The sequence below is a fragment of the Polaromonas sp. genome (assembly GCF_031411155.1).
Taxonomy (GTDB): Bacteria; Pseudomonadota; Gammaproteobacteria; order Burkholderiales; family Burkholderiaceae_C; genus Polaromonas.
Genome location: NZ_JANOAL010000092.1, coordinates 1 through 43,210, shown reverse-complemented (window position 1 = coordinate 43,210; position 43,210 = coordinate 1). Strand labels below are relative to the sequence as shown.

50 protein-coding genes and 1 tRNA gene are annotated in these 43,210 nt (G+C 62.6%); 39 read left to right on the top strand and 12 right to left on the bottom strand.

Annotated features, from left to right (window positions below):
* The 16 genes from RMO23_RS06015 to RMO23_RS05940 form a co-directional block, all read left to right on the top strand.
* Nucleotides 1–751, top strand: a 751-nt coding sequence (locus tag RMO23_RS06015) for a S24 family peptidase (protein WP_309679474.1), incomplete at its 5' end; no start/stop codon positions are given.
* A 2-nt stretch (nt 752–753) separates the two neighbouring features.
* Nucleotides 754–1,182 carry a hypothetical protein gene (locus tag RMO23_RS06010; RefSeq protein ID WP_309679472.1) on the top strand — a complete coding sequence of 143 codons (429 nt, stop codon included), beginning with the start codon at nt 754–756 and terminating at the stop codon, nt 1,180–1,182.
* Between the two features lie 8 nt (nt 1,183–1,190).
* Nucleotides 1,191–1,475: an HNH endonuclease signature motif containing protein gene (locus tag RMO23_RS06005; RefSeq protein WP_309679470.1), complete on the top strand. Its 285-nt coding sequence runs from the start codon at nt 1,191–1,193 to the stop codon at nt 1,473–1,475.
* Nucleotides 1,472–1,690 carry a hypothetical protein gene (locus RMO23_RS06000; protein WP_309679468.1) on the top strand — a complete coding sequence of 73 codons (219 nt, stop codon included), beginning with the start codon at nt 1,472–1,474 and terminating at the stop codon, nt 1,688–1,690. Before RMO23_RS06005 ends, RMO23_RS06000 begins: the two co-directional genes overlap by 4 nt.
* A 154-nt stretch (nt 1,691–1,844) precedes the next feature.
* Nucleotides 1,845–2,207 (top strand): hypothetical protein, encoded by a 363-nt coding sequence (locus RMO23_RS05995; protein ID WP_309679467.1) that lies wholly within the window; start codon nt 1,845–1,847, stop codon nt 2,205–2,207.
* A complete protein-coding gene (locus RMO23_RS05990; protein WP_309679465.1) occupies nt 2,204–2,779 on the top strand; it encodes an N-acetylmuramidase family protein in 576 nt (191 codons plus the stop codon). Before RMO23_RS05995 ends, RMO23_RS05990 begins: the two co-directional genes overlap by 4 nt.
* Nucleotides 2,776–3,306: a hypothetical protein gene (locus RMO23_RS05985; RefSeq protein ID WP_309679463.1), complete on the top strand. Its 531-nt coding sequence runs from the start codon at nt 2,776–2,778 to the stop codon at nt 3,304–3,306. Before RMO23_RS05990 ends, RMO23_RS05985 begins: the two co-directional genes overlap by 4 nt.
* A 4-nt stretch (nt 3,307–3,310) precedes the next feature.
* A complete protein-coding gene (locus tag RMO23_RS05980) occupies nt 3,311–3,529 on the top strand; it encodes a TraR/DksA C4-type zinc finger protein (RefSeq protein WP_309679461.1) in 219 nt (72 codons plus the stop codon).
* Nucleotides 3,526–3,801, top strand: a complete 276-nt coding sequence (locus RMO23_RS05975) for a hypothetical protein (RefSeq protein WP_309679459.1) — start codon at nt 3,526–3,528, stop codon at nt 3,799–3,801. Before RMO23_RS05980 ends, RMO23_RS05975 begins: the two co-directional genes overlap by 4 nt.
* 6 nt (nt 3,802–3,807) lie before the next feature.
* Nucleotides 3,808–4,314: a DUF1804 family protein gene (locus RMO23_RS05970; RefSeq protein ID WP_309679457.1), complete on the top strand. Its 507-nt coding sequence runs from the start codon at nt 3,808–3,810 to the stop codon at nt 4,312–4,314.
* A complete protein-coding gene (gene terL / locus RMO23_RS05965) occupies nt 4,314–5,906 on the top strand; it encodes a phage terminase large subunit (protein ID WP_309679454.1) in 1,593 nt (530 codons plus the stop codon). Before RMO23_RS05970 ends, terL begins: the two co-directional genes overlap by 1 nt.
* 19 nt (nt 5,907–5,925) lie before the next feature.
* The gene (locus RMO23_RS05960) at nt 5,926–7,494 is read left to right on the top strand and encodes a DUF935 family protein (RefSeq protein ID WP_309679452.1); all 1,569 of its coding nucleotides are present in this window, start codon (nt 5,926–5,928) and stop codon (nt 7,492–7,494) included.
* Nucleotides 7,491–7,643, top strand: a complete 153-nt coding sequence (locus RMO23_RS05955) for a hypothetical protein (RefSeq protein WP_309679450.1) — start codon at nt 7,491–7,493, stop codon at nt 7,641–7,643. Before RMO23_RS05960 ends, RMO23_RS05955 begins: the two co-directional genes overlap by 4 nt.
* A 129-nt stretch (nt 7,644–7,772) precedes the next feature.
* Nucleotides 7,773–8,087, top strand: coding sequence for a DUF4406 domain-containing protein (locus RMO23_RS05950; RefSeq protein ID WP_309679448.1), 315 nt, complete (start codon nt 7,773–7,775; stop codon nt 8,085–8,087).
* Nucleotides 8,080–9,324 carry a phage minor head protein gene (locus RMO23_RS05945; RefSeq protein WP_309679446.1) on the top strand — a complete coding sequence of 415 codons (1,245 nt, stop codon included), beginning with the start codon at nt 8,080–8,082 and terminating at the stop codon, nt 9,322–9,324. The genes RMO23_RS05950 and RMO23_RS05945 overlap by 8 nt, the downstream gene beginning before the upstream one ends.
* 272 nt (nt 9,325–9,596) lie before the next feature.
* Complete coding sequence (locus RMO23_RS05940) at nt 9,597–9,971, top strand: LysR substrate-binding domain-containing protein (RefSeq protein ID WP_309679444.1); 375 nt, start codon at nt 9,597–9,599, stop codon at nt 9,969–9,971.
* Nucleotides 9,972–9,975: 4 nt separating this feature from the next.
* Here RMO23_RS05940 and RMO23_RS05935 read toward each other — a convergent pair whose 3' ends face one another.
* From RMO23_RS05935 to RMO23_RS05925, 3 genes are all read right to left on the bottom strand, one after another.
* The gene (locus RMO23_RS05935; protein ID WP_309679442.1) at nt 9,976–10,644 is read right to left on the bottom strand and encodes an amino acid ABC transporter permease; all 669 of its coding nucleotides are present in this window, start codon (nt 10,642–10,644) and stop codon (nt 9,976–9,978) included.
* An 87-nt stretch (nt 10,645–10,731) separates the two neighbouring features.
* Nucleotides 10,732–11,529: a transporter substrate-binding domain-containing protein gene (locus tag RMO23_RS05930; protein WP_309679440.1), complete on the bottom strand. Its 798-nt coding sequence runs from the start codon at nt 11,527–11,529 to the stop codon at nt 10,732–10,734.
* Between the two features lie 204 nt (nt 11,530–11,733).
* Nucleotides 11,734–12,840, bottom strand: a complete 1,107-nt coding sequence (locus tag RMO23_RS05925; RefSeq protein ID WP_309679438.1) for an S-(hydroxymethyl)glutathione dehydrogenase/class III alcohol dehydrogenase — start codon at nt 12,838–12,840, stop codon at nt 11,734–11,736.
* A 287-nt stretch (nt 12,841–13,127) separates the two neighbouring features.
* Between RMO23_RS05925 and RMO23_RS05920 the strand changes: the two genes are divergently transcribed.
* On the top strand, nt 13,128–14,183 hold the full coding sequence (locus tag RMO23_RS05920) for a dienelactone hydrolase family protein (protein WP_309679436.1): 1,056 nt from the start codon (nt 13,128–13,130) through the stop codon (nt 14,181–14,183).
* A gap of 107 nt (nt 14,184–14,290) precedes the next feature.
* Here RMO23_RS05920 and dnaJ read toward each other — a convergent pair whose 3' ends face one another.
* From dnaJ to RMO23_RS05895, 5 genes are all read right to left on the bottom strand, one after another.
* Nucleotides 14,291–15,430, bottom strand: coding sequence for a molecular chaperone DnaJ (gene dnaJ / locus RMO23_RS05915; RefSeq protein WP_309679434.1), 1,140 nt, complete (start codon nt 15,428–15,430; stop codon nt 14,291–14,293).
* 115 nt (nt 15,431–15,545) lie between these two features.
* Nucleotides 15,546–17,489, bottom strand: coding sequence for a molecular chaperone DnaK (gene dnaK, locus RMO23_RS05910; RefSeq protein ID WP_309679433.1), 1,944 nt, complete (start codon nt 17,487–17,489; stop codon nt 15,546–15,548).
* Between the two features lie 137 nt (nt 17,490–17,626).
* Nucleotides 17,627–18,187: a nucleotide exchange factor GrpE gene (gene grpE, locus RMO23_RS05905; protein WP_309679431.1), complete on the bottom strand. Its 561-nt coding sequence runs from the start codon at nt 18,185–18,187 to the stop codon at nt 17,627–17,629.
* A gap of 222 nt (nt 18,188–18,409) precedes the next feature.
* A complete protein-coding gene (locus tag RMO23_RS05900) occupies nt 18,410–18,739 on the bottom strand; it encodes a winged helix-turn-helix transcriptional regulator (RefSeq protein ID WP_309679429.1) in 330 nt (109 codons plus the stop codon).
* 255 nt (nt 18,740–18,994) lie between these two features.
* Nucleotides 18,995–19,864, bottom strand: coding sequence for a FadR/GntR family transcriptional regulator (locus RMO23_RS05895; protein WP_309679427.1), 870 nt, complete (start codon nt 19,862–19,864; stop codon nt 18,995–18,997).
* A 144-nt stretch (nt 19,865–20,008) separates the two neighbouring features.
* Between RMO23_RS05895 and RMO23_RS05890 the strand changes: the two genes are divergently transcribed.
* The 14 genes from RMO23_RS05890 (at nt 20,009) to RMO23_RS05825 (ending at nt 33,600) form a co-directional block, all read left to right on the top strand.
* On the top strand, nt 20,009–20,818 hold the full coding sequence (locus tag RMO23_RS05890; RefSeq protein WP_309679425.1) for an NAD(P)-dependent oxidoreductase: 810 nt from the start codon (nt 20,009–20,011) through the stop codon (nt 20,816–20,818).
* A gap of 7 nt (nt 20,819–20,825) precedes the next feature.
* Nucleotides 20,826–21,743 carry an SMP-30/gluconolactonase/LRE family protein gene (locus RMO23_RS05885; protein WP_309679423.1) on the top strand — a complete coding sequence of 306 codons (918 nt, stop codon included), beginning with the start codon at nt 20,826–20,828 and terminating at the stop codon, nt 21,741–21,743.
* 33 nt (nt 21,744–21,776) lie between these two features.
* Nucleotides 21,777–22,766 (top strand): TRAP transporter substrate-binding protein, encoded by a 990-nt coding sequence (locus RMO23_RS05880; RefSeq protein ID WP_309679421.1) that lies wholly within the window; start codon nt 21,777–21,779, stop codon nt 22,764–22,766.
* Nucleotides 22,767–22,837: 71 nt separating this feature from the next.
* Complete coding sequence (locus RMO23_RS05875; RefSeq protein ID WP_309679420.1) at nt 22,838–23,431, top strand: TRAP transporter small permease; 594 nt, start codon at nt 22,838–22,840, stop codon at nt 23,429–23,431.
* 13 nt (nt 23,432–23,444) lie between these two features.
* Nucleotides 23,445–24,734: a TRAP transporter large permease gene (locus tag RMO23_RS05870; protein WP_309679418.1), complete on the top strand. Its 1,290-nt coding sequence runs from the start codon at nt 23,445–23,447 to the stop codon at nt 24,732–24,734.
* A gap of 156 nt (nt 24,735–24,890) precedes the next feature.
* Nucleotides 24,891–25,802, top strand: coding sequence for a 5-dehydro-4-deoxyglucarate dehydratase (kdgD, locus tag RMO23_RS05865; RefSeq protein WP_309679416.1), 912 nt, complete (start codon nt 24,891–24,893; stop codon nt 25,800–25,802).
* Between the two features lie 22 nt (nt 25,803–25,824).
* Nucleotides 25,825–27,414: a galactarate dehydratase gene (garD, locus tag RMO23_RS05860; RefSeq protein WP_309679414.1), complete on the top strand. Its 1,590-nt coding sequence runs from the start codon at nt 25,825–25,827 to the stop codon at nt 27,412–27,414.
* Between the two features lie 34 nt (nt 27,415–27,448).
* A complete protein-coding gene (locus RMO23_RS05855; RefSeq protein ID WP_309679412.1) occupies nt 27,449–28,888 on the top strand; it encodes an aldehyde dehydrogenase family protein in 1,440 nt (479 codons plus the stop codon).
* A 76-nt stretch (nt 28,889–28,964) separates the two neighbouring features.
* On the top strand, nt 28,965–29,747 hold the full coding sequence (gene garL, locus RMO23_RS05850; protein WP_309679410.1) for a 2-dehydro-3-deoxyglucarate aldolase: 783 nt from the start codon (nt 28,965–28,967) through the stop codon (nt 29,745–29,747).
* 39 nt (nt 29,748–29,786) lie between these two features.
* Nucleotides 29,787–30,668, top strand: coding sequence for a 2-hydroxy-3-oxopropionate reductase (gene glxR / locus RMO23_RS05845; protein ID WP_309679409.1), 882 nt, complete (start codon nt 29,787–29,789; stop codon nt 30,666–30,668).
* A 13-nt stretch (nt 30,669–30,681) separates the two neighbouring features.
* Nucleotides 30,682–31,779, top strand: a complete 1,098-nt coding sequence (locus RMO23_RS05840; protein WP_309679407.1) for an aldose epimerase family protein — start codon at nt 30,682–30,684, stop codon at nt 31,777–31,779.
* A gap of 321 nt (nt 31,780–32,100) precedes the next feature.
* The gene (locus RMO23_RS05835; protein WP_309679405.1) at nt 32,101–32,412 is read left to right on the top strand and encodes a hypothetical protein; all 312 of its coding nucleotides are present in this window, start codon (nt 32,101–32,103) and stop codon (nt 32,410–32,412) included.
* Between the two features lie 80 nt (nt 32,413–32,492).
* Nucleotides 32,493–32,954: an isoprenylcysteine carboxylmethyltransferase family protein gene (locus RMO23_RS05830; RefSeq protein ID WP_309679403.1), complete on the top strand. Its 462-nt coding sequence runs from the start codon at nt 32,493–32,495 to the stop codon at nt 32,952–32,954.
* Between the two features lie 256 nt (nt 32,955–33,210).
* On the top strand, nt 33,211–33,600 hold the full coding sequence (locus tag RMO23_RS05825) for a hypothetical protein (protein ID WP_309679401.1): 390 nt from the start codon (nt 33,211–33,213) through the stop codon (nt 33,598–33,600).
* A gap of 6 nt (nt 33,601–33,606) precedes the next feature.
* Here the strand turns inward: RMO23_RS05825 and RMO23_RS05820 are convergent, their stop codons facing one another.
* On the bottom strand, nt 33,607–34,014 hold the full coding sequence (locus tag RMO23_RS05820) for a VOC family protein (RefSeq protein WP_309679399.1): 408 nt from the start codon (nt 34,012–34,014) through the stop codon (nt 33,607–33,609).
* Nucleotides 34,015–34,034: 20 nt separating this feature from the next.
* Nucleotides 34,035–34,844, bottom strand: a complete 810-nt coding sequence (locus tag RMO23_RS05815; RefSeq protein WP_309679397.1) for a hypothetical protein — start codon at nt 34,842–34,844, stop codon at nt 34,035–34,037.
* Between the two features lie 135 nt (nt 34,845–34,979).
* Between RMO23_RS05815 and RMO23_RS05810 the strand changes: the two genes are divergently transcribed.
* Nucleotides 34,980–35,900, top strand: a complete 921-nt coding sequence (locus RMO23_RS05810; protein WP_309679395.1) for a LysR substrate-binding domain-containing protein — start codon at nt 34,980–34,982, stop codon at nt 35,898–35,900.
* Between the two features lie 119 nt (nt 35,901–36,019).
* On the top strand, nt 36,020–36,610 hold the full coding sequence (locus tag RMO23_RS05805) for an NAD(P)H-dependent oxidoreductase (RefSeq protein WP_309679393.1): 591 nt from the start codon (nt 36,020–36,022) through the stop codon (nt 36,608–36,610).
* Between the two features lie 78 nt (nt 36,611–36,688).
* On the opposite strand, the gene trxC is transcribed toward RMO23_RS05805, so the two are convergent.
* Nucleotides 36,689–37,126, bottom strand: a complete 438-nt coding sequence (gene trxC / locus RMO23_RS05800; RefSeq protein ID WP_309679391.1) for a thioredoxin TrxC — start codon at nt 37,124–37,126, stop codon at nt 36,689–36,691.
* 207 nt (nt 37,127–37,333) lie between these two features.
* Here trxC and RMO23_RS05795 point away from each other — a divergent pair, with 207 nt between their 5' ends.
* From RMO23_RS05795 to RMO23_RS05785, 3 genes are read left to right on the top strand one after another with little or no spacing between them, the layout of a single operon-like run.
* A complete protein-coding gene (locus RMO23_RS05795; RefSeq protein WP_309679389.1) occupies nt 37,334–37,756 on the top strand; it encodes a YciI family protein in 423 nt (140 codons plus the stop codon).
* Nucleotides 37,757–37,785: 29 nt separating this feature from the next.
* Entirely contained in the window at nt 37,786–38,313 is a 528-nt protein-coding gene (locus RMO23_RS05790; RefSeq protein WP_309679387.1) for an SRPBCC family protein, read from the top strand.
* A gap of 50 nt (nt 38,314–38,363) precedes the next feature.
* Nucleotides 38,364–39,662: an RNA polymerase sigma factor gene (locus RMO23_RS05785; RefSeq protein WP_405041569.1), complete on the top strand. Its 1,299-nt coding sequence runs from the start codon at nt 38,364–38,366 to the stop codon at nt 39,660–39,662.
* Nucleotides 39,663–39,775: 113 nt separating this feature from the next.
* Here RMO23_RS05785 and RMO23_RS05780 read toward each other — a convergent pair.
* Nucleotides 39,776–39,851 (bottom strand) — tRNA-Ala (locus RMO23_RS05780).
* Nucleotides 39,852–39,982: 131 nt separating this feature from the next.
* On the opposite strand from RMO23_RS05780, the gene RMO23_RS05775 reads away from it, so the two are divergent.
* From RMO23_RS05775 to RMO23_RS05765, 3 genes are all read left to right on the top strand, one after another.
* On the top strand, nt 39,983–40,396 hold the full coding sequence (locus tag RMO23_RS05775) for an RcnB family protein (RefSeq protein ID WP_309679385.1): 414 nt from the start codon (nt 39,983–39,985) through the stop codon (nt 40,394–40,396).
* Nucleotides 40,397–40,495: 99 nt separating this feature from the next.
* Nucleotides 40,496–41,101: a hypothetical protein gene (locus RMO23_RS05770; protein WP_309679383.1), complete on the top strand. Its 606-nt coding sequence runs from the start codon at nt 40,496–40,498 to the stop codon at nt 41,099–41,101.
* 186 nt (nt 41,102–41,287) lie between these two features.
* Nucleotides 41,288–43,210, top strand: a 1,923-nt coding sequence (locus tag RMO23_RS05765; RefSeq protein WP_309679381.1) for a PAS domain S-box protein, incomplete at its 3' end; no start/stop codon positions are given.

Here is a 43,210-nt window from a genome sequence, read left to right as displayed (position 1 = left end):
AAAAAAGTTGCCGAAACGGGATACACAAAAAGCTGTACAGCCCGTTTTGTGGGTGCCATACTCGCGTTTTATTCACAGTGGTTTAACCGTGAACGAACAACAAGAAAACCTAACGTCAACAAACGCGGGCATCGGCGAGCGCCTACGAGCGGAGCGTCATCGGCTGGGTCTTGCCCAGGCTGATTTCGGCGCGAAGTGCGGCGTCAGCAAAACCTCGCAGTTCAATTACGAGTCCGGCGAGCGGTCACCGGACGGGGAATACTTTTACAAGGCCAGCGAACTGGGTGTTGATACCCACTACGTGATCACCGGCAAAGGCGCAAAAGCCACCAGCGATGAATTCGTGGTGATACCCAGACACAACGTGGCGGCCAGTGCAGGTCCGGGCGCGCTCAACGGGCATGAGGCCGAATTGCACGGGCTTTGCTTTCGCCGCAGCTGGCTCAACAAAAAAGGCCTTCAGGCCAGTGGCCTCAGGGTTATCGACGTGACCGGCGACTCCATGACAGGCAAGCTGTCGGATGGTGACCAGGTGCTGATTGACATGGCGCAAACCACGCCCAAGAGCGGCTTCGCCTATGTGCTGCGGCAAGGCGACGAGCTGCTGGTGAAGTACGCGCAGCTGCTTCCCAACGGTGTATTGCGATTGAGCAGCGAGAACCAGACCTACAAGCCGTATGACGTTGACCTGTCCAAAGAGTCTGACGTTTCAATCCTGGGCCGAGTGGTGGCCTCAACTCACGAGTGGTGACTATGAAAAAATTGTTTCTCCTGCTTGCGATGGCGGCCATGTGCAGCGGATCGATGGCGCAACAAAAGCCGCCCAAAGCAGCCTATCCGGAAGCGCGGAAACTTTACGACGAGTTCGACAAGACGCTGAGGGTATCGATGCTGTGGGAGAAGAAGAAACCCGCTGAACGCGCCGCAGCCGTCAAGGCGGCAATGGCGCATCGAGATCGAATAACAAAGATGTGGGGGGACTTTTCTGCCTGCACCGCTGCAGCGGACGCCCATGTGAACTTCGTGGTTGAAATGAACAAGATCGTTTCTGTCGGTGAAGGGGTTGGCAACCTCAAGCCGTTTGAACTGCTCGGTGCGCTGAGTAGTGCCGAGCAGTTCGGGAACCACCGTGGCGGTTGCTACGACGCAGTCGAAGAACTCGATCAAGTCGCCAAACGGTGAGCCGCTTCTTGGCATTGCTGCTCACAGGTATTTTTGCAATTCACTGCGGCGCGGCCGAAGCCAAAACCGTCCGCTCAGCCGCCGTCGTCTCAGAGTTCAAACGCCACAATCCATGCCCCGCCAACGGCCTGCGTCGTGGCAAATGCCCCGGCCATGAGATTGATCACATCACGCCGTTGTGCGCGGACGGCGCCGACCATGTGTCAAACCTGCAATGGCTGAGCCGTGAAGATCACCGGGTAAAGACCAGGGGCGACGTGCGGCATTGCCGCGCCCTAAAAAGGCAACAATGAAGAAGGTCGGTTTTATTCTCTGGGCGCTCACGCTTGCTACAGCCAACGCGGCAAACTACCCATGCTCCAAGGGCAAGGGTGGCGTGTCCCATTGCATGGGCTCCTATTTCGTTTGCAACGACGGCAGCATCAGCCAGTCTAAAAAAATCTGCAGCGCGGGCGACTACGCGACCCCTGAAAAACCATCAAAGGGCACAACGAAGCCCTCGCGGTGAAACGCTTCACCAATACCCAACACCGCCGATTCCAGACACTGAGGGCTCTTGCTGAACAAGAGCCCTTTTTAACGTCTGGAGTTCGCGATGGATTATTTTTTAGGCTTGGCTATAGCCGCCATCATCCTCTTTCTTGCCGGCATGTGCGCCTGATATGCAGGCGCGCTTCAAACACACGATTGCCCGCTACTCGCAGGGCGAGCGCAGGCGGGCGCGATTCGAGCAGGCCCGCCTGATTGCGCTGCACGCACGGGGCGGCGGCAAAGGACGCGCGCCGCGCCTGCGGCTGGCCGCCCGCATCGTCCTCTGGCTGAACGGCTGCGGCGTCCTGATCTGCCTGGTGCTGCTGGCCCTTGTGCTGTCTGCCTGCGCGGCCATTCCGGGCGTGGCCATCACCGACGACGAGCGGGCGGCCTGCGAGGCCAGCGGCTGCACGGTCTGGACGCAGCGCGAGCTGGAAGGCCTGGCGCGCAAGTTCTTCCAGCAGGGCTATGACGCGGGGGTGAAAAGCATATGAAACCCGTACTTGCCGAGCAAGACTTTATCGACGCCGCCACGGCGCTTGACTGCCTGCCAGCCGCCATCAAGGCGGTCTGCCAGGTCGAAGCGCCGGGCGGTGGCTTCAACCCGGACGGCACCCCCGTCACGCTGTTTGAAGGCCACAAGTTTCACAGGTACACCGCCGGCAAGTTCGCGGTGCAGGCACCTGATCTGAGCTACCCGAAATGGACCCGGCAGTTCTACGGCAAGACCTGGCAGGCCGAGCAGGCCCGCCTGCAGCGCGCCATCGCGCTCGCCCGCGAAGCGGCGCTCAAGTCCGCCAGCTGGGGCAAGTTCCAGATCATGGGCCTCAACCACCACATGGTCGGCTTTGACACGGTCCAGGCCTTCGTCAATGCCATGTACGAGAGCGAGGGCGCGCAGCTCATGGCCTTTGTGCGCTATGTGCAAATCGCTGGCCTGGCCACGGCGCTGCGCCGCCAGGACTGGGCGGGGTTTGCCCACGGCTACAACGGCCCGGCTTACGCCGACAACCACTACGACAGCAAGCTGGCGACGGCTTTCACCACCTTCACGGAGCTTGCATGATGGACTGGCTAAGCACACTCAAATCTCTCGCGCCCACGGTCGCCAGCGCCTTGCTCGGCCCGCTGGGCGGCGTGGCCGTCAGCGCCATCGGCGGGCTGTTGGGCGTATCGGACGCGACCCAGACCAAGATCGCCGACGCGATTGCAGCCGGGCAGATGACGCCCGAGCAGATCAGCCAGCTCAAGGCGCTGGAGCTGCAGTACCAGGCCAACGAAAAAGAGCGCGGCTTCAAGTACGCCGAGCTGGCCTTCAAGGACCGCGACAGCGCGCGCCAGGCCAATGTGCAGGGCGGCACGCAGCAGCACCTGTTCTGGCTCAGCCTGGCGCTGCTGGCGGCCACGCTGGGCTGCGAGATTCTGGTGCTGTTTAAAGGCTACCCAGCCAGCACCTCCGAGATCATCGTCGGCCGGGTGCTGGGCCTGATGGACTCGGTGGCGTTGATGGTGCTGGCTTACTGGTATGGCTCCAGCAGCGGCTCCTCTCACAAGAGCGAGCTGCTGGCCCGCAGCGAGCCGGTGAGGCCCTGACGCCATGGATGAAAAGTATTTTGAACAGGCGTCAAGGCTGGAGCAAAGCCAGCGTGACGCCAGGCTGCGCGATGTGCAGGCCCGGCTTGCCGGCAAGGGCCAGGCTGACTGCGCAGGCTGCGGCGAAGCCATCCCCTCGGCCCGGCGCCTGGCCGTGCCAAGCGCCATCAGGTGCGTGAGCTGCGAGCAGAACTTTGAATTTAAAAAAGGACTAGGACTATGAGCGATCCCACCGTGCTGGTTGAACTGGCTGAAGTCAAGGGCCAGCTCAAGCTGATGACCCAGATGATGCAGCAGAACCACGAATCGACGCATCAGCGAATCAACGATTTCCGCCATGCCATTGAGGGGCGTTTGTCAGGCGTCGAATCGCGGGTGGCCACCATCGAAAAGAACGAACGCGGCACCGCCATACGCGGCGCGGGAAGCGGTGCGATGGCGGGCACGGTGGTGACGGCCTGCATTGAAGCACTGAAGTATTTTGCGACCCGGTAAGCATTGATGGCCTACGACGCAAGCACGCGCGGCAAGGTGCGCAGCAAGTACCTGCAGGGCATGCCGCTGGCCGGCGCAGCAGAGGTGTGCCAGGTGCCCTACAACACCGCCCGCAACTGGAAGCGCACGGCCGCAGACGCGGGCGACGACTGGGACCTCGCCAAAAACGCCCGCCGCATGAGCAAGGGCGGCATGGAAGAGATGGCCAACGAAGTGCTGGGCGGCCTGGCCGAGCAGTTCCTCGCCACCATCGAAGCCATCAAGGCCGACCCGGCCATGGCCGCCAGCGCGCGCGCCGACATCCTGGTCAAGCTGATGGACGGCTACAACAAGGCCATAGGCGCCGCATCGCGCGCCATGCCCAACGGCAACCGCCTGGCCGTCGCCATGGACGTGCTCAAGTTCCTCACCGTCTTCATCGGCAAAAGCGCGCCCAGGCTGCAAAAGCAATTTATCGAGATTGCCGAGGCCGCCGGCCCTGAGTTTGTGCGCGAGTTTGGGTCGGGCAGCTGATGGCCAAGCAGCTCAAGCTCAGAGACAAGGACTTCCTGGCCGAACTGGCTGGCTTTGCCGAGCAGCAGCGCCAGCTGGTCGAGGCCGAGTGCGCAGGCTTTGCCACCGACGCCACCGCGCGCGATATTCGGCGCACCCGTGCCCAGACCGATTACCGCTTCTTTTGCCGCACCTACTTTCCGCACTATGTGAAGTCGGAAGAGTCGATTTTTCAGGGCTGGTTTTACGACACGGTGCCTGGCTACATCGACCAGCTGCGCGGCATACTGGCCAACATCTCCGCGTCCCGAGGCAATGCCAAATCTACGCTGGGCACCCAGCTCTTCACGCTCTGGTGCGTGGTGACCGGGCGCAAGCATTACATCCCGCTGGTGATGGACAGCTTCGACCAGGCCGCCTCCATGCTTGAAGCCATCAAGGTCGAGCTGGAGAGCAATCCACGCCTGGCGATGGACTTCCCGGACGCCTGCGGCGCTGGCCGGGTCTGGAACGTGGGCGTCATTCTCACCCGCAACAACCGCAAGGTGCAGGCCTTTGGTTCTGGCAAAAAGATGCGCGGCCTGCGCCATGGCCCGCACCGGCCCGACCTTGTCATGCTGGACGACATCGAGAATGATGAAAACGTGCGCAGCAAAGAGCAGCGCGACAAGCTCGAATCGTGGCTGAAAAAAGTGGTGATCCCGCTCGGACCCCCTGATGGCTCGATGGACATCATCTACCTGAACACCATCCTGCATTACGACTCGGTGGCCAACCGCACCCACAAAAACCCGATGTGGAAGCGGCACAAATTCAAAGCCATCATCCGCTGGCCCGACCGCATGGACTTGTGGCAAGAATGGGAAGAGCTGTTCATTAATCACGATGAAGAGGTATCCGACGCCTTTTATGCCGACAACAAGGCCGAGATGGACAAGGGCGGCGTGGTCACCTGGCCAGCCGTGCAGCCGCTGATCATGCTGATGAAAAAGCGCGCCGGCGACCACCACGCCTTCGATTGCGAGTATCAGAACGACCCGACCAATGACGAGGCGTCATTTTTCCAGAGCATGCAGTTCTGGGTCCAGCCCTGCCGTGACTGGGTGTTTTATGGCGCGCATGACCCCAGCCTGGGCAAGAACAACAAGAGCCGCGACCCGAGCGCCTGCCTGGTGGGCGGCTTTGACCGCGAGCACGGCAAGCTGTCGGTGGTCGAGGCCTTTGTGGCGCGCACGATTCCGGACCGCCAGATCAGCCGCATCATTGAGCTGCAGAAGGCCTACCGCTGCCTGGTCTGGGGCATTGAGTCGGTGCAGTTTCAGGAGTTCTTTCGCCAGCAGCTGGTCAAGGAATCGGCCAGGGCCGGCGTGCCGGTGCCGGCCGTGCCTCTGATACCGCACAGCGACAAAAACCTGCGCATCGAATCGCTGAGCCCGCATGTCAACAACGGGCTGATCCTGTTCAGCCAGCAGCACACCGTGCTGAACGAGCAGCTGCGCCACTGGCCAGAAGCCGATCACGACGACGGCCCCGACGCCTTGCAAATGCTCTGGATGCTCGCCATCAGCCGCGCCGGTGGCATCCCCCGAATCAAGACCGGCCCCCGGCGCTGAACCCAATGAGGACTAAAAAATGAACACTGTGCGCGGCCTGATCCAGGGCGTCAAAGGCTGGCTTGGCAAACCCGTTGCCACGCCCGCCACCGACCCCGAGAACTTCTTTTCGGCACTGTCGTCGCTGCCCAACCCGGACCCTATCCTGCGGCAGATGGGCAAGGCCGATGCGGTGTACCGCAGCATCATGCTGGACGCCCATGTCATGGGCGAAATCCGCTCCATCCGCGGCTCCTTCCGCTCGCACGACTACCGGCTCGAAGTCGGCAGCGAGGACGACGCCAAGGCGCAGGCAGCACTGGAGCTGTGCCAGCGCTGGATGGAAAGCGGCCCGCCGAATGCGGTGGCCGACTGGATGGAAGTCATGTGGCAGATGTGCTCCTGCATCCTGACCGGCTACAAGGCCCATGAGCTGGTCTGGAACTACAACGCCGACAGCAAGCTGCTGCCCTCCGAAGTGGCCGACCGGCCCGGCCGCCGCATCCGCTTTGACGCGTCAGCCAACCCGCTGCTGGTCAGCAAGGGCAACTTTTCCGGCGCGCCGGTCGAGCCCTACCAGTTCGTCATCAGCCGCCACATGGCTACCACCGACAACCCCTACGGCATGGCACTGCTCAGCAGCTGCTTCTGGCCCTGGACCTTCAAGACCGGCGGCTGGCGCTACTTCGTCAAGTACTGCGAGCGCCACGGCCTGCCCTGGCCGGTGGGCCGCTACCCGCAAGGCACCGGCGAGAAAGAGCAGGACGAGCTGGCCGATGCGCTGGCCAGCATGGTCGAGTCCGGCTACCTGGTGGTGCAGGAGGGCACCGGCATCGAGCTGCTGGTGCCGCAGGGCGGTTCCGGCACCGCGCCGCAGCAGGCCCTGATCAGCCTGGCCAACCGCGAAATGAGCAAGGCCCTGACCAGCCAGGCGATGATCGGCGAGCAGCTCGAAGTCGGCTCGCGCGCCGCCGCCGACACCGCCCAGGTGCGCCAGAACAGCGTGCATGACTCCGACCGCGACATCGCCGCCGCCAGCATGAGCCAGATATTCCGCTGGATCACCCTGTTCAACTTCGGCGAAGGCGTCGCGCCACCGACGCTGGCGTTTTTCAAACAGGAAAGCGCCGGCAAGGAACGCGCCGAGACCTACGACATGGCCCGCAAGGCCGGTGCCAGGCCATCGCGCAAGGCCATGCTGATAGAGCTGGGCATTCCCGAAGCCGAAGACGCCGCTGATGAGCTGCTGCCGGACGCCAAGCCTGTTGTTGACAACAAGTTGCCCAGCGACAAACCCGCGCTGAAGCCGGTCAAGCCGGTCAACTTTTCATCCCTGCCAGGCTTCACTTTCGCCAAGGCCGCAGGCATGACCGACGACCAGGCGCTGCAGCTGGCCACCGACGCCGCCGATCAGGCCATCGAAGACAGCCTGATCGCGCCCATCGCCCGGATGCTGGCCGAGTTTGAAGCCGACGGCAAAACCCTGCTGGAGTTCCACGACGCCCTGCAGGACATGGTCGGCCAGCTGGACGACACCGGCCTGCGCGAAGTGCTGGACCGGGCGCTGAGCTATTCGATGTTGCGTGGTGCGGCCACGAATGCCCCATGAGCTGGGGACTTCTGGTCAACGTGGGCGCGCTGTGGATCGGCGCGCATTACTCGCCATTTAACCGCCGCTGGTGCGTCAATGTGCTGCCCTGCGTCACCTTGTGGCTGACCTTGCCCGGTGGGAAAGTGCCCAACAGGGCAGAAGGCTGATGGCCCCGCGATGATGACCGCAATCCGCGTTTTCGCCACGGCCATCGGCTACATGACGATCTTTCTATGGGCGCTGGGCGCTTTGGACGCTGGAACTTTCATTTTTTACTTCAGGCTTGGATCGCAGCTATGAAACGCATCTATATCGCGGGCCCGATGTCTGGCCTTCCAGAATACAACTACCCGGCATTTAATCGCGCGGCGAAACAGCTTAGGTCGCTTGGCTATCACGTAGAGAACCCAGCGGAGAATCCGGAGCCGGTCTGCAAAACGTGGCAAGGGTACATGCGCATGGCGGTAGCGCAGTTGGTGACATGTGACACCGTAGCCCTTCTTCCGCAATGGCACACCAGTCGCGGCGCCTCGGTCGAGCATCGTCTGGCGCTTGATCTCGGACTGCGGGTAGCCGACCTCGACATGATCGGCGATTGGTCAAATGGCTGATCCTGTTACCGCCCGCGATTTCGGCGTCCAGTTCCAGGGCGCCATCGACAACCTGAAAGGCAAGCTGCCCGAAAGCACGCTGGCCTGGGACGATCTCGCCGGCCCGGTGCACGGCAAAGTCTTCGCCGTGTCTGGGGCCGTCAAAATCGACCTGGTGAGCGACCTGCATAAGTCACTGGTTAGCGGCTTGGAAAAAGGCACCACCATCACCCAGTTCCGCAAGGACTTCGACGCTGCGGTGCAAAAACACGGCTGGACCTACAAAGGCAAGCGCGGCTGGCGCACCGCCGTTATCTTCAACAACAACATGCGCAGCGCCCACATGGCCGGCCGCTGGGAGCAACTGCTGGCCAACCAGGCGAACCGGCCCTACCTGCAATACCGCACCGCCGGTGACTCCCGCGTCAGGCCGCAGCATCGCGCCTGGAACGGCCTCATTTTTCCGATTGGCGACAGCTTCTGGCAGACCCATTACCCGCCCAACGGCTGGGGTTGCCGCTGCACCATCCGCGCCTACAGCGATGCCGACCTCAAGCACCTGGGCGTGACGGCCAGCCCGAAGTTCGACCTGAAAACCCGGCAGGTAGTCAGCCAGGACGGCGAGATCAAAGACCAGGTGCCGGTCGGCATAGACCCCGGCTGGGATCACAACGTCGGCCAGTCATGGATAGCGCCCGAACTGGCCCTGGGCCAAAAGCTCGCCGCTCTCCCGCGATTTTTGCAAGGTCCGCTGGTCGATAAAACGATTTCACCGGCCTTTCAAAAGGTCATGAATGCCGATTTCAAGGCCTTTCGAAACGCCATCAAACAACCCAAGGGTGACGCCCAGATCGTCGGTTTTTTCGACAGCGCAACGCTGCAGGCTCTGGCCGACAAGCTGCCGCAGACCGAATTGAAGTCCACGGCCGCTGCGGTTTTCGACCGCAAGACCGTGCATTTATCCGGCACCCACAAGGCCATTGACGCACCGCAACAGGTATGGCCCGACGCCTGGATCGACAGCCTTCCAGAGAACTTCAGGAACTACCGGGCGGTGTTGTTAGATAAGACCGAGGGCACATTGATCGTGGTGCCGCAAGGCGGCTTTAACGACAGGCTGCCGAAGATCGTGCTGCGCCTGAATCAAAAGACGAACCTGGGAAGCGCCGCCTCAGTGGTATCGCTGGGCTCAGCGAAGGCGGTCAATTTGAAGGATGTCACGCAATATGAGCTGCTGCTCGGTGACTTGGGAAGGTGAGCCAGGGGGTGCGCGGCGCCCCATAATAAATTCGCCTGCTGGCGGGATTCTGGCTGGTGCATTTCCAGTCCACTGGCTCGGTTTGAATTTTATGACCGGCGTCATAAATTGGCAATAAGCCGTCATAAACCGATCGGGTTTCGAGTAATTTCAGTCATTTAATTTGCACTTCGCCGCCGATTTCGGTCACTCACTGGATCAAATCAAACGTTTTTGCCCAAACAGTCAAAAGAACCGTAAGTCATTGATTTAGCGCCTTTTTTTGACCGTTTTTGTTTGGTGTCTTCTGGATCAATCTAAACATCGCCCCCCTCGGTGCCGCGCGCCAGCGGCGCATCGCCGCGCGGGTGCTGAATTTTTCCGCCGTGCCGCCGCTGCTGGCGCAGACCGACCTGCTCGCCACGCTGCCCGTCGTGGCCATGCATGAGGCGCTTGAGCGGTTCGGCTTGTGCGCGTTGCCGACACCGTTTCCGGTCCCGCCACTGCCGCACCGCTTTGTCTGGAGCGCGCGACTGGCCAGTGATCCGGCCCTGCGCTGGCTGCGGGCGATTCTGGCGCAGTGCTTTGCCGAGGTGCTGCAAGGCTCCGGGGTGGGTGTGTCAGCGCGGCGTGCCGCCGGGCGCCGGACCCCGGTGAAAAAAGCCTAGAGCGCTAGCGCAAGTAGCTTCGGTTCAACCGCAGCTCCAGTTTTTTCTGCAGCGTTTCAAACGAGGCGCTCATGGCCCAGTAAATCGCCGCCGCCGCCAGATACAGCGGAAAAGGCTGGAAGGTGGTGGCAATCACTTCCTTGGTCGCCAGCATCAGCTCGCTGACGGCAATCACCGACACCAGCGAGGTGTCCTTGATCAGGCTGATAAGGCTGTTCGACAAACTGGGAACGGCCAGCCGCAGCGCCTGCGGGCCGATAACATGGCGCAGGGTTTGCGCCTGCGTCAGTCCCAGGCTGCGGGCCGCGTTCCACTGGCCGTGCTCCACACCGTTGATGGCGCCGCGAATCGTCTCCGACAGGTAGGCGCCGACGTTCAGGCTCAGGCCCAGAATGCCGGCGCTGATCGGGTCGAACTGGATGCCTATGCTCGGCAGGCCGAAGTAAATCACGAACAGCTGCACCAGCAGCGGCGTGCCGCGCATGCAGCTGACATACAGCGCGGCCAGCTGCGACAGGCCGGGCAGCCTGGCCAGCCGCGTCACGGCCACCAGCGTGCCAATCAGCGCGCCAAAAATCACTGAGGCTACCGCCAGCAGCAGCGTCCAGGCCGCGCCCTTGAGCATCAGCGGCAGGGCATCCAGCAGCAGCTGCATCACACCGGTCATATCCATCGCAGTCTCCACAAATAAAAACCCCGGCGTCGCAGCCGGGGTGCTTTGCTGGCCCCGCAGGTTCGGGGCGCAGGGGCCGAATGGATGTTACTTCGCTACGGGCGCTTTGCTCACGTCGCGGTCAAACCATTTGACCGACAGTTTTCCAAACGAGCCGTCGGCCTGCAGGTCCGCCAGTGCCTTGTCGATGGCAGCCTTGAACTGGGGGTTGCCCTTGACAAAGGCGATGCCGGACTTTTCCAGCTCGCCCACGGGCGCACCGGGTTTCAGCGGCAGCTTGGTTTTCTTGACGATGTAGGGAATCAGCAGGCTGTCGTTCAGCGCCGCATCGATGCGGCCCAGCGCCAGGTCCTGCAGGTATTCGGGCGAGCCGGGGTAGGTCTTGATCTCGATACCGCCCACCGCCTTGGCGACATCGGCAAAGTTGGTGCCCTGGCCCAGGCCGAGTTTTTTGCCCTTCAGGTCGGCCAGGGTCTTGAACTCGCGTTTCTCGTCCTTGCGAATGATCAACTGCGGGCTGGAGACGGTGTAGGGCTCGGAAAAGTCAAAGGTTTCCTTGCGCTTGTCGGTGATGCCGACCTGGTTGATCACCACGTCGTATTTGCCCGCCTGCAGGCCGGCCAGAATGGCGCTCCATTCGCTGGTGGTGAACTCGGCCTTGACGCCCAGCTTTTGCGCCAGCGCATTGGCCAGCTCGACCTCAAAACCGGCGAGCTTGTCGTTTTCCTTGTAGTTGAAAGGCGGGTAAGTGCCTTCCAGTGCGACCTTCAAGGTGCCGCGCTGCTTGACGCTGTCCAGCAAATCGGCGGCGCTGGCCACGCTGGCGAGGCCGCTCAAGGCCAGGGTGATGAGGAAGACGAAGCTCAGTCGTTTGGAGATATTCATATTCTTAATTAAATATATAAAGCAAAAATTTAAAAGAAAAATGGATATTAAGACCGCGCGCATCACCGTGCAGGCTTCAAGCCAAAAAAACCTGGCTCGGGGCCGGTTAATTTGCGCGACATGATGCCGCCGCTGGTCATGCCCGTAAAAGCTGCACACGGGCAAAGCAACGGTGTTCATTGAGCGGCCTGAACGCGTCCGCCGTCAGTACAGCACGACGCCGCGGATCGACTCGCCGCGCTTCATCAGCTCGAAGCCCTTGTTGATGTCTTCCAGCGGCATGGTGTGGGTGATCAAATCGTCGATGTTGATCTTGCCCTCCATGTACCAGTCGACGATCCTGGGCACGTCGGTGCGCCCGCGCGCGCCGCCAAAGGCCGAGCCTTCCCAGTGGCGTCCCGTCACCAGTTGGAAGGGCCGGGTGGAGATTTCCGCGCCGGCTTCGGCCACGCCAATGATGATGCTGCGGCCCCAGCCCTTGTGCGTGCACTCCAGCGCCTGGCGCATCACCTGGGTGTTGCCTATGCATTCAAAGCTGTAGTCGGCGCCGCCGTCGGTGATCTGTACGATGGCATCGACCACGTTATCGACCTCCTTGGGATTGATGAAATGTGTCATGCCAAACTTGCGCGCCATGTCCTGGCGGGCCGGGTTGATGTCCACGCCAATGATCTTGTCGGCGCCCACCATCTTCGCGCCCTGAATCACATTGAGCCCAATGCCGCCCAGGCCAAAGACGACCACATTGGCGCCGGCCTCGACCTTGGCGGTGAACAGCACCGCGCCTATGCCGGTGGTGACGCCGCAGCCGATGTAGCAGACCTTGTCGAACGGCGCGTCTTCGCGGATCTTGGCCAGCGAGATTTCCGGCGCCACCGTGTAATTGCTGAAGGTGCTGGTGCCCATGTAGTGAAAGATGGGCTGGCCGTCCAGGCTGAAACGGCTGGTCGCGTCGGGCATCAGCCCCTTGCCCTGGGTGCCGCGAATCAGCTGGCACAGATTGGTCTTGCGCGACAGGCAGAACTTGCACTGGCGGCATTCCGGCGTGTAGAGCGGAATGACGTGGTCGCCTTTCTTGAGCGTGGTCACGCCCGGGCCGACATCGACCACAATGCCTGCGCCTTCATGGCCCAGGATGGCCGGGAAGATGCCTTCCGGGTCGGCGCCCGACAGCGTGTAGTAGTCGGTGTGGCAGATGCCGGTGGCCTTGATCTCGACCAGCACTTCGCCAAATTTCGGGCCCTGCAGGTCAACGGTTTCAATGGTCAGGGGCTGGCCTGCTTTCCAGGCGACGGCGGCTTTGGTTTTCATGGTTTGGACTCGGGCTGGGGGAGGAAAAAGGGTGAATCGGCACTATAAGCCAGCGGTTGAGGCAGCGGCAGGGCGCATGCGGCCCTGAAAACCATCGTTCAGTGGCGAAAAGTGCCTCTAGCCCAGTATTATTAGGTGTATCAAGCTATCAATTTAATAGCATTTACCTGAACAGACCAGCGCTCTTGATGCCTGAAAAACATGGTGCTCGGTTCGCTTCCGGGCTATATTGCCTTTGTCCAACCCGAGCGGAACCCACCGAACCGGCCCCACCCCGAGGAGTTGCCATGAAGCTGCCTGCCCGCACTTTCAAACCTGCCTGCACATTGGCGCTCTGCGTTGCCGGCGCAGCCGGGCTTTCGGCGGCCTGGGCGCAGGACGCACCGGTGGCGGACTTTTCGGCCGGTCCGCCCAGCGGGCGCTATGTGTTTGCCAGCTGGACGCCCAAGGGCCTGCCCGAGCTGATGCGCGGCGACGGCGCGGGCGAGAAGGTCAACATCGTAGGCCATCTGTTTCTGCCCGCTGCCGGCGCGCCCGACAAGGTGCCCGCCGTCGTTCTGGTGCATGGCTCTGGCGGCATCTACAGCGCCATGCTCGACTTCTGGCCCAAACAGTTCAATGCGGCGGGCATCGCCGTGCTGTCGGTCGACTCCTTCGGGCCGCGCGGCGTGCAAAGCACGGCCGAAGACCAGTCGCAGGTGCCGTTTGCCGCCGACACCGCCGACGCCTTTGCCGCGCTCAGGCTGCTGGCCACGCACCCGCGCATAGACCCGACCCGCATCGCCATCATGGGCTTCTCGCGCGGCGGCATCAACACCTGGCGCACGGCGGTGGAGCGCATCATTGCCTCGCAAAAGCTGCCCGGCGGCCTGCGTTTTGCCGCCCATATTCCCACCTATTCGGGCGGCTGCACCGGCCTGTTCCGGCTGCAGGTCAAGCCAGGGGTGTTCTCGCGCTCGCCCATGCTCTGGCTGCATGGCGACGCCGATGACTACACGCCCATGGGCCCGTGCCAGGACTACGCCGAGCGTATTGGCAAGGCCGGCACGCCGGTGGAATTTGTCAGGATTGAAGGCGCCCGCCACAAGTTCGACATGGACGAGCAGCGCCGCATCACTGTGCGCGGCGCGCAGCGCAGCAAGGACGACTGTCCGGTCGAAATGGATATCGACAGCTTCGCCAGCTTTGACCGCAACACCGGCCAGCGCCTGCAGGGCGACGCGCTGCGCGAGGTGCTGAAAAACTGCAGTGCCACTGGCGCCAGCGTCGAAGGCAACCGCGCCGCGCGCGACACGGCCGCGCAGGCGGCGCTGGGCTTTCTGCGCAGGGTGTTTGCGCGCTGATGGCCACTTGCACAAGCCGGTTGGCCCAGCCATAAAAATGCCGGAACAAGTCCGGCATTCGCAAGCAGGCAGATTGACCGCAGCGCCGGATACAGCGCCTTTTTCAATCAGGCAGTAAAGAAATTCTTCAGCTTGTCGGCCCAGCCCTCTTCGCTGGGCGAGTGCTTGGCGCCGCCTTTTTTCAGTGACTCGTCCAGTTCCTTGAGCAGCTTGCGCTGGTGCTCTGTCAGCTTGACCGGGGTCTCTACCGTGATGTGGCAGTAGAGGTCGCCGGGGTAGCTGGAGCGCACGCCCTTGATGCCCTTGCCGCGCAGGCGGAACTGCTTGGCCGCCTGGGTGCCTTCGGGGATGTCGATGGCGGCCTTGCCGGCCAGGGTTGGCACTTCGATCTCGCCGCCCAGCGCGGCGGTGGTGAAGCTGATCGGCACGGCGCAGTGCAGGTCGTCGCCGTCGCGCTCAAAGATGTCGTGCTTTTTGACCCGGATCTCGATGTACAGATCGCCGGGCGGGCCGCCGTTGGTGCCGGGTTCGCCGTTGCCGGTGGAGCGGATGCGCATGCCGTCGTCGATACCGGCCGGGATTTTGACTTCCAGCGTCTTGTTGGTCTTGGTCTTGCCGACGCCGTGGCAGGCCACGCAGGGCTCGGGAATCAGCTTGCCGGTGCCCTTGCACTGCGGGCAGGTTTGCTGCACGCTGAAAAAGCCCTGGCGCATCTGCACCACGCCGTGGCCGTGGCAGGTGGTGCAGCTGACCACCTTGGTTCCGGGCTTGGCGCCCGAGCCGTGGCAGCTGTTGCAGTCGTCCCAGCTTGGAATGCGGATTTGCGCCTCCTTGCCGTGGGCGGCTTCTTCGAGTGTGACTTCCATGGCGTAGCTGAGGTCGCCGCCGCGAAACACTTGGCGTCCGCCGCGCTGCTGGCCGCCGCGCTGGCCGCCAAACACATCGCCAAAAATGTCGCCAAAGGCTTCGGCAAAGCCGCCAAAGCCTTCTGCGCCAGGGCCGCCGCGCATGTTGGGGTCAACGCCCGCGTGGCCGTACTGGTCGTAGGCGGCGCGCTTGTTTTCATCCGACAGCATCTCGTAGGCTTCCTTGGCCTCCTTGAATTTCTCCTCGGCCGCCTTGTCCGAAGCCCCCTGGTTGCGGTCAGGGTGGTGCTTCATCGCGAGCTTGCGATACGCTTTCTTGATGTCTTCGTCGCTGGCGTTTTTGGGTACACCCAGCGTGTCGTAATAGTCTTTTTTGGCCATGAAAAATGCGTGTTCGGTAGATAAGAGTTCCAGGGGCCGCAAACGGGAAAGCGGAACCGGGGTTTAACGCCCGTGTTCCGCTTGCCTGCAGCGGGGCAACGCCCCGCGCGGGGAGTTAGCCTTTTTTCACTTCCTTGACTTCGGCATCCACCACATTGTCATCCGCCGGCTGGGCCTGCGCCTGTTCGGCGCCGGCCGCACCGGCTGCACCGCCACCGGCCGCGCCCTGCGAAGCCTGCATGTCGGCGTACATTTTTTCGCCCAGCTTCTGGCTGGCTTCCATCAGGGCCGTGTTCTTGGCATCAATGGCGGCCTTGTCGTCGCCCTTGAGGGCTTCTTCCATGTCCTTGATGGCGGCCTCGATTTTTTCTTTCTCGCCCGTGTCCAGCTTGTCGCCGTACTCGGTCAGCGATTTTTTCACGCTGTGCACCATCGCTTCGGCATTGTTCTTGGCCTGCACGAACTCGACTTTTTTCTTGTCGTCTTCGGCGTTCAGCTCGGCGTCTTTCACCATTTGCTGGATCTCGGCTTCAGACAAACCGGAGTTGGCCTTGATGGTGATCTTGTTTTCCTTGCCGGTGCCCTTGTCCTTGGCGCCCACATGCAAAATGCCGTTGGCGTCGATGTCAAAAGACACTTCAATCTGTGGCGTGCCGCGCGCTGCTGGTGGAATGCCTTCGAGGTTGAACTCGCCCAGGCCCTTGTTGCCGGAGGCAATTTCGCGCTCACCCTGGAACACCTTGATGGTCACGGCCGGCTGGTTGTCTTCGGCGGTCGAGAAGGTCTGCGCAAACTTGGTCGGAATGGTCGTGTTCTTCTTGATCATCTTGGTCATCACGCCGCCCATGGTTTCAATACCCAGCGACAGCGGTGTCACGTCCAGCAGCAGCACGTCGGTGCGGTCGCCGGAAAGAACCTGGCCCTGAATGGCGGCGCCAACGGCAACCGCCTCGTCAGGGTTCACGTCCTTGCGTGGCTCCTTGCCGAAGAACTCCTTGACCTTTTCCTGCACCTTGGGCATGCGGGTCATGCCGCCGACCAGAATCACGTCATGAATGTCGCCCACGCTGACACCGGCGTCCTTGATCGCCACGCGGCAAGGGGCAATGGTGCGCTCGATCAGTTCTTCAACCAGGCCTTCGAGCTTGGCGCGGGTCATCTTGATGTTCAGGTGTTTCGGGCCTGAGGCATCGGCGGTGATGTAGGGCAGGTTGATGTCGGTCTGCGCGCTGTTGGACAGCTCGATCTTGGCTTTTTCGGCGGCTTCTTTCAGGCGCTGCAGGGCCAGCACGTCCTTGCCCAGGTCCACGCCTTGCTCTTTCTTGAATTCGGCAATGATGAAGTCAATGATGCGCTGGTCGAAGTCCTCGCCGCCCAGGAAGGTGTCGCCGTTGGTGGACAGCACTTCAAACTGCTTTTCGCCATCCACATCGGCAATCTCGATGATGGACACGTCAAAGGTGCCGCCACCCAGGTCATAGACCGCAATCTTGCGGTCGCCTTTTTCCTGCTTGTCCAGGCCAAAGGCCAGCGCGGCAGCGGTAGGTTCGTTGATGATGCGCTTGACTTCCAGGCCGGCAATGCGGCCGGCGTCCTTGGTGGCTTGGCGCTGGGCGTCGTTGAAGTAGGCCGGCACGGTGATCACGGCCTCGGTGACGGGCTCGCCGAGGTAGTCTTCGGCGGTCTTCTTCATCTTGCGCAGAATGTCGGCGCTGACCTGCTGGGCCGAGATCTGCTTGCCGCGCACTTCAACCCAGGCGTCGCCGTTGTCGGCGGCGGCGATCTTGTAGGGCATCAGGCCGATGTCTTTCTGGACTTCTTTTTCGGTGAACTTGCGGCCAATCAGGCGCTTGATGGCGTACAGCGTGTTGCGCGGATTGGTCACCGCCTGGCGCTTGGCCGAGGCGCCGACCAGCACTTCGCCGTCTTCCTGGTAGGCGACGATGGACGGCGTGGTGCGGGCGCCTTCCGAGTTCTCAATGACACGGGGCGTGTTGCCTTCCATGACAGACACGCAGCTGTTGGTGGTGCCCAGGTCAATGCCGATGATTCTTCCCATGATTTACTCCTGCTTTTTTGATTCGTTAAGGATTTGAAATTTGCGTGCCTGAAGAAATCAGGCCGCGCTTGATTTGCTGTGTTGATGACTTGTGGATAAGTTCTAAAACTTCAAGTGCCAACGCATGGTTTTCGCGTTTATTTTGGCGCGGCCACGGTGACCAGCGCCGGGCGCAGCACGCGGTCGGCAATCAGGTAGCCCTTTTGCAGCACGCCGACGACGGTGTTGGCCTCCTGGTCGGCCGGCACCATGCTGATGGCCTGGTGTTGGTGCGGGTCAAACCGGCTGCCGCTGGCCGGGTTGATTTCGATCACCCGGTTCCGCTCGAGCGCGCTTTTGAGTTGCTTGAGCGTGGCCTCCGCGCCTTCCCGGATTTGTTCGGGCGTGGCGTCCTGGGTGGCCAGGCCGGCTTCCAGGCTGTCAGCCACCGGCAGCAGGCTTTCGGCAAAGCTTTCAAGGGCAAATTTGCGGGCCTTGGCTACTTCATCGTCGGCGCGGCGGCGCGCGTTTTCGGTCTCGGCCTTGGCGCGCAGGTAGTTGTCGGCCAGTTCGGTGTTTTTGGCCTGCAGCGCGGCCAATTCGGCTTGGGCCTGCGTCAGTGCGTCAAATTCGTTGGCGGCCATCGCGGCTTCCAGCTCTTCGGGGCTCGGATCGCCGCTAAGTGTTTGATTTTGCTCGGGTTGGGTGTTTTCAGACATGCGTGGGCAACAAAGAGTGAAGCTAATAAGCGAACTAGCTTGGGATGACAAAGCCCTTTTCAAGACAAGGGATTGAAGGCAATTGCAGGAATTTTGCGGCCTGCTGGGCGGAAACAGCGGCCGGACGCCTTGACCCAGGCGCAAACGCGCTCAAAAAAAGACAGGCACCCGGCCTGTCTTTTTGGCAAACCCAGCTATGCGGGGCTTGCAGGGCGTGAAAAGTTACTTTTTCTTGGGCACGACAGCGCTGACCTTGGTCTGGCTGGCGGCCCATTTGCCGGCAAAGGCCTGCAGCTCATTGAGGCGCTTGAGCAGGTCGGCGCCCAGCGTGGTGACGGTGTAGCCGTCGCTGCCATGGCCGAGCAGGCCGGCGGCGCGCAGTTCCTTGATGCGGGTGTTCAGCGTGTTGGGGGTGATGCTGCCAATGCTGTCTTGCAAGAGGCGAAACGTCTGTGGGTGGCCGTCTTTCAGGGCCCACAGCACGCGCAGTGCATAGCGTGATTCCAGCAGTTCGAGCAACTGGCCGACAGCTGCATTTTCTTTGGCGCTCATTTGTTATCTCCTCGGGTCACATTCAGGTCACGGTGTTGTCACGGTGTTGTCGCGGTGCGAAAGTTAAGCAAAAAGCTTGGCGCAAATATAACGCAAATTTCTGTCTGCTACGAGTTTTATAGCTACTCACGCCCGCTGCATGTGGACTGGCGGCCTAAAACTCTTGGAAAACCCTGATGAGCGGGACAGAAAGCAGGACAACAAACCACCGGGGCAGGCACCTCCCATGCCGGTTCATGCTCTGCAATTCGCTTTTCAGTTGTCGTACGACTGAGTGCTTCGCTGGTGGTGACCAGGGCCTTGGTCAGGCTGCGGTGACTGGGTTGGCTGTGCATCGGCGGGCTGGATGGTGTGCACATTGCTGCCCCGGCGCAGGCGCTCCCGGCTGTTGGAAAGATGGGTCCGCATGGCGGCACGTGCGGCCTCGGCATCCTGGTTGCTGATGGCGTTGTAAATGCTTTCGTGCTCGCCGTGCACGCGGCGCAGGTAGTTCAGCCGGCCCTCGGGTGCGTTGTGCGCGGTGTTGACCCGGGTGCGCGGAATGATCATCGTGCCCAGGTAGGTCATCAGGTCGGCAAAATGCCGGTTGCCCGTCGCCCGGGCGACTTCCATATGGAACTGAAAATCCGGTGGCACGGCGTCGGAGTCGTGCTCGATGGAGTCCTGAAAGGCGTGCAGGGCGTTCTCCAGGGCCGTGAGGTTTTCCGGTGTTCGCCGCTGTGCAGCCAGGCCTGCGGCCTCGGTTTCAAGGCTGATGCGCAACTCCAGCACCGAGATGACATCAGCCACCGTGGCGAAGTCTTCCGCCATGATTCTGAAGTTGCCGGGCTCTTGCGGCGGCAGTACAAAAGTGCCTATGCCGTGCCGGGTTTCGACCAGACCAGACGCCTGGAGCTTGGACAGCGACTCGCGAACCACCGTGCGGCTGACGTCAAACCGGGTCATGATTTCGGCCTCGGTGGGCAGTTTGTCACCGGGCTGCAACTGCCCGTCACGGATGCGGGCCGCCAGGCTTTCGACGATCTCACCCACCAGGCTGCGCGGGCGACGCGCACGCGGCGGCTCCGCATAAAAAGTGGAAGGCCGATCCGCATCGGGGCGACTAGGGGTTTTCCTTGGGTTCATTAAAAAGCCATTGACAAGATGAATAGCAAACATCGAGAATTCAAGTCATCGGACAACCTATGACTGATGAGTAGGTAGGTTTACTTTAACAAACTTCAACAAAAAGTCCAGTGTTTGCATGAGCACAGGGCACAAGACACAAAAATGACAATCAAAGTGCATGAAAAACTGCTGTTGACCGGTGCCGCCGGTGGTTTGGGTAAAGCCCTGCGTGAGCGCCTGAAGGCCAATTGCACGGTGCTTCGCCTGTCTGACGTGCAGGCCTTTGGTGAGGCTGCCGCGGGCGAGGAGGTGGTGCTGGCTGACCTGGCCGATGCGGCGGCGGTCAATGACATGGTCAAGGGTGTCGACGCCATCGTTCACCTTGGCGGCATGTCGGTAGAGGGTCCTTTTGGCCCGATTCTGCAGGCCAACATCCTGGGTGCCTATAACCTGTATGAGGCAGCGCGCAAGAACGGCGTGAAACGCGTGGTGTTTGCCAGCTCCAACCACGTGACCGGCTTTTACCGCCAGGACCAGACCATTACTGCCGACCATCCTGCGCGGCCTGATGGCCTGTACGGATTGAGCAAGGCATTCGGGGAAGACCTGTCGCGCTTTTACTTTGACCGTTACGGCATCGAAACCGCCTGCGTGCGCATTGGCTCCTCATTTCCCGAGCCCAAAGACCGCCGCATGCTCGCCACCTGGCTGAGCTTTGATGACCTGCACCGCCTGATCACCGCCTGCCTGAGCACGCCGGTGCTGGGTCACAGCATTATTTTTGGCATGTCCGACAACGCCGTCACCTGGTGGGACAACAGCCGCGCCCGCCATATTGGTTATGTGCCGCAGGACAGCTCGGATGTTTTCCGTGACGCCGTTTATGCGCGCACCACGAACCCTGACCTGAACGATCCGGTGGCCCAGTACCAGGGCGGCGGTTTTGTCGTGGCCGGACCGTTTGGCGACTGATCAAGCCATGAGCAGCGACTTCATCAAGGCGGAGCTGGTGCTCGACGCGCGCAACGGAACGGGTGAAAGCCCGGTCTGGCATGGCGCCGGGCAGGCGCTGTACTGGGTCGATATTCCGGCGCGCAAGCTGTGTCGCTGGACGCCGGCCACCGGCGAGAGCCGTAGCTGGCTGGCGTCTGAAATGCTGGCCTGTGTGGCGCCCATGGCTGGATCGAACCGCTGGATTGCCGGCGCAGAAAGCGGCGTGTTCCAGCTCGAACTCCAGGACGACGGACAGCTCGGCTTTGAAAGTCTTGCGCCCGTCAGCCATGCCATGGAAGGCATGCGTTTCAACGATGGCCGCTGCGACCGGCAAGGCCGCTTCCTGGCCGGCACGATGCTCATGAACATGGCCGCTGGTGCAACCGTGGGCTGCATCTATAGCTATCAAAAAGATAGTGCCATGACGAAGCTGCTTGGCGGCTTCATCACGCCCAACGGCATGGCCTTCAGCCCGGACGGCCGCACGATGTACCTGTCGGATTCGCATCCGTCGGTGCAGTCGGTCTGGGTCTTTGACTACGACCTTGACACCGGCACGCCATCCAATCGCCGGCTGTTCATCGACATGAAGCCGCTGCCCGGCCGTCCCGACGGCGCGGCGGTCGATGCCGACGGCTGCTACTGGATTTGCGGCAACGATGCCGGCCTGATTCACCGCTTCACGCCCGGCGGCAAGCTCGACCGTTCGCTGGCCGTGCCGGTCAAAAAACCGGCCATGTGCGCCTTTGGCGGCGCTGGCCTTGATACCTTGTTCGTGACATCGATTCGCCCTGAAGGAATCGATTTATCTGACCAGCCGCTGGCCGGCGGTGTGTTTGCGCTGCGCCCCGGCGTGCGCGGACTGTCTGAACCTGCTTTTTCGCGTTTTCCCGTGTCGCTCTAGCCGAGCATTTTTAATTCCATTCAGGAGACTTTCATGAAATCAATCCGCCGTCCTTCCTTCCGCGCTGCTGCGCTGACAGCGAGCATTCTCGCCAGTCTTTGTGTCTCGGCCCATGCCGTCGAGCTGCGCTCGGCCGACGTCCACAACAGCGATGACTACCCGACGGTCGCCGCCGTCAAGCACATGAGCGAAGTGCTGTCCAAGCAAAGCGGCGGCAAATACACGATCAAGGTGTTCAACAAAAGCGCACTGGGTACCGAGAAGGAAACGCTGGACCAGGTCAAGATTGGCGCGCTGGAGATGAACCGCGTCAACATCAGTTCGTTGAACTCGACCTGCCCGAAGAGCCTGGTGCCCACCATGCCCTTCCTGTTCGACTCGATTGCCCACATGCGCAAGTCGCTCGATGGCCCCATCGGAGAAGAAATCCTGAAGGGTTGTGAGAGCCAGGGCCTGGTGGGCCTGGCGTTCTACGACAGTGGCGCGCGCTCGATCTACGCCAAGAAGCCGGTACGCACCATTGCCGACGCCAAGGGCCTGAAGATCCGCGTGCAGCAGTCCGAGTTGTGGGTGTCGCTGGTCGGCGCGATGGGTGCCAACGCCACGCCGATGCCTACCGGCGAGGTCTTGACCGCGTTGAAGACCGGCCTGATCGATGCCGCCGAGAACAACATTCCTTCGTACGAAGGTTTCCAGCACTACGAGGCGGTCAAGGTGTATTCGCGTACCGAGCACTCCATGGCGCCTGAAATGCTGGTGATTTCCAAGGTGATCTTTGACAAGATGACGCCGGCCGACCAAGCCATGTTCCGCGCCGCGGCCAAGGAATCGGTGACGTTCCAGCGCAAGAAGTGGGACGAGCAGGAAGCCAAGGCCTTGGCCATTGTGACCAAGGCCGGCGCGCAGATCGTTGCAGACGTGGACAAGGCGTCGTTCAAGGCCGCGATGGCGCCGGTCTATGCCAAGTTCATCACCACGCCTGACCTGCAGCGCCTGGTGAAGGCTGTCCAGGACAACAAGTAAACCCAGTGACCGCTTGAAAGCTCAGGCCGCCAACGGCCGGTCTGGGCTTCGTGCGTTTCTTTAGGAATCCCATGAGTACACCCCACATATCGGCTACGGCCGCGGCCACCACAGCGGCCGTCAGCTCTGTTGCCTTGGGCGTTGACCCCGAACACGAGCGCCCGCCTGCGCGCCATGCCTATGCCCGCCTGTGTGCGCTGCTGAGCAAGGCCAGCCTGGTCATTGCCATCTTCTGCCTGATCGGCATCATTCTCAGCGTGCAGATCCAGGTGGTCGGCCGCTATATTTTCAACGACACGCCAACCTGGGCCGAAGCGCTGGCGCTGCAGCTCGTGCTGTATGTCACCGCGTTCGGCGTGGCGGTCGGGGTGCGCGATGCAGGCCACATCGGCCTGGACTCGATAGTCTCGCTGCTGCCTGAATCGATGCGCCTGAAGCTGGAGATCCTGATCCACCTGCTGGTGGCACTGTTTGGCGGGATCATGGTGCAGAGCGGCACTCTGTGGACCCGCCTCAAGTGGGACGAACTGGACCCGATGCTGCACCTGCCTGTAGGCATCGACTATTTGTCGCTGGTAATTGCCGGCGTGTTGATCGTGATGTTTTCCATTGAACACATCGTGGCGCTGCTTCGAGACGAAGAAGTTGTTCCGTCCTGGTACTGATTGAAAGAAAAAAATGGAACTGACAGTTCTCTCCTTGAGCTTTGCGCTGCTGCTGGTGCTGGGTGTGCCAGTGGCATTCTCCATCGGGCTTGCCTCGGTCTGTACCGTGCTCTATTCAGGCATGCCCATCCCAGTCGTCTTCCAGAAGATGATCGGCGGCATGCAGGTGTTTTCCTTCCTGGCCATCCCGTTCTTCGTGTTCGCCGGTGAGCTGATGCTTTACGGCGGCATTGCCCAACGCATCGTGCGCTTTGCCAACAGCCTGGTCGGCCATGTGCGCGGGGGCCTGGGCATGAGCAACGTGATCGGTTGCACCTTGTTTGGCGGCGTTGCTGGCTCGCCGCTGGCCGACGTGTCGGCCATGGGCTCGGTGATGATTCCGCTGATGGTGAAAGAGGGCTACGACGCCGACTATGCGGTCAACGTCACCACCCACGCCGCGCTGGTCGGCGCCATCATGCCAACTTCGCACAACCTGATTATCTTTGCGTTGGCGACCACCGGCATTGCCTCGGTCAGTGTGTTCAGCCTGATTCTGGCCGGCATCATCCCGGCGTTGATCCTCACGCTATGCAACCTGGCCGCCGCGTACTACGTGGCCGTTAAGCGGGGCTATCCAACCCGGGGCAATTTCCCGGGCTGGAAGGAAGTGCTGATGGCCTTCCTGGGTTCCTTGCCTGGTCTGCTGATCGTGGTGATCATCCTGGCGGGCATCCTGTCCGGCGTTTTCACCGCGACCGAATCGGCCGCCACGGCGGTGCTTTGGGCGCTGATCGTCACGGTGCTGGTTTACCGCTCGCTGTCGTGGGAGCATTTTCTGAAGGCATGCGCAAAGGCCTGCAAAACCACTGGCGTCGTCCTGCTGTTGATTGGCATTTCGTCAGCCTTTGGTTATTTCATGGCGCTTTACGAGGTTCCCCAGAAAACCGGCGAGCTGATGACCTCCGTGTCCGCCACGCCGTGGGTGATCTTCCTGATGATCAACGTGCTGCTCTTCGTGCTGGGCACCTTTTTGGACATGGCTGCCACCATCCTGATCTGCACGCCGATCTTTTTGCCGATCGCGGCGCAGTTTGGCATGGACCCGGTGCAGTTCGGCATCGTGATGCTGATCAACTGCGCGCTCGGCCTGAACACGCCACCGGTGGGGGTCACGCAATTCGTGGGGTGCGCCATCGGGGGGATATCGGTGGGGGAGGTGATGAAATCGATCCTGCCGTTCTATGGCGCGCTGACCGCATGCCTGCTGCTCGTGACGTACGTACCAGCGTTCTCGCTGTGGCTGCCGAGCCTGTTCAAGTAACACAAGTCCCGCCTCTCCATCGTCAGTCCACTGCTTTCGCGGCGGCGTCACCGGACACGGAGGGGCATGGCATATGCCATGGGAAGTCTGATACGGACTGGCTGTTAGCGGTCCCCGTGCTTCTCGCTTCAACTTAATTTTTTTGAAAAACTCTTTATGAACCCCCAAGACCTCAAAGCCATCGTCAGCTCCGGCCTTCTGTCTTTTCCCGTCACCGACTTTGACGAGCAGGGCGACTTTAATCCCAAGAGCTATGCAGAGCGCCTCGAATGGCTGGCCCCTTACGGCGCAACCGCGCTGTTCGCCGCTGGCGGCACGGGTGAATTTTTCTCGCTGACGGGTGACGAATACCCCTTGATCATCAAGACGGCGGTCGATACCTGCGCCGGCAAGGTGCCCATCATTGCCGGCGTCGGCGGCCCGACCCGTTTCGCCATTGCCTGCGCGCAGGAAGCCGAGCGCCTGGGCGCCCACGGCATCCTGCTGCTGCCGCATTACCTGATGGAAGCCTGCCAGGAAGGGCTGATTGCCCATGTCGAAGCCGTCTGCAAGAGTGTGAAGTTCGGCGTGATTGTTTACAACCGCAACGTCTGCAAGCTCACCCCCGACTCCCTGGCCAAACTGGCTGACCGCTGCCCGAACCTGATCGGCTTCAAGGACGGCGTGGGCGATATCGAAACCATGTCTTCCATCTATATGAAGATGGGCGACCGTTTCTCTTACCTGGGCGGCTTGCCCACGGCCGAGGTCTATGCCGCAGCCTACAAGGCGCTGGGCACACCGGTGTATTCGTCTGCAGTCTTCAACTTCATTCCCAAAACCGCGATGGATTTCTACCATGCCGTGGCGAGCGATGACATGGCCACCCAGCACCGCCTGCTCAAGGACTTTTTCATGCCTTACCTGGACATTCGCAACAAGATGGCCGGCTATGCGGTGAGCATCGTCAAGGCCGGCGCCAAAATTGTGGGCCATGATGCCGGTCCGGTTCGCCCGCCTTTGACCGACCTCAAGCCCAATGAGATGGAAGAGCTGGCCGCGCTGATCAAGAGCCTCGGCCCGCAGTAACCATCCAACCGGTGCCTTTCGCATGACCCCACTGCCAAGCTCTCAGGCCCGCTACATCCTCATGCATGAGGCTGACAACGTGGCAATCGTCGTGAATGATGGCGGCTTGCCTGCGGGCAGTGTTTTCCCTTCCGGGCTGCTCCTGCGTGACATGGTGCCGCAAGGTCACAAGGTGGCGCTGGCGGACTTGCCTGCGGGCAGTGCCGTGCGGCGCTACAACGTGCCCATCGGGTATGCACTGAAAGACATTGCGGCCGGCAGCTGGGTGCATGAGCGGCTGCTGGAGATGCCTTCGGCGCGCGGGCTGGATGATTTGCCGATGGCGACCGTGAAACCTGAGCCGCTGCCGGCGCTGGAGGGTTACACCTTCGAGGGCTACCGCAATGCCGATGGCAGTGTGGGCAGCCGCAACATCCTGGCCATCACCACCACGGTGCAGTGCGTGGCGGGCGTGGTCGATTTTGCCGTGCAGCGCATCAAGCAGGAGTTGTTGCCGCGCTTTCCGAATGTTGACGACGTGGTGGGCCTGGAGCACAGCTACGGCTGCGGCGTCGCCATTGACGCACTCGATGCGATCATTCCGATCCGCACCCTGCGCAACATCACGCTGAACCCGAACTTTGGCGGCGAGGTCATGGTGGTCAGCCTGGGCTGCGAAAAGCTGCAGCCCGAGCGCCTGTTTCCGCCCGGCACCATCCCTATCGTGGACGAACGCAATGTGGCCGATGTGGGTGTCAACGCGGATGCAGCGCTCGATGTGGTGTGCCTGCAGTCCGAAAATCATGTCGGCTTCATGTCGATGATTGACTCGATCATGCAGACGGCCTTGCTGCACCTGGAGCGGCTTGATGCACGCCGGCGCGAAACCGTCCCGGCCAGCGAACTGGTGGTGGGTGTGCAGTGCGGCGGCAGCGATGCGTTCTCGGGCGTGACGGCCAATCCGGCGGTGGGTTTTGCCACCGATTTGCTGGTGCGCGCCGGCGCCACGGTGATGTTCTCCGAGACCACCGAAGTGCGCGACGGCATTGACCAGCTGACCGCGCGGGCCAGCAGCCCCGAAGTGGCACAGGCGATGATCCGCGAAATGGCCTGGTATGACGCCTACCTGGAAAAAGGCCGGGTTGACCGCAGCGCCAACACCACGCCGGGCAACAAAAAGGGCGGCTTGTCCAATATTGTCGAAAAAGCCATGGGCTCCATCGTCAAGTCCGGCACCGCGCCCATCAGCGGCGTGCTGGCGCCGGGCGAAAAGGTCAGGCAGAAAGGCCTGATTTATGCCGCCACGCCAGCCAGCGATTTCATTTGCGGCACGCTGCAGCTGGCGGCCGGCATCAATCTTCATGTGTTCACCACCGGCCGAGGCACGCCTTACGGGCTGGCCGAAGTGCCGGTGATCAAGGTGGCCACGCGCACCGATCTGGCCTGGCGCTGGCATGACCTGATGGACATCAACGCTGGCCGAATCGCCGACGGTGATGCCAGCATTGCCGATGTCGGCTGGGAGCTGTTCTACCTCATGCTCGAAGTCGCCAGCGGACGCAAAAAGACCTGGGCCGAACACTGGAAGCTGCACAACGCCCTGGTGCTTTTCAACCCAGCTCCTGTGACCTGAACAACAACCGAATAACAATTTTCAAGGATTAAACATGACCCAGAAGCACGACAACCTGATCGGCGGCCAGTGGCTTGCCGGCAGCAGCTACACGCCCAATCTCAACCCGTCCAACCTGGCCGATGTGATTGGCGAGTACACCCAGGCCAGCGCGGAGCAGCTCGACGCAGCGGTGCAGGCCGCCCGCGCAGCCTTTCCTGCCTGGTCAGTTTCGGGCATTCAGGCCAGGGCCGATGCGCTCGACAAGATTGGCACCGAAATCCTGGCCCGCCGTGAGGAACTGGGCATCCTGCTTGCCCGCGAAGAAGGCAAAACCAAAGCCGAAGGTATTGGCGAGGCAACCCGCGCCGGCAATATTTTCAAGTTTTTTGCCGGTGAGTGCCTGCGCCTGACGGGTGAAGTGGTGCCGTCGGTGCGTCCCGGCATTGGCGTGGAAATCACCCGGGAGCCGGTGGGCGTTATCGGCATCATCACGCCCTGGAATTTCCCGATCGCCATTCCCGCCTGGAAAATTGCACCAGCGCTGGCCTATGGCAACTGCGTTGTGATGAAGCCCGCCGATCTGGTGCCCGGCTGCGCCTGGGCGCTGGCCGAGATCATCAGCCGCAGCGGCATTCCGGCGGGCGTGTTCAACCTGGTCATGGGCCGGGGTAGCGTGATTGGCGATCCACTGGTCAACCATCCGGGCGTGGATGCCATCAGCTTTACCGGCTCGCAGGGTGTGGGCGCCCGCATTGCCCAGCAATGCGCCGTCAGCCTCAAGAAGATTCAGCTGGAAATGGGCGGCAAGAACCCGCAGGTCATTCTGGACGATGCCGATTTGGCCCAGGCCGTTGAGCTCAGCGTGCAAAGCGCTTTTTTCTCTACCGGCCAGCGCTGCACGGCGTCGAGCCGGCTGATCGTGACCGAAGGCATTTACCCGAAATTTATCGAGGCCATGAAGATCCGCATGGCGGGCCTCAAGGTGGGCGATGCGCTGCAGGCGGGCATTGATATTGGCCCGGTGTCTTCGCTCTCGCAACTGGAGCAGGACATGAGTTATGTGGACATCGGCAAGGCGGAAGGTGCTGTGCTGCTGGCCGGCGGGGAACGCCTGAAGCTCTCGACGGACGGCTTTTTCATGGCGCCGGCCCTGCTGACCGACACCACGGCCGACATGCGCATCAACCGGGAAGAAGTGTTCGGCCCGGTCGCCAGCATCATCCGCGTCAAGGGTTACGAAGAAGCCCTGGCCGAGGCGAACAACACACCGTTTGGCCTGGCTGCCGGCATTGCCACAACTAGCCTGAAGCATGCGACCCACTTCAAGCGCCATAGCCAGGCCGGCATGGTCATGGTGAACCTGCCGACGGCCGGCGTGGACTACCATGTGCCGTTCGGCGGTCGCAAAGGCTCCAGTTATGGCTCGCGCGAGCAGGGGCGTTATGCGCAGGAGTTTTTCACCATCGTCAAGACGGCTTACACGCTGGCTTGAGAGACAAAAGAGTCCGGGTCGCCTGAGCCTGAGCCGAAGAATAGCTTCATCACCACAAGCTGAAAAGAGACATTTCATGACACAAGCGATCCCCTACCAGAGTTTCCCCAACAGTTTCAAGCGTGATCTGCTGGCCGGGAAAAAGCTGATCGGCTGCTGGTCCTCGCTGGCCAACGCCATCACCACCGAGGTGCTGGGCGTCGCCGGCTTCGACTGGATACTGCTGGACGGTGAACATTCGCCAAACGACGTGGCCACCTTTATTCCACAGCTGATGGCGCTCAAGGACAGTTCGAGTGCACCCATTGTGCGACCCGCTAGCAACGACGCGGTCGAAATCAAGCGCCTGCTGGATGCCGGCTTTTACAACTTTCTGATTCCTTTTGTGGAAACTGTCGAGGAAGCCCGGCGCGCGATTGCAGCGACACGCTACCCGCCTCAGGGCATGCGGGGCGTGTCGATCTCGCAGCGCAGCAACCGCTATGGCACCGTTCCCGATTATTTCAAGTCGGTCAATGAGCATATCTGCGTGATGGTGCAAATCGAAAGCATTGCCGGTGTGGCCGCGGCGCGCGAGATTGCTGCGGTGGACGGTGTGGACTGCGTCTTCGTTGGCCCCTCGGATCTGGCGGCCGGCCTGGGCCATCTCGGCAACGCCGGCCATCCCGAAGTGCAAGCCGCCATTGGGTCCGTGTTCGCCGACGCCAAAGCCTGTGGCAAGCCCATTGGCATTCTGGCACCGGTCGAGGCCGATGCCCGCCGCTACATGGACATGGGTGCGACGTTTGTGGGGGTTGGCAGCGACCTGGGCGCGTTTCGCTCGGCCACGCAGGCGCTGCGCGAGCGCTACCGCACCTGAACCTCGAATATCTTTAAATTTTTTGACTGGAGTATTTGAATGAGCAAGCTTGGTTTTATTGGTCTTGGCATCATGGGCGCACCGATGGCCGCCCACCTCATCAAGGCCGGGCATGAGGTTTTTCTCAACACGCGCAGCACGGTGCCGGCCGACCTGCTGACGGGCCATGCAAAAGCCTGCGGCACCATTCGCGAAGTGGTGGAGCAGGCCGACATCATTTTCATGATGCTGCCCGACACCCCCGACGTGGCCAAAGTGCTGTTTGGCGACAACGGGGTCGCCTCGGCACTGAGCCAGGGCAAGACCGTCGTCGACATGAGCTCGATTTCGCCGATGGACACCAAGGAATTCGCCCAAAAAATCAATGCGCTGGGTTGTGACTACCTCGATGCGCCAGTGTCTGGCGGCGAAGTCGGCGCCAAGGCGGCCAGCCTCACCATCATGGTGGGTGGCCCGGAGGCGGCGTTTGAGCGGGTCAAGCCGCTGTTTGAGCTGATGGGCAAGAACATCACGCTGGTAGGCGACAATGGTGATGGCCAAACCTGCAAGGTCGCCAACCAGATCATCGTGGCGCTGAACATTGCGGCGGTCAGCGAAGCCCTGCTGTTTGCCAGCAAGGCCGGTGCTGACCCGGCCAAGGTGCGGCAGGCGCTGATGGGCGGCTTTGCCTCATCGCGCATTCTCGAGGTGCATGGCGAGCGCATGATCAAGCGCACCTTTGCGCCGGGTTTTCGCATCGGCCTGCACCAGAAAGACCTGAACCTGGCGCTGTCAGGCGCCCGGACCCTGGGCGTGGCCCTGCCGCAAACCGCCAGCGCCGCCCAGCTGATGCAGGTCTGCGCCGCCAACGGCATGCAGGACCTGGACCATTCCGCGCTGGTGCGTGCGCTGGAGTTGATGGCCCACCACGAGGTCGCCTGAAACGGCGCGCACCGTGCAGTTGCTGGATCCAGCGCGCTTTCGGGGTGAACTGGACGGCCAGCCGGTCGCCCTCTATGTGCTGCGCAATTCCCAGGGCATGGTGGCTGCCATCACCAACTATGGCGCCAAAATCGAGCAGCTCCTCGTCCCCGATAGCCAGGGGCGGCTTGCCGATGTGGTGCTGGGCTATGACTGCCTTGACTCGGCAATCGCAGGCGCGCCTTCCATGGGAGCGTTTATCGGGCGTTACGCGGGCCGCATTGGCCATGCCCGTTTCACGCTGGACGGGGAGCAGTTTTTGCTGAACGCCAACGCGGGCAAGCACTGCCTGCACGGTGGCGTCCGGGGCTCGCGTTTTCGCGTTTTCGATGCTGTGCAGCGCGATGCGGCCAGCGTCGAGATGCGCTATGTCTTTGCCGATGGCGAGCAGGGCTTTCCGGGCACCCTGGCGCTGCGACTGAGCTACAGCCTGACCGACGCCAATGAGCTGAGGCTCGACTACGAAGCCGTGGCGCTGGACAAAGCCAGCGTGGCCAGCTTCACCACCCATGCGTTTTTTAACCTCAATGGTGAAGCCAGCGGCAATGCAATGGGGCATGAGGTCACGATTCATGCCGACCAGCGCCTGGCCACCGATGTCGACCTGATTGCCACCGGCGAGCTGCTGCCCGTGGCTGGCACGGTGTTTGATTTTCGTGAAGCGGCGCTGCTGCGAGAGCGGGTGGGCGCATCGCCTGAAAATGGAAAAGTCGAAGGCTACGACTGCTGTTACGTGATCAAACCTGGCGACGCGGGCCAACTGGCTTTGTGCGCCACGGTGCGGGCGCCGGAAAGCGGCCGGGTGATGCAGGTCTGGTCCACCGAGCCGTCGCTGCAGTTCTATACCGGCCTGCTGCCGCAGCAGGCGCTGGCGGGCGGCGCGGGCAAGAGTGGCCAGACCTATTTTCAGCAGCAGGGCCTGTGCCTGGAGCCGCAGGGCTACCCCAATGCACCCAACTGCCCGGCCTTTCCGTCGGCGGTTTACGCACCGGGTAAAAGCCGGTCTGCCACCACCATTTACCGTTTTGGCACGCACCCGGTTCGTGAATATTCTGGCGGCGTCGGCGAGTAGTCCGTCGAGGCGCCAGCAGGCTGCAGTAGCTGCCCTGGATATGTGCATTTGTTCTGACTGCTAGTGGGCCGGGGCGGCACTCCTTGACAAGTGGCCCTGCGCGGCCTAGCCTGATTGCTTGCCGCTCCTGTTCGTCGCCATGGCGCGCCATGCCACAACACCAGCGAGAAAGCCGAGATCTTTCCATGGACACGGTGATTCAAATGGGAGTTCGGGCTTTATGGCCTGCCACGACTGTTTCGCGACCGAACCGGGCCTCTGTTGCCGCGTGAAGACGGGGTGACGTGGGTGTGAGAGGGTAATCTTGAAAGGAGCTGAGCCATGATGATTGCACGCTGGAGCATTGATACGAAGTTCGGCTACAAGCAGAACGCGCTGGACCTGATGCAGCGCTGGCTGCGCGAAATCGCGCCCCAGGCCGGTTTCAGCGCCGACAAGACGCGCCTGCTGACCGGCTCGATAGGCGCGCTGGAAGCCACGATCCAGTCGGAACACCTGATTGGGGACCTCGCCGAATTGAACCGGGCTTGGGACAAGATGGCATCGATTCCCGAGCACAAGCAGTGGAGCAAGGACCTCGAACCCTTCGTGGTGTCCGGAACCAGCCACTGGGAAATCTATCGGGTGCTGTGACTGCATGGCCCGACGCGCGGCTTGTGCCTCATGCTGGCCTGCACATCCGCCTGACCTGAACCCGCCGTCAGCGTCCTCGCATGCAAGCCCTCGAACTCAAAATTCCACCGCCGGCGGTGGCGGCCTTGACCGCGGGGGCGATGTGGGGCCTCTCGGTGCTGGCGCCGCTGGTAGCACTAGCCCCGGCCCTGCGGGTGACCGCGGCGCTGCTGATTGCGCTGGTGGGCGCCGGCTTCGATCTGGCCGGCATCATCGCCTTCTGGCGCGCCAAAACCACCGTCAACCCGATGAAGCCCGACACCAGTGTGGCCCTGGTGTGCACCGGCGTTTACCGGTTTACGCGCAATCCGATGTACGTCGGGCTGGCCTTGATTTTGCTGGCCTGGGCTGTGTACCTGTCGTCCGGCTGGGCGCTGCTGGGGCCGGTGGCTTTTGGGCTATACATCACCCGCTTTCAGATCCGGCCCGAAGAACGCGTGCTGGCGGCGCGCTTTGGCAGCCGCTACGCGGCCTACCAGGCAGGCGTGCCGCGCTGGCTGTAGCCGCATGCGCAGGCCGCCAGCAGCGCGGGGACCGGTGCCAACCCCAATTTCATGCCTAAAAATGCCTCTAGCCCAGGTAGAACATGCATGGTGTGCTATTAAAAACAGAGCGTGCACAGGGCTGGCCCCTGTGCGGTTGCGGGCCCAATTGCGGCATTTTTTCGCGGCTTTCGGTTAAATCGCGCGGCGTGGCTTGCGGCCCCAATAGCTAAAAGGTACTCTTGCCGCATTACCTTTGTGGGCAGGAGGAACCCAGATGTTCAAACAGCTATTCAAGTCAAAAGCCGGTCCGGCCGCCGCGGCCCGTTCGGCCGCTTCGGTCGATTCGGTGCTGGGCGCCGAGTCGCTCAATTACCTGAGTACCGGCTATTCGGCCCTGCCGCAGCTTCCGCCCCTGCAGGTGAGCGACATCTGGCAAAACTACCGGCGCGGCGCCCTGACCGAGCAGGACCTGTTGATGGCCTTGTCCAAGCGGGTGGCCGAGTTTCAGGTGCCGTACCAGGTGCTGCCCAGCAAGTTCGACATGGCCACCTTGCTGGCCCAGTCGCGCTGCGACACCCAGCTCGATGCCGCTGACGCGATCGACGCGCTGCTGGACTGGGCCGACGAGCACGCCATCGACGTGGTCGATGGTGCCGGCGCGTAACTGAATTCAGCTTGTCGGTGGGCCTTTCAGCTCCACCGTGTTGCCCTCAGGGTCGCTGAGGTAGATCGATGGCCCCAGTCCCCCGGCGCCGTAGCGCAGCTCAAGCGGCCCGGCCGCCACCCCCGCAGCCAGCAGATGGCGGCGAATGCCCGCTTCGTCAAACGGCTGCACCCGCAGGCAAAAGTGGTCCAGATTGCGCCCCTCGCGGCCCGGGCCCGCGCCGCCGGCCCGCCCCAGCGCGCCGCTCACGGTCACCAGGTCAATCAATGATCGCCCGGCCCGCAACTGCACCAGCCCCAGTGCGTCCTGGCGCCGCTCCAGCGTGCAGCCCAGCACGCCGATATAAAAGTGCAGCATCGCGTCCAGGTCGGTGACGCGCAGCACCAGATGGTCGATGTCGGCAATCTGAATCATGAGGCCCCTTTCGGCGGGCGTTAGCGGTAGTTCGCCGCATGCTGCGTGTAGGCCACATCGGCGTCCAGGGTCTTGAGCTTGCCATTCTCCCGCTGCAGGGGCGGCACGCGGCCCTGGTAGCGCAGCACATGCCTGCTCGTGGTGTCGAACTCTACCCGCAGCGGATCCACCGCCAGGCGAACCAGCAGGCTGGCCGGCGTGATTGAAAACGCCGTGCGGCCCGGGCCGGCCTCGGCGCGCCGGATGGTAAAGGCATAACTCTCTTTTTTCGCCAGCACGATCATGCGCACCCGAATCGTCTGTCCGGCCGCCAGCGCCTCCCAGTGCGTCAGGATGAAGCCGTGCAGCGAAGGCCCCGCCACCACCGGGTCGCTGACGTCTTCGGTGGCGCTGGAGACCTCGCCGCCGCGGTTCAGGGTGTACCGCAGGTGGCGCCCGCCCGTGACCACCACCGAGCCGCTGTAGCCGCCATGTTTGTGCGCGGCCTCAAAGCGCTGCAGCTGGTAGTCAGGGGTGAAGCGCGCCGCTTCCGACACCACCACCTCGCCGCTGGCCTCGCGCGTCAGGTGCGTGGCCAAAAGGGTATCGGCGGCGGCCTGGATGCGCCGTTCGTAGTGAAACAGCGGCGCCCCGCCGTGCGGCGGCAGGGCAAACACGGCGCCCTGGTAAATCAGCGCACCGGCCGACTCGGCCGCCTGCTGCAGCCGGGCCAGCGTGGCCGCGCCCGCGCTGTCCAGTGCCGGGTTGGCGGGCGTGCCGCAGGCCGCCAGCAGGCCGGCCAGCGGCATTGACACAGAGGAAGGCAAGAGATGGGACATGAGGTTTGGCATGAGATGACTCCTGGGTTCAAGAAGGTTCAAGAAAGTTTCAGGGGGAAACGGTGACGAGGGAATGGAGTCTATTGATTCCATAAGCGTCTTCATAGATGGAAAATGGAACAATATTGATTCTGAAATGGAAGAAATATGCCCCAACCCAGCCTTCATGCCATGCAGGCGTTTCGACGCGTGGTCGAACTGCATTCGTTTCACGCCGCCGCGCGCAGCCTGGAGCTGTCCGGCGGCGCGGTCAGCAAGCTGGTGGCGCAACTGGAGCAGGACGTCGGCGTGCGCCTGCTCAATCGCAGCACCCGCAGCCTCAGCATCAGCGAAGAGGGCGCCGCTTTCTACGAGGCGGCGGTGCGCATCCTGGACGAAGTGGCGATGGCGACCGAGCAGGCGCGCTCACTGTCGGCGGGCGTGCAGGGGCGGCTCAAGGTCTCGGTGCCCAGCTCGTTTGCCCTGATGTGGCTGTCCGCGCGCGTGCCGGCGTTTCTGGCGCGGCACTCGCAGCTCACGCTGGAGTTGTCGCTCGATGACCGCTTTGTCGACCTGGTACAGGAGGGCTTTGACTGCGCCCTGCGCATCTCGACCCGTCTGCCCGACTCGCAACTGGTGACGCGGGCGCTGGGCGCTATTGAGCGCGTGGCGGTGGCCGCGCCCGCCTACCTGGCCCAAGCCGCGCCGCTGCAGACACCGCAAGACCTCGCGGCCCATGAATGCCTGGTGTACACCCAGTCGGCCACGCCCCATGAATGGCCGCTGACGGGCACCGGCCAGGGGCGGCCGGTGCCCGTCAGCGGGCGCTACCGCGTCAACAACAGCGTCATGCTGCGGGCGGCGCTGCTGGCCGGGCAGGGCGTGGCGCTGACGCCGCGTTTCGTGGTCGACGACCTGCTGGCCAGCGGCCTGCTGACCGAGGTGCTGGCCGCCTGGCGGCCGCAGCAGCACACCCTGTTCGGCGTCATCGCGCACCGGCGCTACGTCGCCCGCAAGGTGCGCGTGTTTCTCGATTTTGTCGAGGAAAACATGGCCGATGTGGATCCGGCCCAAGTCGCAAGGGCATAGTATGCTATCAAAAACAGAGCATAAAGAACGCTGGGCAAGCACGCCCGACCTTGATCAGCGTCAACATCCGCAACCCGAATCGTGCCACCATGGGTGCACCAGCTTTTGGAGCAGCGCGCATGACCTCCCGGCGAATCGTGTTGATCGACGGCCACCCCGACCCGGCCAGCAGCCATCTGGTGCATGCGCTGGCCGACGCCTATGCGCAGGGCGCCAGCCAGGCCGGCCACAAGGTGCGGCGGGTGCGCGTGGCGCAGCTTGATTTTCCCTTGCTGCGCAGCCAGCAGCAGTGGGAACACGGCCAGTTGCCCGAGGCGCTGGAGCAGGCGCAGATGGACATCGCCTGGGCGCAGCACCTGGTGCTGTTTTTCCCGCTCTGGCTGGGCGACATGCCGGCGCTGCTCAAGGGCTTTCTGGAACAGGTGGCCCGGCCCGGCTTTGCCTTCAGGGCCGAGGGCCTCAACCCGATGGGCCGCAAGGCGCTGACCGGGCGTTCGGCGCGGGTGGTGGTCACCATGGGCATGCCCGCGCTGGTGTACCGCTGGTACTTTCGCGCGCACAGCGTCAAGTCGCTGGAGCGCAACATCCTGGGCTTTGTCGGCATTGCCCCGGTCGACGAAACCCTGATCGGCATGGTGGACCGCCTCGGCCCCGATGGCGTGCGCGACTGGACTGTCAAGCTCGGCAAGCTGGGTGCCTTGGCCCGCTAGCCAACGAACCGCCGCATGAGACCAAGGACGCGCGGCACAAGCCGTGGCCGCTTTTGCAGCCTGCAGCGCAGCCGGCCATCAACGCAGGTTTGACTGCACCCAGCGCACGATGTCGGCCGCCGCCATCGCGCCGGGCTGGCGCGCCACTTCGCGGCCATTCACAAACAGCGCCAGCGTCGGAATGCTGCGGATATTGAAACGCGCGCCCAGGCTGGGCACGGCCTCGGTATCGACCTTGGCCAGCCGCACCCGCGGCTCCAGCTGCGCGGCCGCCTGCTCGTAGGCCGGCGCCATGGCGCGGCAGGGGCCGCACCAGGGCGCCCAAAAATCGACCAGCACCGGGATCTGGTTGCGGCCAATGTGGCGCTCAAACCCAGCTTCGTCAAGGGCGGCCGGGTGGCCCGTGAAAAGCGCTTTCTTGCAGCTGCCGCAGGTGGGCGCGCTGGCCAATTGGTCGCTGCGGACCCGGTTGGTGGTGTGGCAGTGCGGGCAGACGATGTGCAGGGAGTCGGTCATGAGCCTCAACTGGGGGCGGCCGCCGGCTTGTCAAGCGGCAGCGGCCATCGGCGCTGCGCCACCGAAGGTAAACTTTATTGCGCCATCTGTCGAATTCACGGAGGCTCGTTCGTCGTACTGCCTGAGCGGGTATTTGAACCTGGCCGAATCCGGCCGAATCTGGGTACAAAAGCCGCTCCCTGTCTGAAACCCAACGGAGATACCGCCATGCGATTCATAGTTTTCGTCAAAGCCGACCAGGATACCGAAGCGGGCGTGATGCCCAGCGAACAATTGCTTGCCGACATGGGCAAGTACAACGAAGAGCTGGTGAAGGCCGGTGTGATGCTCGGGGGCGAGGGCCTGCACCCCACCAGCAAGGGCGCGCGCGTCAAGTTTTCGGGCGCGCAGCGCACGGTGATTGACGGTCCCTTTGCCGAAACCAAGGAACTGGTCGCCGGATTCTGGCTGTGGCAGTGCCGCTCCATGCAGGAGGCGATTGAGTGGGCCAAGCGCTGCCCCAACCCCACGGGTGCGGAGTCGGTGCTGGAGATTCGTCCCTTGTTCGAGGCGGACGACTTTGGCGCCGAGTTCACGCCCGAGCTGCGCGCGCAGGAAGACGAACTGCGCAAGCAACTGGCCAAACGCTAAACCCAATCACCCTGCACCGGAGACCGGACATGATTAAAACCATCGCTTTCGTCATCGTGCTGGCCGTCGCGGGCTTGCTGGCTTTTGCCGCCACACGGCCCGACAGCTTTCGCATCGAGCGCAGCACGCTCATCAAGGCCAGCGCCGACAAGATATTCCCGCACCTCAACGACTTTCGCCAGTGGGAACCGTGGTCGCCGTGGGAGAAGGCAGACCCCGCGCTCAAGCGCATCTACAGCGGCGCGCCCAGCGGCGTGGGGGCCGCCTACGAGTGGCAAAGCGACAAGGGCGCGGGCCACGGGCGCATGGAAATCACCGAATCGCTGCCGCCGTCCAGACTGGTGCTCAAGCTGCATTTCACCAAACCGTTTGAAGCCCGCAACATGGTGGAATTCACCCTCACACCCGAGGGTGGCGCCACCCGGGTAACGCAAGCCATGTTCGGCCCCAGCCCTTTCATGTCCAAACTCATGGGCGTGTTTTTCAACAGCGACAAAATGGTGGGCGACAAATACGAAGAGGGCTTTGCCAGCCTCAAACAACTGGCAGAAAAGTAGGCAGAAAAATAGCAGCGTTGGAACCCGCATCCAGAACGAAGCCATTGACCGTGGCCACAGCCGACATCCAGCGCACCATTGACGCGGTCTGGCGGATGGAGTCCGCCCGGATCATCGCCAAGCTCGCGCGCATGACGCGCGAGCTGGGTAGCGCCGAAGAGCTGGCACAAGACGCGCTGGTGGCTGCGCTGGAGCATTGGCCGAAAGACGGCATCCCCGACAACCCCGGCGCCTGGCTCATGGCCACCGCGAAAAACCGCGCTCTGGACGCGCTGCGCCAGCGCAAACTGCACGACGCCAGGCACCAGGAGCTGGGGCAGGATATGCAACCCCTGGGCGCCCTGGTAACGCCTGATTTTGTCGATAGCCTGGACGACGACATTGGCGATGATCTGCTGCGCCTGATTTTTACCGCCTGCCACCCCGTGTTGCCCGCTGCGGCGCGCACCGCCCTGACCTTGCGCGTGCTGGGCGGCCTGGGCACCGACGAAATCGCCCGCGCCTTTCTGCTGCCCGAGCCTACCGTGGCGCAGCGCATTGTGCGTGCCAAGCGCGCCCTGGCCGAGGCGCGTGTACCGTTTGAGGTGCCGCGCGCAGACCAGTTGCCAGCGCGGCTGGCCTCGGTGCTGGAAGTGATTTACCTGATCTTCAATGAAGGCTACGCCGCCACCGCGGGCGAGCAGTGGACGCGCCCCGCGCTGTGCGAAGAGGCGCTGCGCCTGGGGCGCATTCTTGCCGGGCTGGCACCGCTGGAGCCCGAGGTGCACGGCCTGGCTGCCTTGATGGAGATACAAGCCTCGCGCTTGCGCGCACGCGTGGGCCCTCAGGGGCAAGCCGTCTTGCTGGCAGACCAAAACCGGGGGCGCTGGGACCAGTTGCTGATCGGCCGCGGACTGGCGGCGCTGGAGCGCGCCCAGGCATTGGCGGCAACACGCGATGGACTCGGCCCCTACGCGCTGCAGGCCGCCATTGCCGCCTGCCACGCACGCGCGCGCAGCGCAGGGGAAACCGACTGGGCGCGGATCGCCGCGCTGTACGACGCACTCAGCGCGCTCATGCCTTCTCCCGTGGTTGAGCTCAACCGCGCCGTCGCGCTAGCCATGGCCTTTGGGCCAGCGGCGGGCCTGGACCTGGTGGACACGCTGAGCGCCGAGCCCGCGCTGAAAAACTACCACCTGCTGCCCGGCGTGCGCGGCGACTTGCTGGCCAAACTCGGGCGCTTCACCGAGGCCGGTGCCGAGTTCACACGCGCCGCAACACTCACACGCAACCTGCGTGAGCGCGAACTGCTGCTGGAGCGGGCTGCGGCGTGCACGCGGCAATCGACAAAAACCCTGCTGGCCGCTTGAGGGCGACAGGGGTGAGGCGCCTTTGGCCTTGCCCCTGTGATGCAAGAGTGTCTCGCGGGGGTACGGATCGCAGAGAAACACCCGCCCACTGCAGCAACGGGTGTTTTGAAGCGTGGTGGAGAGGAGGAGGATCGAACTCCCGACCTTCGCATTGCGAACGCGACGCTCTCCCAACTGAGCTACCCCCCCGCTGGGCCAATTTTATCGAAAGGCGCCAGGGCTGTGGACCTTATTTTTGGGTGACGAGTGAAACCGGCGTTGGACTACAGCGCATTGCCCAATGCCGGAGAACAATGAAGCGGTATCAAGGAGTATTTTTCATGAAAAGACGTGTTCTTTTATCTGCCCTGACCGCTCTCGGCGTTGCCTCGCTGGCCTTCAGCGGCATCGCCCTGGCCGATGACGACCGGGGCCGCGGCCGTGGCCGCAATGACCGGGATGGCCGGCGTGGCCGGAATGATCAGGATGGCCGCGATGACCGGCGTGGCGAGCGGGACGACCGGCGCGACGAAGACAGGGGGCCGCAGAGTCGCGGCGCCGGCCCCAACCACAGCTTTCGCAGGGGCAGCCGCCTGCCGCCCGAATACCGCGACCGCTACTACGTGGTTGAAGACTGGCGTGGCCACCGCCTGAGCGCGCCGCCGCGCGGTTACCACTGGGTCCAGACCGGCGGCGACTATGTGCTGGTGTCCATCCCGACCGGCCTCATCATCCAGATCAATCTGGGCCCCTGAGCCGGCCACGCGCTGGCCGCAAACCGAGAACCGCCCGCGAGGCGGTTTTTTTCTTGAATAATCAGGTCTTCCCCCTTCAAAAAACCAACAAAGCTGTCGATGGAAATGTTGCCCCTGGTCATCCTGCTGGCTGTCGCCTTTTACCTGCTCAAGAAAGGCGACCAGCGCCAGCGCATTGCGCTGCTGGGCAGCCAGCTGGGCCACTACCAGATTGAAAAGCTGATGGAAAGCCTGACCGCCGGTTACCTGCGCGCGCTGGACGAGGCCGACCCCGGGCGCCGCGACCAGATCTGGCAGCACCTTGGCACCGCGGAAACCCAGTTGTGCCAGCAGTTCAACCAGTTCAGCGCCGAGTTTTCAAAGCTGGACGGCGCCGGCACGCGGGTCAGCACCTTGCCGCTGGCCATTCCCTATGCCGCCCGGCTGTTTCCCCGCGCCACGTTTGACCTGCGCAAGGCGCTGGCGATTCATGCCAACGGGCTCACCGAGGCCGCCGGCAACCCGCAGCAGCGCACCGCCAAAAGCAGGGCCTTCACGCTGTCTGCCGAGCTGTTTTTGATGCAGCACAGCTGCCACTGGTTTTGCAACTCCAGAACCGTGGCGTCGGCGCGGCTGATGGCGCGCCACCAGACCACGCATGCGCAGGTGCTGGCCGCCGTGACCCCCGCGACGCGGGCGGCCTACCTGGCCCTGACGGGAATCTGACGGGATCTGACGGGATCTGACGGGATCTGGGCAGGCGCGGCGTGCCAGCCGCTCCGGTCCAGGCGATACACTGGTTTCGGCGTGCGTGGCAAATGCATGCCCGAACGCACGGCGGGCGCGCAGGGCGCCTGGCGCCGCGCGCCGCCGGCGACCCCCGTCAACCCGCTGTCTTGTGAAGGCCATTGAATGAACGCGATCAGCCCCGGAAATTCCTTGACCGGCTTGCGCTCCAGTCCCGCAGCGGCCGACGCGGCAAGCCAGGCGGCAGCGCCCTCCTTCACCGGCATTGATGAGCTGAAGCGGGCCAACGAGCTGCTGGAGAAGAATCTGGCCATGACCCGGATTGCCGGCCGCGTCGCGCACCTGGGCGGCTGGACGATAGAGCTGCCGGAGCGCACGCTCACCTGGTCCGATGAAAACTGCCTGATTCACGATGTGCCGCCCGGCTACACGCCGACGCTGCAAGAGGGCATTGGCTACTTTTTTCCGGAAGACCGGCCGACCGTGATCCGCCATGTCGAGGACTGCGTGCAGCATGGAACGCCCTACGAGTTTGTGCTGCGCAAGCGCACCGCCAAGGGCCGGCTGATCTGGGTGCGCTCGATTGGTGAGGCGGTGCGCGACGCCGCCGGAAACATCATCCGCATTCAGGGGGCGTTTCAGGACATCTCGGAGCAAAAGGCGGCGGAGCAGCGCACCCTCGCGCTGGAGGCACGGCTCGTCACCACGCTGGAGAGCATCACCGACGGTTTTTATCTGCTCGACAAGGACTGGAAGTTCACCTACCTGAACGGCCCGGCGGAGCGCATGCTCAGACGCCGGCGGCAGGACCTGCTGGGCAAGACACCCTGGCAGGAGTTCCCCGAGGCCGAAGGCACCCGCATCGAAACCGAACACCGTCTGACGCTGCAGCAGCAGCGCACCACCCGTTTCGAGGCCTTCTACGCGCCGCTGGGCACCTGGTTCGATTTCCACGTTTATCCGACCGAGGCCGGGCTGGCGGTGTACTTTCAGGACATCACCCAGCGGCGCGCCGAACAGGCGCAGCTGCGGCTGCTTGAAACGGCGGTAGCCCGCCTGAACGACATTGTCATCATCACCGAGGCCGAGCCGCGGGACGAAACCGGCCGGCGGATTGTCTTTGTCAACGACGCCTTCGAGCGCCAGACCGGTTACCGCCGCGAGGACGTCATCGGCCAGGCCGCCAGTCTGCTGTGGGGGCCCAAGACCCACGGCGCCGAGCTGGAGCGGATCCGGTCGGCCATGCAAAACTGGCAGGCCCTGCGTACGGAACTGGCCATTTACACCAAAGCCGGCGAGCCGCTGTGGGTAGAGGTCGATGTCGCGCCGCTGGCCGACGAGGCCGGCCATTACACCCATTGGGTGGCGGTCGAGCGTGACATTACCGAGCGCAGGCAGCAGCGCGAAGAAATCTTGCGCCTCAACAGCGACCTTGAAGAACGGGTGCTGCAGCGCACCGCCCAGCTCGCCTCGCTCAATAAAGAGCTGGAGTCGTTTGCCTATTCGGTGTCGCATGACCTGCGTTCGCCGCTGAACAGCATTGATGGATTCAGCCAGTTGCTGATGAAGGCCGAGGTTGGCAAGGTCAGCGACAAAGGCCGGCACTACCTTGAGCGCATCCGCGCCGGCGTCAAGCAGATGGGCGATTTGATCGAAGGCCTGCTGACCCTGGCTCACCTGTCGCGTGAGCAGCTCAAGCAAGAGCCTGTTGATCTGTCGGCCATCGCCCGCCGCATTGCCCACGGCTGCCGCGAAAAAGAACCCGCGCGCCAGGTTCAACTGCAGGTGCAGGAGCACCTGAGCGCGCACGGCGACCCGCGGCTGCTGGCCGCCGCGCTGCAAAACCTGCTGGGCAACGCCTGGAAGTTCACCGCCCGGCAGCCGCTGGCGCAGATCGAGGTCGGCAGCGAGCCGGGCGCCGATGGCGAGACCGTCTATTTCGTCCGCGACAACGGCGCCGGCTTTGACATGGCTTTTGCGCCCAAACTGTTTGGCACCTTCGAGCGCCTGCATACGCCAGGGGACTTCCCCGGCACCGGCATCGGACTGGCCACCGTCAAGCGCGTCATTGAACGCCACGGCGGCCGC

Coding starts and splice junctions, on each gene's coding strand:
- RMO23_RS06010 (WP_309679472.1), top strand. CDS start 754: ATGAAAAAATTGTTTCTCCTGCTTGCGATGGCGGCCATGTGCAGCGGA.
- RMO23_RS06000 (WP_309679468.1), top strand. CDS start 1,472: ATGAAGAAGGTCGGTTTTATTCTCTGGGCGCTCACGCTTGCTACAGCC.
- RMO23_RS05995 (WP_309679467.1), top strand. CDS start 1,845: ATGCAGGCGCGCTTCAAACACACGATTGCCCGCTACTCGCAGGGCGAG.
- RMO23_RS05990 (WP_309679465.1), top strand. CDS start 2,204: ATGAAACCCGTACTTGCCGAGCAAGACTTTATCGACGCCGCCACGGCG.
- RMO23_RS05985 (WP_309679463.1), top strand. CDS start 2,776: ATGATGGACTGGCTAAGCACACTCAAATCTCTCGCGCCCACGGTCGCC.
- RMO23_RS05980 (WP_309679461.1), top strand. CDS start 3,311: ATGGATGAAAAGTATTTTGAACAGGCGTCAAGGCTGGAGCAAAGCCAG.
- RMO23_RS05975 (WP_309679459.1), top strand. CDS start 3,526: ATGAGCGATCCCACCGTGCTGGTTGAACTGGCTGAAGTCAAGGGCCAG.
- RMO23_RS05970 (WP_309679457.1), top strand. CDS start 3,808: ATGGCCTACGACGCAAGCACGCGCGGCAAGGTGCGCAGCAAGTACCTG.
- terL (WP_309679454.1), top strand. CDS start 4,314: ATGGCCAAGCAGCTCAAGCTCAGAGACAAGGACTTCCTGGCCGAACTG.
- RMO23_RS05960 (WP_309679452.1), top strand. CDS start 5,926: ATGAACACTGTGCGCGGCCTGATCCAGGGCGTCAAAGGCTGGCTTGGC.
- RMO23_RS05955 (WP_309679450.1), top strand. CDS start 7,491: ATGAGCTGGGGACTTCTGGTCAACGTGGGCGCGCTGTGGATCGGCGCG.
- RMO23_RS05950 (WP_309679448.1), top strand. CDS start 7,773: ATGAAACGCATCTATATCGCGGGCCCGATGTCTGGCCTTCCAGAATAC.
- RMO23_RS05945 (WP_309679446.1), top strand. CDS start 8,080: ATGGCTGATCCTGTTACCGCCCGCGATTTCGGCGTCCAGTTCCAGGGC.
- RMO23_RS05935 (WP_309679442.1), bottom strand. CDS start 10,644: ATGGATATGACCGGTGTGATGCAGCTGCTGCTGGATGCCCTGCCGCTG.
- RMO23_RS05930 (WP_309679440.1), bottom strand. CDS start 11,529: ATGAATATCTCCAAACGACTGAGCTTCGTCTTCCTCATCACCCTGGCC.
- RMO23_RS05925 (WP_309679438.1), bottom strand. CDS start 12,840: ATGAAAACCAAAGCCGCCGTCGCCTGGAAAGCAGGCCAGCCCCTGACC.
- RMO23_RS05920 (WP_309679436.1), top strand. CDS start 13,128: ATGAAGCTGCCTGCCCGCACTTTCAAACCTGCCTGCACATTGGCGCTC.
- dnaJ (WP_309679434.1), bottom strand. CDS start 15,430: ATGGCCAAAAAAGACTATTACGACACGCTGGGTGTACCCAAAAACGCC.
- dnaK (WP_309679433.1), bottom strand. CDS start 17,489: ATGGGAAGAATCATCGGCATTGACCTGGGCACCACCAACAGCTGCGTG.
- grpE (WP_309679431.1), bottom strand. CDS start 18,187: ATGTCTGAAAACACCCAACCCGAGCAAAATCAAACACTTAGCGGCGAT.
- RMO23_RS05900 (WP_309679429.1), bottom strand. CDS start 18,739: ATGAGCGCCAAAGAAAATGCAGCTGTCGGCCAGTTGCTCGAACTGCTG.
- RMO23_RS05895 (WP_309679427.1), bottom strand. CDS start 19,864: ATGAACCCAAGGAAAACCCCTAGTCGCCCCGATGCGGATCGGCCTTCC.
- RMO23_RS05890 (WP_309679425.1), top strand. CDS start 20,009: ATGACAATCAAAGTGCATGAAAAACTGCTGTTGACCGGTGCCGCCGGT.
- RMO23_RS05885 (WP_309679423.1), top strand. CDS start 20,826: ATGAGCAGCGACTTCATCAAGGCGGAGCTGGTGCTCGACGCGCGCAAC.
- RMO23_RS05880 (WP_309679421.1), top strand. CDS start 21,777: ATGAAATCAATCCGCCGTCCTTCCTTCCGCGCTGCTGCGCTGACAGCG.
- RMO23_RS05875 (WP_309679420.1), top strand. CDS start 22,838: ATGAGTACACCCCACATATCGGCTACGGCCGCGGCCACCACAGCGGCC.
- RMO23_RS05870 (WP_309679418.1), top strand. CDS start 23,445: ATGGAACTGACAGTTCTCTCCTTGAGCTTTGCGCTGCTGCTGGTGCTG.
- kdgD (WP_309679416.1), top strand. CDS start 24,891: ATGAACCCCCAAGACCTCAAAGCCATCGTCAGCTCCGGCCTTCTGTCT.
- garD (WP_309679414.1), top strand. CDS start 25,825: ATGACCCCACTGCCAAGCTCTCAGGCCCGCTACATCCTCATGCATGAG.
- RMO23_RS05855 (WP_309679412.1), top strand. CDS start 27,449: ATGACCCAGAAGCACGACAACCTGATCGGCGGCCAGTGGCTTGCCGGC.
- garL (WP_309679410.1), top strand. CDS start 28,965: ATGACACAAGCGATCCCCTACCAGAGTTTCCCCAACAGTTTCAAGCGT.
- glxR (WP_309679409.1), top strand. CDS start 29,787: ATGAGCAAGCTTGGTTTTATTGGTCTTGGCATCATGGGCGCACCGATG.
- RMO23_RS05835 (WP_309679405.1), top strand. CDS start 32,101: ATGATGATTGCACGCTGGAGCATTGATACGAAGTTCGGCTACAAGCAG.
- RMO23_RS05830 (WP_309679403.1), top strand. CDS start 32,493: ATGCAAGCCCTCGAACTCAAAATTCCACCGCCGGCGGTGGCGGCCTTG.
- RMO23_RS05825 (WP_309679401.1), top strand. CDS start 33,211: ATGTTCAAACAGCTATTCAAGTCAAAAGCCGGTCCGGCCGCCGCGGCC.
- RMO23_RS05820 (WP_309679399.1), bottom strand. CDS start 34,014: ATGATTCAGATTGCCGACATCGACCATCTGGTGCTGCGCGTCACCGAC.
- RMO23_RS05815 (WP_309679397.1), bottom strand. CDS start 34,844: ATGCCAAACCTCATGTCCCATCTCTTGCCTTCCTCTGTGTCAATGCCG.
- RMO23_RS05810 (WP_309679395.1), top strand. CDS start 34,980: ATGCCCCAACCCAGCCTTCATGCCATGCAGGCGTTTCGACGCGTGGTC.
- RMO23_RS05805 (WP_309679393.1), top strand. CDS start 36,020: ATGACCTCCCGGCGAATCGTGTTGATCGACGGCCACCCCGACCCGGCC.
- trxC (WP_309679391.1), bottom strand. CDS start 37,126: ATGACCGACTCCCTGCACATCGTCTGCCCGCACTGCCACACCACCAAC.
- RMO23_RS05795 (WP_309679389.1), top strand. CDS start 37,334: ATGCGATTCATAGTTTTCGTCAAAGCCGACCAGGATACCGAAGCGGGC.
- RMO23_RS05790 (WP_309679387.1), top strand. CDS start 37,786: ATGATTAAAACCATCGCTTTCGTCATCGTGCTGGCCGTCGCGGGCTTG.
- RMO23_RS05775 (WP_309679385.1), top strand. CDS start 39,983: ATGAAAAGACGTGTTCTTTTATCTGCCCTGACCGCTCTCGGCGTTGCC.
- RMO23_RS05770 (WP_309679383.1), top strand. CDS start 40,496: ATGGAAATGTTGCCCCTGGTCATCCTGCTGGCTGTCGCCTTTTACCTG.